The following is a 47907-nucleotide window of genomic DNA, read 5'->3' as shown; positions in this document are numbered from 1 at the left end:
GCACTATATATCATTACCAAACCAAATAAGCATAAAGCTAAGTAAACAAAAAATAATGGGTAGTCGAAATTTTTTGCGTAACGTTTTAAATATGAAATCATAGATTATACCTCAATTTCTTTGTATAGAAAAAAAACTCAAACAGATAGTTTGTTTGAGTTTTATAGTTACTTTTTTGTGTGAACCTCATGCAAAACGGATAATTCTTTTTCAAGAGAAGCAACAAGTTCTTTTCCTTCACTCTTCTCTATAAGTCCAAGTTTTACCGCAAAATCTATTTCACGTGATAATCCAAACATTTGTGTGTCTAAAACCTCTTCATAAAGTGGGCATTGAGGCATCATTAAGTTATCCATTTGCACTTTAATAAGCTGTGCAATCTTTTCTGCATCTTTTTTCAAAAGCTCTAAAGCCTTTTCTTGATACGAAATTTGTATATTAGTATCCATGAGGACGCCCCCATTTTTATTATTTCTAATTATTCATCTCCCTAAAGTGTATCTTTTGAATAGAAAAATTGCAAGTGTTCTCTTATCTAACTTATAGAAATAATTTAATATTCTTTAGTACTTTTCAATTTAAAGGTATACTTAAAAAGAATTAGTTAGTTTAGAGGAGGCAATTTTGTTGGAACTTATCATACCAGTTAAAGGTACAGTTAAATTTAAAATTACGTTAGACCCTACTGTTTGGATTTTCGATGACCGAAAAATCGATTTGGATGAGTTTTTTTCTGGTAATTATGAATATAAAGATGAGCTAGAAGAGTATACAAAAGTCACTTCGGCTCATTGGTCACGTGAAATTATAGAGGGATCTACAAATCCACCAACTTTACAAACCGAAAAAAAATATGAACGTACAAAAGCACTAACAAGCTCTTTCGGAATTGAGATGAAACCATTTATCCTAAATTCTGAACCTTTGCCAAACGCTACAAAAGTTATGGTAGAAACAACAGAAGGTGAACATATATTTTCTTTAGAAGATTTAGATACGCTATTATTAAAATTTAGTCATAAGGGTAAACCACTTCGTGAGGATGGCCCTGTGCATATATTGAAAAAAGATGGATCAAATATTAATACTCCGATTAAATTTGTTACAGCGTTTCGTGTAGAATAGGAGATGTTTAGATGAAAGTACAATGTGCTATTTGCGATCGAATAGATGAACTCCCAGAGGATCTTCCGCTGGCTAAGAAGCTTAGAAATCGGCCAATTCACACGTATATGTGCCCAGAGTGTCATGATCGTATCGAAGAAAGAACTAACCAACGTCTTGCAACTGGTCAGTTTATCTTCTATAAGAGCTCACCACTGATTGAAAACGAATTTTAAAGATTTAATGTCAAGAAAAAACTGGCAAAGAAAAGCCCGATCCTTGTAGGTCAAAATCTGTTTCTATCTCTTTCGAAGGGCTTTGGACAAGCATTTTGCTATGTTATTACCGTTTGGTTTTTTGAGAGGTTGGTCGTGACTGACCTCTCTTTTTCGATAATCTTATGGCGTTTTCCTGTCCGTCGCCCTTCTACAACTACTAGAAACAAATTAGTACGTTTTTGGATGACTAGAGAAAAACTAATTTCCTATTAATGGAGGTGGGAGAAAGATGACAGTCTTAATTATGCGACATCGTGTCGCAACGACTGCCTGACCCGCATCCTGCAGGCCTGAAGATGAAATTTCGTTCGCTATCTCGCTACTTTATTTAGTTTCTACTTACTATTTCTCTTTAATTCCACAAGTAGATAAGAAAATCTACTTTCTTCAATCTTCCTAAGAGAAGAATATCTAAAATTTGACAGACAGGTTTATACCAATATTTACTTTGACTACTCTTATTATCTAAGCGATAGGCTATGCTCTATCTTAAAGTGGAGTACTGGTATATTGATTGGAGTGGAAGGCGGCGAACTCCGGCGTGATGAGGGAGACAGATGAGATAGCTCATCGATGCGTGAGCGACGGTGATAGCTCATCGCTCCCCCCAGGGAAAGCGCCCGCCTCGAGCGGAAATCAGCAGTTTATCACTGAATTTTTATTAGTGTTATTTCCTTTATCAGTACTTTTCGTATCCTTTAATGTTTTTCTCCAAAAAAAAAGCTCGACTACATTTATGTAGTCGAGCTTTGTCTTTTCTCCAGTCGCATGCGTATTTTATAAATGATTAAGATTAATGCTGCCACGATTAACCCTTCCACAACCGGAAGGAAAAATGCGAGGAACGTCAACATCAAACAACCTAATAATAAGAATACGTAAATGACAATATTCTGCCTAAAACGCAATTTCTTTGCAAATCCAAGCTTGTACACAAGCACAGAAAGCAAGAAGATTAAAAGAAATAGTACATAACCAGCTATATCGTAAGTTGGCATAACCTCATAAATATATCTCGATATACTAGACATTCTACCAAATACGAATTGCTTTTCCTCCAAGGTTATTCACCCTTTCAGTTTCTATTCAGTTTCTGCATTTTTCAATTTCTTCGTTACACGTTCGCGCTCGCTCTTCTCAAGAACTTTTTTACGTAAACGGATAGATTGAGGAGTTACTTCTAAATACTCATCATCACCTAAGAACTCGATTGCTTCTTCAAGCGTTAATATACGAGGTCTTTTGATTACGTTCGTTTGGTCTTTGTTAGCTGAACGAATGTTTGTTTTTTGTTTTGCTTTTGTAATATTTACAGTGATATCAGCATCACGAGTATTTTCTCCAACGATCATACCTTCATAAATATCAGTACCTGGTTCAACGAATAAAGTACCACGGTCTTCAATACCCATCATACCGTAAGTTGTTGATTTACCTGTTTCCATAGAAACAAGCACACCTTGGTGACGTCCGCCAACACGACCTGAAACTACTGGTTGGTAGCTATCGAACGTATGGTTAATAATACCGTAACCTTTAGTTAATGACATGAATTCAGTTGTATAACCGATTAATCCACGAGCAGGGACCATAAAGATTAAACGAACTTGTCCGCTACCATTGTTGACCATATCAATCATTTCGCCTTTACGAGTACCCATAGATTCGATAATTGAACCTACACTATCTTCTGGTACATCAATTTGAACGCGTTCAACTGGTTCACATTTTTTTCCATCAATTTCACGAATAATTACTTGTGGTTTTGATACTTGTAATTCAAAACCTTCGCGACGCATATTTTCGATTAATATCGATAAATGAAGTTCTCCGCGACCTGAAACTGTCCAAGCATCAGGAGAATCAGTATCCTCAACTCGTAAAGAAACGTCTGTTTCTAATTGAGAACGTAGACGCTCTTCAATTTTACTTGAAGTAATCCATTTACCTTCACGACCTACGAAAGGTGAGTTGTTTGTTAAGAAAGTCATTTGTAATGTTGGCTCATCAATGCGTAATGGAACTAACGCTTCTTGATGAGTTGTAGGACAAACTGTTTCCCCTACGTTTATATCTTCCATACCTGAAATAGCGATTAAATCCCCAGCTTTTGCTGTTTGAATTTCTATACGTTTTAAACCGAAGAAACCAAATAATTTGGTTACACGATAATTTTTAGCAGTTCCATCAAGTTTCATCAATGAAACTTGTTGACCAACTTCAATCGTACCGCGGAATACGCGACCAATTCCGATACGACCCACATAGTCATTATAATCAAGTAATGCTACTTGGAATTGTAATGGCTCATCTGAGTTGTCAATTGGTGCTGGAATTGCTGAGACAATCATTTCGAAAAGTGGATTCATGTTTTCTTCTTGTTTAGCAGGATCTTCATCTAAAGAAGAAGTCCCGTTTACACCTGAAGCATAAACAACTGGGAATTCTAGTTGGTCTTCATCTGCACCTAATTCAATAAACAATTCTAAAACTTCATCTACTACTTCTAGTGGACGAGCTGAATCTTTATCTACTTTGTTAACTACTACGATTGGAATTAATCTTTGTTCTAACGCCTTTTTCAATACGAAACGCGTTTGAGGCATACAACCTTCATATGCATCGACAACTAGTACAACACCATCTACCATTTTCAAAATACGCTCTACTTCGCCACCGAAGTCAGCATGTCCAGGTGTATCAAGGATGTTAATACGCGTCCCGTTGTAATCTACTGCAGTGTTTTTCGCTAATATAGTAATACCGCGTTCGCGTTCTATATCACCAGAATCCATTGCTCGTTCGTCTACATGTTCATTTGAACGAAAAGTACCTGATTGTTTCAATAATTGGTCGACTAATGTCGTTTTCCCATGGTCAACGTGCGCTATAATTGCAATGTTTCTTAAATCTTGACGTATATTTGTCATATTTCCACTCCATATTCTTTTTTCGAGTCCATAACTGTGTTATTATATCACAAGTGAAACTAAAGTAATATTATTTTTTTATCATATATTTTGGAGGTAATCATTTTGGATAATATTAAATGGATTTTCGCACTATACTCCCTAGGTGCAATTTTATCAATGGCACTTATTGGGATTGCTGTTGCACTGCGGAATATACCACTTATTTTTATTTTTCTTATTCTATTATTCGTTATTATGGGATTTGGTTTCAAAACAAAGAAAAAAATGCGTGATGCAGGCATGCTTTAAATATCTCATACCATCTGGCAGGACTTATCCTGCTGGATTTTTATTTTATTTTTATATAATCCGTCAGCAATTGTTCATGTAATCCAGGTCTAGAAACGATAAAGCTATCAGCATCTAGTAATTCTAGATGTTCAAATGCTAAATTCGTAACAATTGCCCCTACCTCTTTCGCTATGACCATACCTCCTGCTATATCCCAGGGTGATAATTGCATGGACGTATAAGCATCCAATTTTCCAGTTACTACATAAGATATTTCGATTGCCGCTGATCCAAGTGATCTAGTACCTCTGACGATTTTAAGTAAGTTCACCATCCCTTCATGATGGACATATCTATTTGGTACTACCCATCTGGCGTTTATACCAATCACAGACTCCTCAACCGATGAAGCCTGTAACTTCGGCAAACGCATATCATCCAAATAAGCGCCACCGTTTAAGGCCCCACTAAGCATAGTATCCTCCATCACATTATATATATAACCAAGAATTCCTATACCATCTTTATATATCCCTAATGATATAGCAAAATTTTGTTTTTGATGAATGAAATTTGTTGTACCATCTATAGGATCTAGTAACCATACATAGCCTTTTAAATCTTTTATATCATCCCCAAATCCTTCTTCTCCAAATATACGGTGTCCTGGAAAGTCGGTTTTTATATGCTCAATAAAAAATTGTTCTGTTTCTTTATCTATATTAGTAACAAGGTCATTGGCCTCTGACTTCGATTCAATGATTAGTTCTGAAGACAAGGAAGTTTTAATGTCGAATGCTGCATTCTTTATTAATGACTTTGCGTATGTATCAAGCATGTGTATATCCAATCGTCCCACCCTTTCTCAACACTGATACCCTAAGTATAAAGAAAAAAACACTTGCTGTCTGTTCTTTAGCAGGTGTTTTTTAAGGTACTCCTATAATTGGAACTTTAATCGAGAGCATTGAGTTCCTCCAAAAGCTGGTGGATTTCAGCTAGTCGGGTTTTAGAGGCGCTTATCTCTTTAACATTATTACTCGTCAATGCATCAAATAAAGTTGCTAGCTCATAATCTAACTCCATTTTTAACGTGTGAATTTTTTCTTTTTCCATGTCTTCTTTACGAATAATATGCACTACCTGTCTCATCACAACCACCCCTTCTTATTTTATTACTCAATATCCAGAACATTCTTTATTATAAAATATGCTACCATAAAAATAATGTCTACTGAAAAATACTACTTACAAGATTTTTACCCAAATTTCCTATAAAATAAACATAGAAGTTGAAAGGAGTTTACAAATGAGCAAAACATTTTGGAGTAAAGAAGATTTTGATGTCTTTCAAATAGATGGACTTGAAAACAGAATGGCTGGATTAATCGAGAAAGTTAGACCTAAATTCGAGGAACTAGGCAATCATTATAGTCATTATTTTTCTACATTACTTGGACAAGAATATTATGCCCACGTGGCAAAGCATGCAAGACGGTCAGTTAATCCACCAAAGGATAGTTGGGTTGCCTTTGCACCTTATAAAAGAGGATATAAAGCTCTTCCTCACTTCCAAATAGGATTATGGGGTAGCCATGCTTTTATCATATTGGCAGTTATCTATGAAGCACCCGATAAAGTGGCCATTGCTGAACGGTTATTAAAGAAAAAAGGATTATTTAGCAAATTGCCTGCCGACTTTATCATTTCTGGTGATCATATGAAGCCTGAAGCATCCTTCTTAAAAAAGGAAAAGAAAGAAGGACTTGAGCAACTATTGTTGCGTTTAAAAGACGTAAAAAAAGCAGAATTTTTAGTAGGTCGTCATATCAGTAAGGAACAAGCAGTTCATCTTACCGAGGAAGAGTTTCTAAAACTTGCCGAAGAAACATTTGATTATTTAATGCCAATATATAAAACGATGATTCAAATGAAATAAACGGCCGGCATCCTCCTTTACTCATTAGGGTATAGGAGGTTTTTTCATGCCTTGATGATGGCGTTGTCCGATTGTTCTTTCATCTTTTTTATTATAGGAAAACTGACATAGCCACTTTCTTTTTCAAATTCACGAAAATAAGTTTTCTCTTCTGCAATAGAAGGTACTATTTCTTTAAATCTTCTATATCTTTTCATTAGTTCTTCTCGTTTAACACCATTTTCATATGCTTTTTCTATCGCTTCAAAAAATTGCACAACGTCTACTATTTCTTCTGTAGACCAATCCAATGAAAAAGGGTATGTGTATTCCAACTGTAACTGCCTCCTATTATTTCCACTTATTTCGTATGTCCATTGCTTGCATTTCCATCCGATTGAATAATTCCTGTACGGTAGGTATATCCTCGATTAAACCAACTGACTGGCCTGCCCAACCAAACCCTTTGTGTTCATCACCTTCATAAATAAACTGTTTATTAGCCTCACCGCTAACGTAGTCCTTAAGAGCATCATATGTTGGATTGACTTGTTCAATACTTAAAATTGTATCTGTCCAACTATTTTTAATAGCTCTAGCTGGAGCACCAATAGATTTCTTAATAACTACAGTGTCCATTTCTCCACTATTTATTAATGCATTTTGATAGGCCACGGAAGCATGGACACATTCCTTTGTAGCGATGAACCTTGTCCCCATTTCAATACCTTCTGCTCCAAGTGCGTGCGCAGCCATCCACCCTCGACCATCTGCGATCCCACCAGAAGCAATGACAGGTATAGACACAGCGTCCACTACTTGAGGGATTAATACGATAGACCCGACATCGTCTCTTCCAAGATGTCCTCCCCCTTCATGTCCTACTACCATAACTGCATCAGCACCAAGTTGCTCTGCTTTTTGAGCTTGTCGTTTAGCGGCAACTAACACTAACTTTTTAATCGAGGTATTTGCCAGTTTGTCTAATATTGGAGCAGGGTTCCCTCCAGTCATCGATATTACTGGAACTTCTTCATCAATAGCCACTTGTAGCATATGTTCATAGGGTCTACCCGTTTGCCCAATTGCAAAGTTTACACCAAAAGGTTTGTCTGTGAGCTTTCTTACTTTATGTATTTCCTCTCTTAGCTGCTCTGGTGTTTTTAAGCTCATTGCTGTAACCTGTCCTAAGCCTCCAGCGTTTGAGACTGCTACACATAAATCAGCGTAGGCTAAATAAGCAAGCCCCCCTTGAATAATCGGGAACTTTATACCTAATAATTCTGTAACTCTTGTTTGAAAAGCCATTTCTCATTCCCCCCTTATAAGAATAGTGTAATGAAATTAATATGATGATACAAATTACAATTATTCTTATAGTATTTATGAACATGAGATGCTATAATTTCTTTTGTTTTTAAAAAAATTTAAACTAAAGGTGGTTGGAACGTTGTCACAATTAGAAACTCCTTTATTCGATGCATTACTGAAGCATCGTAATCGTCATCCAATCCAATTTCATATCCCAGGGCATAAAAAAGGAAAAGGGATGGATCCTGCGTTTCGAGAGTTCGTTGGAGATAATATACTTTCTATAGATTTGATCAATATCGCACCTTTAGATGATTTACATTCCCCTAAAGGTGTCATTAAACAAGCACAGCAATTGGCAGCAGAAGCGTTCGGAGCCGATGAAACTTTTTTCTCTGTTCAAGGGACAAGTGGCGCAATTATGACGATGATTCTTACAATTTGCGGACCTGGGGATAAAATTCTCGTTCCACGAAATGTTCATAAATCGATTATGTCTGCTATTGTGTTTGCAGGGGCAATTCCTGTTTTTATACATCCAGAGGTAGATAAAGAATTAGGAATCTCTCATGGTATTTCCGTAGAGTCAGTGGAGAAAGCCTTAGAGGCTCATCCCGATGCAAAAGGCTTATTAGTTATTAATCCTACTTATTTTGGGTTAGCTGCAGATTTGAAAAGAATTGTAGAGCTATCTCACGAAAAAGGAATTCCTGTTGTAGTCGACGAGGCACACGGTGTTCATATTCATTTCCATGATTCACTTCCTGTTTCTGCCATGCAAGCTGGTGCTGATATGGCAGCAACCTCTGTCCACAAATTAGGCGGATCAATGACCCAAAGCTCTATTCTTAATGTAAGAGAAGGTTTAGTATCCAGTAAGCGAGTTCAATCAATTCTGTCCATGTTAACGACAACTTCTACTTCCTATCCATTACTCGCATCATTAGATACGGCGAGACGCCAATTAGCTATTCACGGCGAGGATTTAATCGGAGAGGCCATTCGACTTGCAAAAGATACACGTAAACGTATTAATGCTATTCCACATATCCGCTGTGTAGGTGAAGAAATTTTACAAACATCTGCTACGTATGATTTTGATCCAACGAAGCTATTAATTAGTGTTAAAAATTTAGGAATGACAGGCTATGACGCAGAAATCTGGTTAAGAGAAAAAGCAAATATAGAAGTAGAGCTTTCCGACTTATATAATATTCTTTGTCTGATCACACTTGGGGATACGAAAAAAGAAGTTAATATCCTCGTTAATGCTCTTTCGAGAATGGTAGCTGCTCATGAATCTGATGCAGTTATCGTAGAACCATCTGTTACACTGCCAGATATCCCAGGACTCGCTATGTCCCCTAGAGATGCTTTTTACGCAACGTCAGAATCTGTTCCACTAAAAGAAGCAAGTGGTCGTATTTCAGCAGAGTTCGTAATGGTTTATCCACCTGGAATACCAATTTTTATTCCCGGGGAAATAATTACGCAAGGTAATATCGATTATATTACGATGAATGTCGAAGCAGGGCTACCTGTACAAGGTCCTGAAGACGACACCCTTGAGATGATTCACGTCATTAAAGAACATCAAGCCATATTTTAAAATGATAAAAAGGAACTCCCAAAGGGGTTCCTTTTCCTATTTTGGCATTTAAGTTATTATACACTCTAAAAAGTTAGATTAATAGTGCAAACAATGGGCAAACGAATGAACCAAATATGGCACTTAACGTCATGGATACAGAACCCATTGTCAACGTTTCCTCGCCGTATTCAGCTAGCTTGGAAACTCCAATACCATGGGAAGCACTTCCCACTGATAATCCTCGACTGATCGCTTGATCAATGTGGAAAACCTTAAAGATAACCGGCCCAAAAATAGCTCCTACAAGTCCTGCAAAAATAACGAAAACAGCTGTTAATGTTGGGATACCACCTATTGCTTCACTTATCGGGATAGCAACTGGTGACGTAATCGATTTCGGTAATAGGGATAATAATATATGATCATCAAAAGACAATAATTTAGAGAATATAGTGATACTTATTAAACCCGAAAAAAGAGCAGTCAAAACACTCAAGATAATTGGAGTTTTATATTTGAAGATTTTCTCTCGGTGCATATACAGAGGATAGGCCATACTGACAACGGCTGGTCCTAATAACTCATTTATCCACTTTCCACCAGACATATAAGTATCATAAGGTATTCTACTAAGAACTAAAATAATCACAAGCAATACCGTGGTAGAAAAAATAGGAATTAATAACGGGTATGTAAATCTCTTATATATAAAAGTCATAGCATAAAAGAGCACAATTGTTCCGATTATCATAAATAATGCAATCATTCAATCTGCTCCTTTTCTAATAGTTTTCTTTCGAGATACTGACAAAATTTACCTGTAATTATAATAGTTAAAGTAGTACTAATGATAATAGATAATACCATACCTAAGCCAACCCATGATAGGAACTCTGGATAGTCCATAATTCCAACAGTAGCCGGGATAAAAAACAATGCAAGAAAGGTCAATAAAAATCCAGCCCCATCTTTTATAAGTTGACCAGGTATTATTTTAAAATATAAGCAACCAAACAGTAATAATAACCCAATTATACTTCCCGGAAATTGAAAGGAGAGAATTTGAACGATCCAAGATCCGATCAAAGAGAAAAGATATAAAATAAATACTTGAAGCACAATCCGAATAATTTTAAGCATATTTTCGCTTTATAATACTTTCCATAAAGCTTACACCTCCGAGAAACTCATATATAGGAAATAATTTTACATTTAATAAGAGATACTGTCTATTTTATAAAAAACACTTTTGAGTTATCCAAATATGCCTAGATTATTGAATTCCTTTAATCGTTTTTGGATCAATTAAATCATATCCTTTTGCACGTAGACCCTCTACAATACCTTGTAAACCCTCTGCAGTCCACTCACGATCGTGCATTAATAAATTTGCGCCATCTGTTAAATATTCAGTATTCACCATAATGTCAGTCAAACTTTCAGCATCACGATATTGTTTTTCCCAATCATATCCATATGTCCAATTCATTAATAGCATTCCTTCTTGTTGAACAATAGACTTACTAAAGTCGGTATTAACTCCAAAAGGCGCACGGAAGAAGTGAGGTTTTTCACCAATTACTTGTTCAACAGTTTCATTCACTTTTAAAATTTCTTCCTTTTGCTGTTCTTCAGAAGTTTCTTTTAAATTGACATGCGTTTGAGTGTGATTTCCGATAGAAAATCCCATATCGTATATCGCCTTTAAGTTAGCTTTTTCTTCATCAGTATCTAAAAAATGGCCATTCACGAAAAAGATCGCTGGTGCATTTAACTCTTTCAACGTTTTTGCCATTTCTACTGCATATTTTTCGGGTGCATCATCAATTGTCAGTAATACTGCTTTAGGATTAGCATCTTCTATTGGCAGAAATGTCCAGTTTGCCTCGTTTAATTGGTATAGTGCTTCAGGTTCCATAATAGCAACCTCCTCCTCCACTACCTCATCCACTTCTTCAACTACAGGTACTTGAGATACCGGGGTTGTCTCTTCCTTTTCTTTTTCTACTTCAGGATTTTCATCTACTACGCCACAAGCAGAAAGTGCAAGTAACATTGCTGTTGGTATCATCCAAGTTGTAAATTTCAATCTATTCACCTGTCCCTTCCTCTATATTTTAACAGGTGAAAGAGATTGATAGTAGAGTAGATTCTTACTACTTTTTATAATGGAAAAAATAGCCTATTCCAACTAGATTAGTCATTTTTCCAACTAAACTGACTAAAATTCTAACTAACTCAAATAAACACTCTAATTTCCGTTATTAAACATTCCATTTTCAATTCTTTTGTAGGAAAATTCATATAAAGTGTCTTGCATATCAAAAAAAGACTTGTCGCAGAAGCGAACAAGTCTTTATTAATCCCCAAGAGGAGAAATTATTTAGATAGAATATGAATTGGATGACCCATAACTACTTCTGCAGCTTCCATAGAAATTTCACCTAATGTAGGGTGAGCATGTATAGTCATTGCAATGTCTTCTACAGTCATTCCTGCCTCAATTGCCAATCCAAGTTCAGAGATCATATCTGAAGCTCCTTGACCTACGATTTGAGCTCCAAGCAATAACCCGTCTTCTTTACGTGAAACTAGTTTTACGAAACCATCAGTAGCATTTAAAGCTAGTGCACGACCATTTGCTCCAAACGGGAATTTCCCAGCAGCAACGTCATATCCTTGTTCTTTTGCTTGTGGTTCGTTAAGACCAACTGTAGCCATCTCTGGATCAGTAAAGCAAACAGCAGGAATCGCTAAGTAATCCACAACAGATGTTTGACCAGCAATTGCTTCTGCAGCTACTTTTCCTTCGTAAGATGCTTTATGAGCAAGTTGAGGACCAGCAACAATATCACCAATAGCATAAATATTAGAAATACTTGTACGACACTGTTTGTCTACTTCTAATAATCCACGCTCAGCAAATTTAAGACCGATTTCTTCTAGACCCATTTCATCCGTATTCGGACGACGACCTACTGTAACTAAAACATAATCAGCTTCAACTTTTTTCTCTTCTCCGCCAACTTCATACGTTACTACTACGCCAGTATCTGACTCTTCTACACCTTTAGCAGATGCTTTAACAGCTATTTCAACGCCTTTTTTCTTCAAGCCTTTTTTAACAATTGTTGTCATTTGTTTTTCGAAGCCAGCTAGAATATCATCGCCACCTTCAACAATCGTAACTTTTGAACCTAAGTTAGCAAATGCAGATCCTAGTTCAGTACCAATATATCCTCCACCAATTACAACTAAGTTCTTTGGAATTTCCGGTAAACTTAATGCACTAGTAGAGTTTAAGACACGTTTAGTGTATTTAAAAGTTGGAATTTCTACAGGACGAGATCCTGTTGCAATGATTGCATTTTTAAATGTATATGTTTGCGCAGATTTTTCATCCATTACACGAACAGTATTAGCATCAACGAAATAAGCTTCGCCCATAACGACTTCTACATTGTTTCCTTTTAATAATCCGGAAACACCGCTAGTTAGTTTTTTAACTACACTGTCTTTGAAAGCTTGTGATTTAGAAAAATCAATTGTTACATCTGTAGCCGTAATTCCCATATCATCAGCATGTTTTGCTTGTTCAAAACGGTGACCAACAGAGATTAATGCTTTAGAAGGAATACATCCTACATTTAAGCAAACTCCTCCGATATGTTCTTTTTCCACAACTACGACTTTTTGTCCTGTTTGTGCTGCTCGAATTGCTGCAACATATCCACCAGGGCCTGACCCTATTACAAGTGTATCTGTTTCGATTGGGAAATCTCCTACTACCATTTTTTACGCCTCCATTAATAATAGTTCTGGACTGCTAAGCAAACGTTTCATATGATTCAACGCATGTTGTGCAGTCGCACCATCAATCATTCGATGATCAAAGCTCAATGATAATGCTAACACAGGTGCCGCCACAATTTCACTATTTTTTATTACTGGTTTCTCTGAAATTCGACCAATTCCTAAAATAGCAACCTCAGGGTGATTGATGACTGGAGTGAACCATTGTCCACCCGCCGAGCCAATATTCGTAATAGAACAAGATGCACCTTTCATTTCGGCAGCAGCAAGTTTACCATCACGAGCTTTTCCAGCTAGTGTATTAATTTCATCTGAGATAGCAAAAATAGATTTACGATCAGCATTTTTGATAACAGGTACTAATAATCCTTTTTCCGTATCTGCTGCGATACCTATATTGAAGTAATGTTTTTGGATTACCTCATTTGTATCATCATCATAAGATGTGTTTAGCGCTGGGAATTCTCTTAATGTACTTACTAAAGCCTTCACTACATAAGGTAAATAGGTTAACTTGATATTTTTTTCAGCTGCAATTTCTTTGAACTTTTTACGGTGTGCAACAAGTTCAGTTACATCTACTTCATCCATCAATGTAACATGTGGAGCTGTATGTTTGGAATGTACCATTGCTTTGGCAATTGCTTTACGCATAGGTGAAAGTTTTTCTCTAGTTTCAGGGAATTCTCCTTCCAATGAAACTGGAGCTGATGGTTTAGCAGCTTGCTCAACTTCTACATCAGAAGTTGTTTCAACTTTTTCTTCCACTGCTGAAGGTTGATCTCCAGATAAGAAAGCTTCGATATCTTCTTTTAGAATACGACCATTTTTGCCTGAACCAGTAACTTCTGCAATACTTACTTCATTTTCACGTGCAAACTTGCGGACAGAAGGCATTGCTATTACGCGTGTATCACCTTTTGGTTGTTCTTTAGGTGCAGTGGTAGAGTCTTCTGTAGAATTTACTTTTTTGTCAGGACTCTCTACTTTTTCTTTGGCAACTGCTTGGCCATCTTCTGCAGTTGCTTGAACTTGTGACTCTGTCTTTTCTTCTGCTTTTTCCTCATCATTATGATCGCCTTTAAATTTAAGGTCTTCATAACCAGGTGCATCAAGCTTAATAAGTATATCTCCAACAATGGCTACTGTTCCTTCACTTACAAGAACTTCTGTAACTTTCCCTTTTACAGGGGAAGGTATTTCGACAACTGCTTTATCATTTTGTATTTCACATAAAATATCGTCTTCTTGTACCTCATCGCCTACTTTTACAAACCACTTAACAATTTCACCTTCATGTATACCCTCACCGATATCTGGTAACCGAAATTCAAATGACAATGTATTCACCCTTTCTATAGGAGATTTTATATTAGAATGTTAAAACTTTTTTAGCTGTATTTACTATATCCTTAGAATTTGGTAACCAAACTGTTTCTGCTTGAGAAAACGGGAAAACAGTATCTGGAGCAGTTACACGTAATACAGGAGCTTCTAAACTTAAAATTGCACGCTCAGTAATTTCTGCTACGATGTTCGCTGCGATACCAGCTTGTTTTTGTGCTTCTTGCACAACCATTGCACGATTCGTTTTTTCTACTGAAGCAATAATAGTTTCAATATCTAACGGTTGTACTGTACGTAAATCGATTACTTCTACAGAATGCCCTTCTTTTTCAAGTTCTTCTGCAGCTTTCAAACTTTCATGGACCATCGCGCCATATGCAATAATTGTTAAATCTTTACCTTCACGTTTTACATCCGCTTTACCAAGAGGAATTGTATATTCTTCTTCAGGTACTTCACCACGGAATGAACGATATAATTTCATATGCTCCAGGAAAATTACTGGATCATTATCACGAATCGCTGAGATTAAAAGTCCTTTTGCATCATACGGAGTAGAAGGAATCACCACTTTTATGCCAGGTGTTGAAGTCATAAGAAGCTCTAAACTATCAGCGTGCATTTCTGGTGTATGTACCCCTCCACCGAATGGAGAACGAATAGTTACAGGTGCATTAAATGCCCCACCTGTACGGAAACGCATACGAGCTAGCTGACCAGCTATCGAATCCATTACTTCAAAAACGAATCCAAAGAATTGAATCTCTGGAACTGGACGGAACCCTTGTAGAGAAAGACCTACCGCAAGACCGCCAATACCTGATTCTGCAAGTGGAGTATCAAACACACGATCTTCTCCGAATTCTTTTTGTAATCCTTCTGTTGCACGGAAAACACCGCCGTTAACGCCTACGTCTTCACCGAAAACTAGAACGTTTTCATCATTTTTAAGCTCAGTACGGAGTGCGTCCGTAATTGCTTGAATCATCGTCATTTGTGCCATCGGTTACTTCGACTCCTTCTCTGTATAGTAAGCTAATTGCTCATCTAAGTTATATGGATTTTCTTCATACATTATATTGATCAGATCTGTTACTTTTTGTTTTGGCGCTGCGTCTGCTTTTTTAACTGCTTCTTTTATTTCTTCTTTAGCTTTTTCAATTACTTCTGCTTCTTTTTCTTCATTCCAAATACCTTTTGTTTCTAAGTATTTTCGGAAACGAACTATCGGATCTTTCTTTTCCCATTCAGAATCAGTTTCTGAAGTACGGTAACGAGTCGGGTCATCTCCTGCCATCGTGTGAGGACCGTAACGGTAACATACAGTTTCGATTAAACTTGGACCATCACCTTTAATCGCACGTTCTCTAGCGTCTTTCGTAGCCGCATAAACAGCAAGTGGATCCATGCCATCTACTAGAACACTCGGAATACCAGCTGCAATACCTTTTTGAGCTATTGTTTTCGCAGCCGTTTGTAATTCACGAGGTGTAGAAATTGCAAATTGATTGTTCTGAACGATAAACACTGCAGGTACGCGGAAAGCTCCAGCAAAGTTAATCCCTTCATAGAAGTCCCCTTGAGATGATCCACCGTCACCAGTATAAGAGATTGCAATCGATTTTTTACCACGTTTTTGCATACCAAGAGCTACTCCAGCTGCTTGGATAAATTGGGCACCTATAATAATTTGAGGTGGGAAAACATTTACACCTTCAGGAATTTGGTTCCCCATAAAATGCCCACGTGAGAATAGAAATGCTTGCCATAATGGTAAGCCATGCCAAACAATTTGAGGTACATCACGATAACCAGGTAAGATAAAATCTTCTTTTTCTAATGCAAACTGAGATGCTAATTGAGAAGCTTCTTGACCTGCTGTTGGCGCATAAAAGCCTAAACGTCCTTGTCTGTTTAAAGAAATTGAACGTTGATCTAAAATACGTGTATAAACCATACGACTCATCAACTCTACTAATTCCTCATCTGATAAGTTTGGATTTGCCTGTTCGTTCACAATTTCCCCATCTTCGTTTAAAATCTGAAACATTTCAAATTTTTCTTCAATTTCGTGAAGCGTTTTCATAGGGTCTAACTGCGCTGGATTGTTTGCAGCCATTATTACATCTCTCCTTTTCTTCTGTATTAAATTTTCAATTAAATATAGTAGTACAACAACATTTCCTACTTAGTATACTCAAGAATAAATCCGTGGTCAATCATATGAAATATAAGATTTTAGTTATCTGAACATTAAATTATCCCAAAACTGTATCATTCATAAATTATGTCTGTACTATATCAGATTGCTATAATTATATAAAAAAGCAGCTCTGCGTATAATTCGCATCCGAATTAACAGTAGAAAAAGCAAGAGAAAATGCACAAGTTATTATACCTGGGCATTTTCTCTTGTCCTATCCTTTATTCCGCAAACGCGCCATTTAATGGACTAACGTAACTCGGTTTTTAAACAACATTATTATCACTTTTCAAAAACCTTTATAATAGATATATAAATCCAACCAAAATTAATGTATCCATTCTACAAAACGTGATTTATCAGAGAGTTGGGACACATTTCTAAATCCTTGACCATACATTTAATCTTCTACATTTCTTTCCTGTTCCACCTGAATGTCCGCACTAAAGATTGACCTTGGAGCAACACCAGTAATCCAGCTCTTATCTGTCCTAACTTGAAATTCCCATTGATCATCAAATCTAGGATATGTCAATAATAGGGTTATAGAATCAGCTTGATACCTCTTTTTCAATTCCTGTTCTAGTTGAATTTTTGAATAAGATAATATGCCGAAAAAAATGGCTATTATCAACAGACTACTCAATATGACAATTTTACCCCTTTTGTAAATAAGAGCAATTATCATTGAAATCGGCAGAAGAAAAAAAACAAAATGATTATCAGTAATGAAATAGAAATCAAACTCTGCTTGTGAAAAGGGAAAAAGAAATGCCACCCCATTTCCGATGAAATCAATGTAAATATGACTGAGTACAGAGATTGAGCAGGCTAACCAGAGAATCCATAACGTTACTTTCTTAAAATACAGTCTAGCGATCATGGCAATCAAAATGCCGAAAATGGGTACAGCCCAAAGTGAATGCCCATATAAATCTCCAAAAAACTTCGTTATATCTGGAGCAATAGCAGCAAATCCACCAACACTGAAAGCAAAAATCCGTTTCATCTTGGATACAAAGTCCTTGTTCAAAACAATATAAAATAAGCTGGCACCAAACAAAAAATGTATGACAGTATGAATGACATATCCCATCTCCACCACATCCTATAGACGTTATCCTCATTGTAAAAATCAATTCAGACAAGTGTTATTTGACAATCTGGCCCGATTCTTGCACAACCTCGTTCCGTTAATGCTCACAATTCTTTAAATAACTCGTTCACAAACGTTGGATTTCATTTTGAGTACCGACGCTTAGAAATAATCAAACTAACAACAACCCCTATAAGAGACGCTACTACAACTTTCATAAGAAAATTATTAAAAAGTCCATCAACTAAATATCCTTTCACCTTTTGAAATAAGGTCGCTCCTGGAACCCAATCAATAACTTTTCCAATTCCTAATATGGCAGGTAAACTTATCAATACGTAAGTAAAAACAAAAGTGATCAAAAACGCCTTTAAGTTCATTAACTACCACCCCAAACTCTATATTTATTAGATTTCAGAACAAAAAAGCAATAGACTTTGTTGAACTAAATGGTCCGATTGCGATATAAACGCAATCGCACCCTATTGCTGGGAGTCGTTGTATTATTTCAACCTGACTCATACCCAATTATTTTGGAAGTATTTAATCACTTGTTTTAATTTGATACGAAGAAACTAATACATTATCAACAAAGACTTTACAGTGGATACTAAAAAATCCTCCTAGAGTCACTTTTATGCTCTTTGATTCATTTCCTTTATTCCTAATACTTCCATTTAAAGTCCCTCTAAATGCTAAGCCTAAATTTTCATCTTGCAATTTTCCATCTACATACAACTTCTCGCCTGTAAACCATCTATTCTCAACTTGTATTCGCTGACCGTCATATATAGCTTCAAATACCTTCTTCATTCCGTCACTCCTTTATCAGTCTTTGTCCGTTCATATAAAAATTGCTTATTCTACGATTACATCCAATAACTATATTACTTTGCTTTGTTTACCTTAATTTATATACGGATGAATGCCCTATAGGTTTCATTCAATTAAATGGCCCGATTGTTGAATAAGCCGTCTTCTTATATCTCTATTTTGGCACAAAATAATTTATCCCCTTCAATGTTTTCAGTTATTTCTAAAACTTATTTCAACCTCCAATTACCAAACTTATTAGCAGTGCAATTAGCAGAGGCACATAAATTTATGTGCTGTTGTTAATTAGTTTACCAATTGTATTGTTATTTTCTACTGATAATTGCCTTTAACATTGATGTAACAATAAAAATGGAGATACAATTCAAGTGTGAATTGTATCTCCATTTGCTATACTTTTTAACGTTTTCTCCCCGTGTACCGAACCCGATACTCTGCGTAGAGCCGCTTTTTTTATTTTCCTTCTTTCTGTAATGAAGTTAAAACTTCTTCCTTTACTTCATTTACCCTTGCAGTCGCATCATTAAAACTTTGGACAGATTGTTGAACTAATTCATTATGTACATTTACTTTCTGAACTTGTTCCTGTATTGCAGTAACATCTGCGGATTCATCCACTAACATATTATATAAATCTTGTTGCATGATAGCCAACTCATTATAGTTAATCGTCACATCTTCATACGCTGTAATACGCTCTTCCAAAGCCGATTCCATTTGTTTGAGACTTTCTTTTTCGGACGCTTCTTTTGTTTCTGAAATAACTGCATTAATTTGTTTGATACTATCCGAAGTTGCGCGTAAAGAAGCTGCTTCCTTTTCTACTAACGCTAACCTAGTTTCCAATAGAATTGCAGTATCTTCTACCATTGTAGTTAGTTCTTCATTTTGATCCTTCGTCAATTCCATCATTTGTTGAAAGTTTGCTTGTTCTTGTGATTCTGTTTCGGCTAACTCTTTCTGTACATCTCTATAATCGGCTTCCAGATCATAAATTTCTGTTAAGATGTTTGATAGCTTTACTTCTGTCGTTTCTCCAAAATTACAGCCAGCAAGTACTAAAATACTACTGAAGATGAGTAGGTATTTGCTTATTTTCATCATGTAACCCCCTATACCAATTCAACTATAATTGTATTAACTAATAATTTCAACTGACAAAATGGCTTTTTTTTATTTTGTAAATGGTCAAATTTCGCTATAATAGATATATGAACATTGAAAGGACGATTAAAATGATTTTAATGAATGACATTGTCAGAGATGGCCATCCATCTTTACGAAAAAGAACCGAGGAAATGACCTTCCCATTATCAGAAGAGGATTTAACTTTAGCAAACGATCTACAAGAATATGTTATTAACAGTCAAGAAGATGAACTGATTGAAAAATATAAAATCCGACCAGGAATTGGAATTGCTGCTCCACAGGTAAATGCGAACAAAAGAATGTTCGCACTTCATTTAGAAGATGAAAACAATGAAGAAGTAAGTTTCGTAGCAGTTAATCCAAAAATAATTAGTCACTCTGTGGAAAAAACCTATATCTCCGCTGGAGAGGGTTGTTTATCTGTAGATGAAGTAATAGAAGGATATGTACCAAGACACGCACGTATAACTGCAACAGGCTTTTATCCAGATGGAACTTCTTTCAAAAAACGTTTAAAGGGATTAGCAGCTATTGCTTTCCAACATGAGCTAGATCATCTAAATGGTATCATGTTTTATGATCATATAAATAAAGATAATCCATACGAGCCTATCCCGAATTCGATTGCATATGATCGAGCTTAAGTTTTTACATAAAACGCCAGTCCTACACGATAAGTGTAAGAATGGCGTTTTGTTTTATGATTTGATATGGGATATTGCTATTTGCCACTCTGATCTTGCGATTCGGAGTATCGAACTTGCGATTTGAGCTGGGCATATTGCGATTCCACACTCTGAACTTGCGACTTGGAGTGTCGAACTTGCGATTTGAGGCTCTGAATTTGCGATTCGTGCTAAATTCCTTATTGTTTTAAATCTATTAGTCGTGGCATGGCAGATAACGCGCCTGGCTTAGTTGCGCATATAGCACCTAGTTTATTGCCAAAAGCGATATAACGAGTCCATGCTTCTTTAGACGTTGGTTGACCCTCCAAATAAATTTTAGAAAGAATACCTGCGACAAAAGCATCACCTGCTCCAGTTGTATCAATTGGCGTTACTTTTTCTACAGGAACATGTACCTCCTCCCCATTAATCACTGCATGAGTACCTTCAGCACCGATTGTAATAAGTAATGCCTCGATATTGTACTGCTGTAATTGAGCGATTCCATCTTCTATAGTCGTCTTTTTCGTTAAAAAGAATAACTCTTCCTCGGTAAGCTTCAATATATCGACAAACTCAAAAAAGGAAGAGATCGTTTCTCTGCAAGTTTCTTCACTTTTCCAACGTAACGGTCTGATATTAGCATCAAAGGATATTAGGACATTCGACTTTTTCATATTTTGTACCAATTTTCTAGTAGTAGCAAGAGCAGTAGGATGAAAGAGAGTTCCAGAACAAAAATGAAATACAGAGGTCTGAAGAATAGCATCACTATTAATAGAGGAAAAGTCTACTTGGATGTCTGGTGTCGCATCTACATAACGTTCGAAATGACGTTCATTGTTTGCCAAAAGATGTACATAAACACCGCTCACCTCTTTTTCAGTCATTATTTGTGAAAAGGATAAATTTACTCCTTCGGCAATTAATTCATTTCTAACAAATTCAGAGGTTTCATTTTCTCCAGTTACAGTTATAAACGAGGATGCCGCTCCTAGACGAGCAACACCAGCAGCTACATTAACGGTAGCCCCACCTAAATATTTTGAAAAACGACTATTGCTCTGATCCTCCGCGATATAATCGACAAATGCATCCCCATAAATAAGGACAAACTTTTTGGACATCTAGTAAACTCCTTTAGATTAAACTTAATTTTTTCATTGCGTTGGTTAATCCGCTTTCTGATACATGATTTGTAACAAAGGTAGCGTGTTCTTTTAACTCTTCGACACAGTTCCCCATAGCGACACTTGTCCCGGCGAATTGAAGCATCTCTATGTCATTTAAACCGTCTCCAAAAGCAATCGCATCTTCGGGTCCTCTTCCAATATGCTTCAGCAATAGATCCATCCCATTAGCTTTTGAAATACCTTTTGGAAGGACATCACAGGAAGCACGATGCCAACGGACGAATTTCAAATTTGGAAAAGCTTGTTCATATTCTTTTTGCTCTTCCAAGCTGCAAAAGATTAGCGCTTGATGAATATCATTCGTTAAAAAGAAATCTTCTGCGAAACGTGGAAATTTTATTTTCAATGTAGAAATGCTATCAAATATATCTTGGTGATCCGGGAAATTAGAAACCATCTCATCACTATCCATATAAACTAATGGTTGCTTTCTTTCATTTGCAAAATTCGTTAAATTTTTCAACTCTTCCTTCGCAAGAATTCCCTTATGCAGTATTTTTCCTTGAAACTGTACAATTTGCCCATTATAGCAAATGAAGGAATCTATTTTTAATCGATCTAATACAGATTGAGCAGTAAAAGGAGAGCGTCCAGTGGAAATGACAATTTCATGTCCGTTATCTCTAGCTTTTTGGAGCGAGTCTTCTACCCCATCTGGAATATTTTTATCGTTATCTAAGATTGTTCCATCAATATCAAAAAATAAAATTTTGTTTTTCATAAAAATTCTCCATTCTACGATATAAATTATTTGACTTTTCTGTCTTAATCCTTTACACATTTCTCTCTATCGTATATAATACTCTATAAGGAGTGAATAGCCATGTTGAAACGCCTGAAAAGGAAATTGTTGAGACGGCTCGGTGGAATGCTTAGAAACAAAACTGTCGCCTGAAATACTTTTGCCCTCTTAAAATGGAGGGCTTTTCTTTATTTTAAATAAGTGTCATGATAATATAAAGAGAATTGATTTATTTTGAACGTGAAAAAGGAGAGTATAAAATGATTTTTAAAGTTTATTACCAGGAGAATGCACTAGAAGTACCAGTTCGCGAAAACACACAAGTTTTATATGTAGAGGCTGAGAATGAGCGCGAAGTTCGAGCGCTTTTAATAGACCGCAAATACAATATCGAATTAATTCAGCTGCTTGAAGGTAATCATTTAGATTATGAACAAGCAAGCGAGAATTATAAAGTAGAGAAGATTTAACAGATGAAATTTGTAAAAAATGACCAAACTGCAGTTTTCGCCCTCGGCGGACTAGGCGAAATCGGCAAAAACACATATGGCGTTCAATTCCAAGATGAAATTATTTTAATTGATGCTGGTATTAAGTTTCCAGAGGATGACTTACTCGGTATAGATTATGTAATTCCGGATTACACTTATTTAGTAAAAAATGTGGACAAGATTAAAGGTTTATTTATCACTCATGGTCATGAAGATCATATCGGTGGTATTCCTTATCTATTAAAACAAATAAATGTACCGGTTTACGGTGGAAAGCTTGCACTTGGTTTATTGCGAAATAAATTAGAAGAGCATGGCTTACTACGTCAAACAAAAATGATCGTTATTCAAGAGGAAGATATTATAAAATTCAGAAAAACTTCTGTAAGTTTCTATCGTACAACTCATAGTATTCCAGATGCTTTTGGAATTGTTGTAAAAACACCACCAGGTAATATTGTACATACAGGCGATTTTAAGTTTGACTTTACCCCTGTGGGTGAACCAGCTAACTTAACGAAGATGGCAGAGATCGGTAAAGATGGAGTTCTCTGCTTATTATCTGATAGTACAAATGCCGAAATTCCTAACTTTACTATGTCTGAGCGTAAGGTTGGAGAAAGCATGGATACTATTTTCCGTAAAGTTGACGGTCGTATTATTTTCGCTACTTTTGCATCTAATATTCATAGACTTCAACAAGTAACCGATGCAGCTGTTCTTCATGGTCGTAAAATTGCTGTATTTGGTCGAAGCATGGATAATGCTATGACAATCGGTCGTGAACTTGGCTATATTACTGCTCCAAAAGAAACGTTTGTGGATACAAGTGCATTGAATCGATTACCAGCAAATGAAGTACTTATCCTTTGTACAGGTAGTCAAGGGGAACCAATGGCAGCATTATCACGAATTGCCAACGGTACACACCGACAAATTCAAATTCAACCTGGAGATACTGTCGTATTTTCTTCTTCTCCTATTCCTGGAAATAGAGCAAGCGTCAATCGTACGATTAACCTTCTATTCCGTGCTGGAGCAGAAGTAATCCACGGTTCATTAAATAATATCCATACTTCTGGTCATGGTTCACAAGAAGAGAATAAACTTATGCTTCGCCTTATGAAGCCAAAATTCTTTATGCCTATTCACGGAGAATACCGTATGTTAAAAATTCATACAGAGTTAGCCGTCGACTGTGATGTAGATCCAAATAATACATTTATTATGGAAAACGGAGAAGTACTTGCGTTAAGTGCCAATGAAGCACATATTGCTGGTCGAATCCCTTCAGGTGATATTTATATTGACGGAAGTGGAATCGGAGATGTCGGTAATATTGTTCTTCGTGATCGCCGTGTGTTGTCAGAAGAAGGTTTAGTTATTGTTGTTGTAAGTGCTGATATGGAGAAGAAAAAAATTGTATCAGGTCCTGATATTATTTCTCGTGGATTCGTCTATATGCGCGAATCAGGAACAATGATTAATGAGGCCCAACAAATGTTGAACAAGCATTTACGGTACACGATTCAAGGTACTGACACAGATTGGTCCGAATTGAAAAATGAGATTACAGATGTTCTAAGTCCATATTTATATGAAAAGACGAAACGACGTCCAATGATACTTCCAATCATTATGGAAGTGTAAATAAATAACCCAAAAATACCCTTCCACTCTCACCTGAGTTGAAGGGTATTTCTTTTTCAAATTAATTCTATTGAACAATATAAAGTAGTTACGATAATACTTTCTTTTCAAAACGAATAATATCCACATCTGCTCCAATTATAATTAGAACATCATTAAATACTAGTTTTTCATCCGCTGGTGGAGAAACAATGATATTATTGCCACGTTTGACTGCTACAATATTGATGCCATATTGTGCTCGGATATCTAAGTCAATAAGCGATTTACTTGCTATCTTCTCATTCACCCTTATTTCCATAATAGAATGTTCATCTGACAGCTCAAGGTAGTCTAATACATTATTGGATAAAATATTGTTAGCGATTCGGATACCCATATCTCGTTCAGGATGTACAACCTGATCTGCTCCGATCTTTCTTAGTACTTTTTCATGGTAGTCATTTTGTGCTTTCACAGTGATTTTTTTAACACCAATCTCTTTTAGCATTAAGGTTGTCAAAATACTCGATTGAATATTATCTCCAATAGCAACAATCACATGTTCAAAATTTCGAATACCTAGTGATTTCAGCACAGCTTCATCTGTTGTATCAGCAACTACTGCTTGCGTTGCGATAGCGGCAAACTCATCCACTCGCTCAGATGATATATCAATTGCCATAACATCCGCACCTTTGTCAATAAGCTCTCTAACAATACTACCGCCGAATCTCCCTAAACCAATTACAACAAATTCCTTGTGCATTTTAATGCCCCCTACATATCTAATAGATTAAGTTTACCACATCCATTCTGTATATAGTCACCAGACCATTTAGATATTATTTGTTTTCATTTATCAGCATAAGTAGTCTTTTTTCAAGCATCATCATTCCTTTTTCTCCCGATTGTATATGACGTAATAATCCCTTTTTATCAAACAAATAAAAAGAAGGAACCACTCGATTTTGAAATTGAGTTGTCACGAATAATTCATGGTCTAAATAAATAGAGTCTTCCATCCTTTCCTTTTGAATTGCATCATGAATAAGCTTCTCATTTATGTCTGCTTTAGATCTTGGCATATGAATGCCTATACGAGAAAAGTTTTTTCCATATTTTTCTTTCCACTGTTTGATGTAATTATATGCTCCTCCACATAATGGACAGCTTACTGACCAAAAGTAAACGAGAACTGGCTTTTCCCCTATTAATTTTTCATTATTTATATGTCCATTTATCCAATTGGAGTCCGTTGGAAATGGTGGTATTTGAGTACGTAACTTCACTACCTATATCCCTTCTTTCTTTCAGCATTCATTAGTATATGCGCTCTACCAAAATTACGTATATTCGACTGTCTAAAAAAATTTTGAATTTTATCAAATAAGTTGTTAAAGTAAACTTTAAGTTGTGTTAAAATAAACTTTGCTTGAAAAATATGCTGTTTTATTTCCAAAGGAGCTACAAAATATGCAAATTGGAAAAAAAATAAAAAGGTTACGCTTAGAAAAAGGTCTTACTCAAGAAGAATTAGGCGAAAGAACAGACTTAAGCAAGGGATTTATCTCTCAATTAGAAAGAGATATAAACTCCCCTTCTATTGAAACACTATTTTCGATTCTCAATGTTCTCGGCTCCAAGCCAAAGGATTTTTTTGATGATGAGCAATCTCGCACGAAAGTTGTTTTCTCTCAAGAAGAACAGAAAGTTTTTATGGATGAAGAAAAAAAGTACAAGCTCCACTGGCTAATTTCAGAATCCAATGAAAATGAAATGGAACCAGTGATCATTTCACTCGATATTGGGGGACAATTTAAACAGTTCGAGCCTTCTCTTTCCGAGACTTTCATATATGTGCTTCAAGGAAAAGTGACCCTCACTTTAGGGAAGCAAACTTATGTTGCAACTGCCGGTGAATCCCTTTATTTTGAAGCTTTTGATCATCATCTTCTACAAAATGCAGCAGCAGAAATTGCAAAGGTCATTTACGTCGTGACTAATTCTTATTTGTAAGCATTAAAATATAACAATGGAGGTATATTATGTCTGATAATATTATTATTCGTTTTGAGAATGTTTCAAAATCTTATGACGCAGAAACGACCGTATTAAATAAAATTAACTTAGAATTAGAGCGAGGGAAGTTTTATACATTACTTGGGCCTTCGGGTTGCGGAAAAACAACTATTTTACGATTAATCGCAGGTTTTATGCAGCCTACAAGTGGCAGCATATATTTTAATGGCAAACTAATCAATAACGTACCTGCCAATGAACGACAAGTAAATACAGTATTTCAGGACTATGCTCTGTTTCCACATTTAAATGTATTTGAAAATGTAGCATTCGGTCTTCGAATTAAAAAGCTTGGCAAAAAAGTAATAGAGCAAAAAGTAATAGAAGCATTGAAATTTGTAAACTTAGTAGGCTACGAAAATAGAGAAATTGCTGAAATGTCAGGTGGACAAAAACAACGTGTAGCAATCGCACGTGCAATTGTAAATGATCCAGAGATTATTCTATTGGATGAGCCTCTATCTGCATTAGATTTAAAGTTACGTTCAGAAATGCAATATGAGCTTCGTGAACTTCAGCAGAGACTAGGCAAAACATTTATTTTTGTAACACATGACCAAGAAGAAGCACTAGCAATGTCTGATGAAATCTTCGTTTTAAATGAGGGTGAAATTGAACAAAGTGGTACACCAATGGATATATACGATGAGCCGATTAATCGCTATGTAGCTGACTTTATCGGAGAGTCAAATATTGTTTCAGGCATAATGGTCGCTGATTTCCGCGTGAAAATTGGCGGAAAAGAGTTTGAATGTGTGGACAAAGGACTTAATCCAAATGAAAAAATAGATATCGTCATTCGTCCTGAGGACTTAGAAATTACAGCTGTAGAAAAAGGGAAAATGAAGGTAAAAGTAGATACGCAATTATTCAGAGGAGTTCATTATGAGCTTTCTACTTACGATGACGAAGGCAATGAGTGGCTTGTACATTCTACGAAAAAAGCAGACGTTGGAGAGTTTATTGGTTTAGATTTTGATCCGGAGGCTATTCACGTTATGCGTTTAAATGAAACAGAAGAAGAATTTGATAAACGTCTCGAATCTTATGGAGAAGACGCATATGCAAACTAAAAACACAAAAACTTTTTACTTAATACCATATTATGTGTGGATTATACTATTTGTTATTGCTCCAATTGGGTTGATTGCCTATTATTCTTTTTTCGATTTAAGCGGGAATTTCACTTTAGACAATTATTTTAACTTTTTTACTTCAGTTTACTTAAAGCTAACACTTAGTTCTTTTTGGTATGCTTTTCTAATAACATTTTTCACATTGGTTATTGCATATCCGACAGCCTATTTGCTTACAAAAACGAGACATAAACAATTATGGCTATTGTTAATCATCATTCCCTCTTGGATCAATTTACTATTAAAAACATATGCATTTATCGGTATTTTCGGTTTATATGGTCCAGTGAATGCATTTTTAAATGTATTTGGTATTGGGGAAACACAAATTTTATTCACAGATTTTAGTTTCGTCTTTGTAGCAGTCTATATATTTATTCCATTCATGATTTTACCTATTTTTAACTCTTTGGATAAATTAAATCCATCTCTAGTAGATGCCAGCCGAGATTTAGGCGCATCAAGCTGGACGACATTTTCAAAGGTTATTTTACCGTTAACTATTAATGGTGTAAAAGCTGGGATTCAAGCTGTATTCATTCCTTCCCTTTCGCTATTTATGATTACACGATTGATCGCTGGGAATAAAGTGATTACTTTAGGTACAGCTATTGAGCAGCAATTCTTGGTTACGCAAAACTGGGGAATGGGATCTACTATCGCCGTTTTCTTAATCATATTTATGGTAATAATTATGATCATTACTGGTCAACGTGATAAGGGGGCTACTTCAATTGGAAAAAACAAGTAAGTCAGCTAAATTATATTTAGCCCTTGTATTTATCGTATTATATACACCCATCCTATATTTGATTTTTTACTCTTTTAATAGTGGTGGAAACATGAGTAATTTTGAATCATTCACTTTGGAGCACTACGCTGCTGTGTTCTCTGACACTCGTTTGATCATGATTCTTTTAAACACAGTAATCGTTGCCTTACTTTCTGCCTTAATAGCAACTATCATTGGTGTGTTCGGTTCGATCGGTATTGTATTTATGCGAAATAAATCACTACGCAGGTCTATCCTTTCCTTAAATAATGTTTTAATCGTAAGTCCAGATGTTGTAATTGGGGCATCTTTCTTAATCCTATTTACAGCTATTGGTGTAAAACTTGGTTTTGCATCCGTACTAATATCACATATTGCATTTAGTATTCCAATTGTCGTATTAATGGTATTACCTAAGCTACAAGATATGAATAGCACTTTGATAGATGCAGCAGCAGACCTTGGAGCAACTAGAAGAGACATTTTGACTCGCGTTATTATCCCTTTTGTTAAACCTGGGATTTTCGCAGGATTTTTTATGGCCTTAACATATTCATTAGACGATTTTGCCGTGACATTTTTTGTAACAGGTAATGGTTTCAGTACACTTTCAGTCGAAATTTACTCGATGGCACGAACTGGTATTACATTAACTATTAATGCATTATCTGGAATCATCTTTATCGTGACACTTCTTCTCGTAGTTGGTTATTATTTTGTTAGCCTACGTGGGAAAAACCCTGTCGGAATGGGGGTTCGAAAATGAAAGATATAACAAGAACAGCTATAGGGATCATTGCCGTATGTATCGTTTTATTTGGTATTAACAAATACTTAAGTCAAAACTCTGGTAATGCGGGTAGTGATACCGTAACTATCTTTAACTGGGGAGAATATATTGACCCAGATTTAATTACTCAATTTGAGGAAGAGTCAGGATATCGTGTCGTATATGAGACATTTGACTCCAATGAGGCAATGATGACGAAGATTGAACAAGGCGGTACTTCTTATGATATTGCGGTACCTTCCGAGTACGCAATCGAAAAAATGAAAGAAAATGATTTATTGCTTGAAATTGATCATTCAAAGATTCCGAACTTAAGTAATATCGATCCATACTTTTTAGATTTAGCATTCGACCCAAAAAATAAATACTCCGTTCCTTATTTCTGGGGAACAGTTGGCGTTGTGTTCAATCCTTCCCTTTTAGACGGACAAACTTTTGAAAGTTGGGAAACACTTTGGGATCCTTCTTTAAAAGGTAAAGTTTTATTAGTAGATGGTGCTCGCGAAATCATTGGTATGGGACTGAATAGTCTTGGATATTCTCTTAATTCTACAGATGAAAAAGAATTACTAGAGGCAACAGCTAAATTGAAAAAACTAACTCCAAATGTAAAAGCAATTATTGGGGATGAAGTAACGCAGCTTATGGTGAACGAAGAAGCTGCAGTAGCCGTGACATTCTCTGGACAAGCAGCAGATATGATGTGGGAAAATGAAAGCTTGGATTATGCAGTTCCACTAGAAGGATCTAATTTATGGTTTGATAATATGGTTATTCCAAAAACAGCAGCAAATGTAGAAGGAGCACATGAATTTATCAACTTTATGTTAGGTGCAGAAGTAGCTGCTCAAAATACAGATTATGTTGGATATTCAATTCCGAATGCCGCAGCAGTAGAATTATTAGATGAGGAAGTTACTTCTGATGAGCGTTTCTATCCTCCAGTTGCAGCGAGGGATCATCTAGAAGTGTACAAAAATTTAGGTCTAGAAATGCTCGGTAAATATAACGAGCTGTTTTTAGAGTTTAAAATGAGTGGAAACTAAATGGGAGAGTCGTCGCTAAGACGGCTCTTTTTATTTCTATTCCCATAAATATATAATTCGACACTCGAAAGTTTTTATTCTTTAAGGAATATGGTAGAATCGATAGACGTGTATAAGTATTTACAGAAAGCAGGAATTTTATGGCGAAGAAAACAAATAGCTCAGCATTATATATATTGATGTTTAATATGTTTATTGCTATGTCTGGTATAGGATTAGTTATTCCGGTCATGCCTCAATATTTAGAAACTTTCGGTGTGGCAGGTCAAGCATTAGGATTTATCATTGCTTCCTTTGCATTAGGTCAATTTTTATTTTCTCCTCTTGCAGGTGACCTTTCCGATACATTAGGACGTAAAAAACTAATTATCGTAGGATTGGTTATTTTTTCGGCCTCTCAACTATGGTTTGGGTTAGCAACAGATGAATGGATGCTGTATGCTGCACGATTCATAAGTGGTATCGGTGGAGCCTTTTTAATACCTGCTACAATGGCATTTGTTGCGGATATTACTACATTAGAAGAACGTGGAAAAGGTATGGGATTCTTAGGAGCCTCTATGTCTTTAGGCTTTATGATAGGGCCAGCATTGGGAGGGTTTTTAGCAAGCGTAAGCTTATCATTCCCATTTTTCATGGCATCTTTGGCAGCTTTAATTTCTTCAATAATTTCATTAATCATTTTGCCAGATATTAAAAATGCTGTTTCCGAGATACCACCGGAACCAAAAAAACGCGAAAACATACTCACACAAATGAAAAATTCAGTGAAGACACCTTACTTTATGATGTTAATCATTATATTTGTTTTCACTTTTGGTATTGCAAATTTCCAAACGACATTTTCATTGTATGTAGATCATAAGTATAATTACACTCCTCAAGATATTGCTGTTGTTTTAACAGTCGGCGGATTTATAGGGGTTATTGTTCAAACTTTAGTAGTGGAGAAACTATTTAAACGTTTTGGGGAATTGAATGTTATCTTAGTCAATTTAGTTGTTGCTGCTATTGCATTTTTACTGTTCTTCATTGTAGATGGTTTCGCATTAGTATTACTAGTTGCATCAATATTCTCTACTGCTACTACGCTCATTCGTCCAGCAGTTAATACGGTTATTTCTAAATTAGCTGGTAATGAGCAAGGTTTTGCTGCAGGTATGAATAATGCTTATATGAGTTTGGGTAGTATGATTGGACCAGCACTTGCAGGAATGCTTTTTGATATTGATATTAATTATCCATTTATTGTAGGGTCTATCATTTTACTAGCTTCCTGGGCTATCACACTTATTTGGATTAAAAGAAAAAATCCTGTTATTTAATTAAGAATTTATATTTCTATAGCATTCTTTAAGGGCAAAACCTGTTTCTATCGTTTTCGAAGGGCTTTGGACAGACAGGTCGCCACATTATTACCGAGTGTATTTTTAGAAGAGGCTGGTCGTGACAGATGTCACGACCAGCCTCTTCTTTTATCGGTAATATTATGGCGGTTGTCTATCCGTCGCCCTCCTACAACTCTTAGAAACAGGTAAGTACGTTTTTTGATAACTAGAGAAAAGAATCTTTCCTATTCCTAGAGGTGATGACAGTCTAAGTGCGCGACATCGTGGTGCTCCTGCGCAAAATAAAAAACATTTCGCAACGACTAGGATGAGTGAGACAGATGAAACATCACAAACGACGCGTAGCGACGGTGATGGTTCATCTCTCACCCCGCGGAGGCCAACAGGACGTTGGTCACGAAGGCGTTGCCACACGAGGTGGCGCTTTTAGCCTTTGTTCAAAGATAAGAAAGTATATAAAAATACAGCATGAACACCAGTTTTACAGGGCTATTAAGAATGATTGATACTACTGATTTGCGTTTCAGTGGACGCTTTCCGTGGGCACGGCTTCAATCTCCTCGTCACTACGAAAACATATGCCCCTGCGGTTACTCGTCGCAAAGACGTTGGTCAAATAAAGTTTGACCAACGTCTTTCCTGCGGGACTTTCAGCTCGTGCACCTGTCGCTTCGCTATCGGTGCAGAAAACATTTGCTGTTCCCACAGGAGTCGCCACTTTCACTCCAATCAATTAAATGAGTAGTACTAAACTAGGGGATATTGCATAGACTCTCGCTTAGATAAGAAGAGTAGTAGGAGTTAATGTAGGGATAAAACCGTCTGTTGAATGTAGGAATGAAATTGTGTAAGGAAGGATGAAGATAGTTTTTTACTAGTGGAAATAAGGAAAAATAGGAAGTATCTACCCAACAAAGAAGAGAAATAGCGAACGAAATTGCATCTTCTGGCCCGCATGATGCGGGTCAGGCAGTCGTTGCGAAATGTTTTTTTATTTTGCGACGAGCTTTGCGCAGGAGCACCAAGATGTCGAGTACTTAGACTGTCATCATCTATCCTCCATTATTAGGATAGTATCTTTTCTCTAGTTACCCCAAAAATGAACTAACCCGTTTCTAAAAGTTGTAGAAGGGCGACGGACAGTTAATAGCCATAAGATTACCGAGAAAAAAAGATGCTGGTCGTGACTTCAGTCACGACCAGCATCTTTAAAAAATCAAACGGTAATTATATAGCAATAAGTCTGTCCAAAGCCCTTCGAAAACAGTAGAAACAGGTTTAGATCCTAAAGTACCGGGCGTTTTTTGTCCGGTTTTTCTTACACCGCCTGAAACGGAAATCAACGGTATCGTTTAATTCTAACGGTTATTTTTATACAGTTATCGTTTTTTCTTTTCTCTAACTAATTTCCCTACATTCGTAGTAGTTGTCGTATTAACTGACTCCATTTTTTTAGTTGTTCTTTTAAAAGGAGAAAGCAATAGATTGATACCAAATCTTCTTATTGTGATATCAATAAAGAACAATAAGATTGCTACCAACAGAAGAAATTGTTGGATAGATTGTTTCTCTAAGCTAGAAAGCTCCATTTCCCGGAAAGCTTCCGAAGCATCAGTAAGGATTTTCCCATCTGTTCTACTAGTAATCATCTCGAGAATAGCTGTATTCGGTCTTTGTATTTTGTATTCCTCGCTATAGGGAATGGAAATACCTGCTTGATACACAGCATCCTGTTCATTTGAAATACGGAAGAACACAAGTCCTGGTTCACTGTCTACCGTTACTCTTGCTTTACCCGGCGCAAGTGCTTCAGATGTCAGGGAAAGTTCTTCCCCTTTTTCATTGACTACAGCTACTTCCAGAAATGACGACTTACCAGTTGGATCCGTAACGGTAAATGATTCATCCGATGACTTTTGGATAGAAAAAGGGACTTCACTATAAGCAGGTAATAGCCTCGATACTGCCGTGTTCCAAAAGTCTCCCCAATTACCCCATCTTGCAAAATCTCCGCTCCATTCACCCGTTGAATCCGATGTAAATGCAATCGTGCGACCGAGTCCGTACATCCATTCGGCTAATACAGGATCCTCTTTTTCACTTTCTACAATAACGGAAGCTGTTTGTTTCGGTGTGGTTGCAATATAAGCATTCATTTGCGGTACACCTTCTGCAAATAAGCTTGTCCATGCTGCATCTCCATAAATAGTTGGATAGAATGGATTGTCTTCGATATACGTTCTCGAAATCATTGCTGTCTCTGTGGACATGATAGCAGGAATGGTAGATTCATCTTGGACGTCGTAAAACGTGCCCCCTCCCATTTCTGCTAAGCTTTCTAATAATGCTCTATCCGCATCTTGACCAACTGCAACGGTGGAAACGGTTATTAAATCATTCTTGCCCTCCTCTAACAGTGTTTGATAGTCATTGCTCGCTGCTGACTGACCATCTGTCAATAAAATAATATGTTTTCTCTGTAGTTTGAGAGGTGATAACTTTTCGTATGCTAACGCTAAGCTCGAATAAATTTCCGTTCCTCCGCCTGCCCCAACAGATAGTATACTTTCAGCTGCGGTTTCTGGATCATTTAATGGAGCCGCCTCAATAATTTCCCAAGGTTTATCATCAAATGCAATAAATCCAAGCGTGTCTCCTTCACGAAGCATTTCCACAGAACGTGCCGCAGCTTCCTTCGCATACTCTAATTTTGTTCCACTCATACTACCGGATCGATCCATTACGATGATTAACCCTAAAGAAGGCAATTGCTGCTTTCCTTTTATTTCCATCTCTACTGGTAATAACCGCTCAATTGGACTCTTAAAATAGCCTCCTAAACCAAAGCTACTTTTCCCTCCAACCATCATAAAGCCGACACCGAAGTTTTTCACGGCCTGTTCAATGACCGTCATCTTTTGTTCACCGACGACGTGACCCGGTACATTATCAAAAATAATAGCATCGTATGCTAAATAATTCGATAAATCGAAAGGCAGGACATTCGCATCAATGACATCTGTTTCAATCGCTTGTTGATCAATTACAGCCGCAATATTAGAAGGATTCCCATCATGAGTAACGATTAAAAGTTGTGGCGAGCTTTCCACATTTGTGACACTTGTCAGCTTGTTATTCTCAATCAGCCCATCTTCTGCTAGAACTACTTGTACCTCATATTTAAGTAATCCTTCACCCTTAGATGCATTTCGGAATGTATACGTATTAGTGCCTGGTTCTACATTTATTTGTTCTCGCGTGATTAGCTCATCATTTTGATATAGTAGTAACTCTGCCACTGCATTACTGGTCGCCTCTAGTGTGACATTTAGTTGTTGCTGCTCACCCTCAAAGGCGACAGGTGGTGTCTCAAAGGAAGTTATCGCAACATCTTCTGAGGATAATCTAGCCAATTGAACAACATCAATCGTGACATTTCCTCCAGCAATTTTAACAATTTCATCACTGACAGATCCAGTCGTTTCTAATCCGTCCGTAAAAAGGACAATTCGTGTTGCCTTGTTAGGCTCTACTATGCCTGTTGATAGCTGTAAGGCTTTTGCTAAATCAGTATTTCCCGGTTCTGACATAGGACTAAAAACAGGTAAATTCACTTCACCATCAGTTAAGCTAACTTCCGTTTGAAAGTCCTCTGCAAAAGTATAAACTCCAACCAAATGAGATGCTTTTTTCGATTGTAAGCTTTTGTCTATCCACTCCGTTATTTGCTGATCAGTCCCTTGGAGGGAAGCAGAACGGTCTACCAGAAATAACACTTGTTCTTCCTTAATAGGTAATAATAGATATGGATTTGTAATACCTAAGATTAAACATAGAATAGCTATAATTCGTATACTAAATACTACTTTTCCTTCTCTTTTTAAGAACTTCTTATCTTTTTGCCAAGTCCAAATAAAATAAATACCAATAGGAATTAATAGCAATAGCCAAAGCGGTTGGTCAACTCGTAAATCCACGTCGTCTTTGCACCTCCCACTCTATAACAAATAGCAATATTAGGAAGATTAATATATATGGAACAAAGGAATGGGCTTGGTGGTCATCCACTGCATTTATCTGCTGTCCAGTCACTTTATACGAAGTTCCTTTATTAATCACTTTTTCTTCTTGTGGCAATATAACAGAAAGATTCTTCTCTACACTGTTCGAACGTAGAACATATAAACCTGGTTCTCTTGGTGCAAGGAATTTCCCGCCATTTTCAATAGCGTATTCATATTCATCATCCATCGTATAAATTTCCCACTCTTCCGCCGCTCCAAGGGATAGTGGCTTTCGCTCGTTAGGAGTAAATGTTCCTATATAATCACTACCTACTGAAAGATGCTCCTTCACACTCCACATAAATAGTGGGAATGTCGGACTCAAGGGCCAATCAGTCATCTGAATGTCTGCCAGAATTATTATATTCCCGCTTGGAGAAGTTTGGATGAAAGGATCATCTCCAACCCTAGCAATAGTACTATAGCCGTCTATAGGGGGATATAGCGAGCTTACATATATATCCGATAAATCAGCAAAAGCAAATAATGGAGAATCAGTTGCCTGCACTACCCCATTTACTTCCTTCGGTGAGGTATCGTTCCTGCCTATATATAAAGTTGGTTTGTCATTTTCAGTCTCTATTCCAAATTGATTGGTGACAATTATACCCTCTTCCTTTAACAACCCTAATTGTTCTGAAGGGACACTACTCACATTAATATCTAAAGATTGAAAGGCAGTTCGAACAAGCGAATGAATGGAGCTATCAATGAAAACATTAGACAATTGATCCTGCATGAATACAATATTCTCATTATCTAAAAGGTAAGAATCTTGGATATCTATATTTGCTTTCAAATAACTCGATTTCACTAGTTCATCAAAAGATAACGTAACCGTTTCTTTTGGTGGCAATTGAACTACTTCATTTACCAACCGCTTCTCTTCATTGAATATCGTCAACTCGGTAACGAGCTCTTTATCTGACTGGTTTTCGAGTTGAATTAGCGTAGAGATTCCATTTGCAGTTTCTGTTGCACCAAAACGTTTAATAGATGCATTCGTAATATCGGAAGTTAACGCTTCTACATTCCAGCTTACATTTTCATGTTGCAAAGGAAGGGATTTCCTATCTAATTCATCGGTAAAAATATACACAGTGGTCGCTTTGTTTTGGAAAAAAGATTGGGCAAAATCCAATGATTTTGACATATTTTCTGCTTCATAGCTTATCTCAAGTTTCTTAATTTCCTTTATCATTTGCTCTGTATTCGTTTCTTGTCGTAAAAGGACAGCTGGTTCGTTTCCAGTTGTGATTAAAGTAAGTGGCTTGCCTGCTAACTGCCCCACTAGCTCAAGCATTTTCGCCCTATGCTGTTCAAAAAGTGTAGTAGTATTATTCTTATTTACTTTCATCGTTGCAGAAGTATCAACAATCAATACAATCTGTTCCCCAGCAATTGCTTTCGTTTTCCAATATGGTTGTAGCAATGCTAAAACAAGCAAAAGCATGGCAAGCATTTGTAAATAAAACAAAGCATTCCGCTGCAAATGCTGCAAATAAGGAGAAGCTTTCGTTTCCTTCATCGCCTCCTGCCAAAACAAAGTAGAAGAAACAGATTGTTTTACATATTTTTTCCGAAAAAAATAATACATAAGCACAGCGATTGGGAAAATGGCTGTCCAAGCATATATTAACTGATTAATACCCAAAGTTTTTCACCTCACTGCACCCAATTTGCTCGTAGTAATTGATGAAACATTGTATGCGAAATACCTTCATCTGCATTTACTTGAAGTATTTTAACACCAAACTTATGACAAAGTAGTTCTAATCGTTGTTGATGCTCTTTTCTTTCCTGGTGATAGGCTTCTAGTACTCTAGCGGATATGGATACATTTACTTGATCGGATGTTTCAATATCCTCTAACTGTACATCTCCACCGTATGACGGAGCTAGCTCCTCGCCAGTAACTACTTGTAAAATTCTAATATCACCAGCGAATTTCGGTAGTTTTTGTAAGAATCTTTCCCATGATTCAATACTTTCTAAGCAATCCGTTATAACAAACAAAACAGTACTATCTTTCGGTAAAAAAGGTAGTGCATTATCTGAAAAGGAGGAACCCATTGTTGGTTCATCTATGTCAGAAATAGTTTGAATGAAGGCTTTGCGGTAAGTAGCTCCCTTTCTTCTAAAAGGAGGCTTATTCCCTTCACTAACCGCCGAAAAGGATAATCGATCATCTCTTTGTAATACAAGAATTCCTAAAGAAGCTGCTAATTGCTTAGCAAAGGTCCATTTAAGAGGATCTCCCATAGACTTAGTCGTATCAAGTAAAATATGTACCCGCATTTCTTGTTCATCTAAAAACCGTTTGATAAAATACTTATCGGTACGTGCGTAAACATTCCAATCTATTTGCCGAACATCGTCCCCTGGTGAGTACTCCCGAAAGTCTGAAAAATCTAGTGAAGCACCAAAACGCTGAGAGCGATGGGACCCTTTATGCTGACCCCTTAGTTTCGATTTAGTTGTTATGGATAATCTACTAAGCTTCCCCGCCCAATCCTTTGGAACTAATTGTTCGATACTCATATAACTTGACCTTGCTTAACTGTTTGTAAGATAAGATCGATTAGCTCATCTGCCGTTTTCCCTTCTGCTTCTCCTTCATAATTTAGTAATAAACGATGTCTGAGTACTGGTTTAGCAACTGTTTTAATATCAGCAATCGATACATGATAACGTCCAGCAACTAACGCTCTCGCTTTGGCAAGCTTGATAAGACTTTGTAATCCACGAGGACCACTTCCGTATTGAACATACTGAGCAATTTCAGGAATGCTTGCATCTTCAGGATGTGTCGCTGCAATGATATCTACTGCGTATTCCAGCATATCATCTGCGATAAGCACTTCCTTTACCATCTGCTGTGCATGAACTATTTCTTCTGCATGCATTATTTTATTCAAAGGAATTATTTGTCCGCCAGTCGTACGTTTAGTAATTTCCATTAACTCTGCTTTGGAAGGATAGGAAACTAGTATTTTGCATAGGAAACGGTCCATTTGTGCTTCTGGTAATGGATAGGTCCCTTCCATTTCAATTGGGTTTTGCGTAGCAAGCACAAAGAATGGTCGATCCATTTGTTTGGTATCCCCTAGCACGGTAACGGTTTTCTCCCCCATAGCTTCTAGAAGTGCACTTTGTGTTTTCGGTGTTGCTCGATTTATCTCATCCGCTAGCACCATCTGACTAAAAATTGGTCCCTTTTGAAAGGTAAATTGTTGTTTTCCACTTTCTAATCGTTCAATCATGCTCGTACCTGTAATATCTGATGGCATTAAATCTGGAGTGAATTGAATACGTGAAAAGGATAAATCTAACACTTCCGAAACTGTTCGGATAAGCATAGTTTTACCTAATCCAGGTAGTCCTTCTAAAAGAGCATGCCCATCTGCCAACACACAATAGATCGAAAATTCAACTGCCTCTTTCTGTCCAACGATAAATTTCCCTATTTCTGTCCGAACATCATCCAAACGCTTACTCATATTGATGTAATCTTCTGTTGTAAAAGTCATATTTCCCTCCGTTATTCGCTATTTTCAACTGACGAAAAGTAATCTTGAACAATTCTCTGTAAATCGGATGGTAACTGCATACGCTCGGAGCTTTTTATATAGGACTCGGAATATTCATTGACCACCTCTTCATATGGCCTTGCCGAACCACGAGTTATCGGGGTATCTGCCGATTGCTCACTTGCGGACTCTCCGTCTCCAAGTTCACCTGAATCGACCGAAGTTTCACCTGTTCCTCCAATTCTTGCTGGAATAGAAAGTAAGTCCCTACCTCCTGAACCTAAACCTGCACCAGATCCTGTTCCTTGACCTTGACCTTGACCTTGACCTTGTCCTTGTCCTTGCCCTTGTCCTTGCCCTTGTCCTTGCCCTTGTCCTTGTCCTTGCCCTTGTCCTTGCCCTTGTCCTTGTCCTTGCCCTTGTCCTTGCCCTTGTCCTTGCCCTTGTCCTTGCCCTTGTCCTTGCCCTTGTCCTTGCCCTTGTCCTTGCCCTTGTTGATTCGGTTGAGTTTTTCCTGGTTTACCTTTAGTGTTACTAGAATTTTGTGCGTTATTATTTCCCTGGGCTATTGCACTTGAACCGAATGGTAGTGATTTCCCCATCTTACTTAGTCTAGTTTGAGATTTGGATGCATTTTTTGCTAGTGAATTATTAACATCCTCTAAAGAAGCTAGCTCTTTTTGCTCCATGGCCGTTAAGGAAGATTCCGAAGTACCTTTCTGCTCGGCTACCTCTTTCTTTTGTGCAAGCTTCTGTTCTTTGAGTGCTAACTCTTTTTGCTTTTTCACTACTTCACGTAAAGCTTCTTCTGCAGTATCTAATTCCTTTAATTTTTCTTTAAGATCCTCCAATTCTTTCTTAACTGGCTTTGATAATTCCTTTTTCTCAAGCTTACTAACTTCTTTCTTTAGTTCCTTTACAATTTCCTTCTCTTGTTCTAAATCCTTAGCCTCTAATTGTGTAGCGGCTGGGAATACATACAAACTGAGAACCGCTGCAAGTGCCAAAACAAATCCCAAAATCCACTTCGGCTGAAAATACTTTTTTTCGCGCTTCTTGAATAGTTGGAAAGCAATTTCACTGTTTTTCTCCGCTTTGTCTATTAAACCGATAGCGAGAAATGATTTATCTCCGAGAAAAGCTAAAGCACTTACTAATAAATTATCCAAATAGAAGGAATCCAACTTTTGTACTACTTCGTTCTTAGAAGGCCTTTTCCAAAAAGCATACAAAAACGTACCTATAAAAACAGAACCTCCAACAAGGATGGAAGTTCTTAAATAATATGGAAAGACAAACAAACGAGATACTAAAAGAAAAATCGCGGTGGCACTAAAACCATAAAATAAGGCAGCTTGGAGCATTCTAATATAATGCTCCACTGCAAGTCTATTTTTAGCTCTCTGAACATAACGGATTAACTTCTTTGGACTATTCATCTATTGTCCTCCTCATTTTGCCCGCTTCATATTTACCCGCAATTTTTTAACTGATATAAAAATAGCAAATGCCGTAATACAAATATAAAAGATTGCATAGCCTGCCCAAATTGGGAAATCTACCTTCGTTGAATCTGATATAAAAGTATCTGACCCTGGTGATACAAGCGTTAGTACTAAAACGACTGGGTTAATACTTGCAAAGAAATGACCAACCGGTGAAGATGATATAGAACCCGCTACCATGGTATTCATTCCTGTAATAACTAAGTAAATAAAACCAGTTACTGCACTTAAAAAGATCATCGTTCCATAGGTTGCTATCATAGAAACAATTGTTTTACGAATAATCGTCGAGTACATAATTCCAATACTTCCGATAGCAAGCATTGTTATAAAGAAAAACAAGAAAATAATCCCTAATTGACCTGGTGATACCCCACCGAATAAGAAAACCATGCTATAAATCGGCAATCCAGCTATTAATAACAATAGTAAAAAGGCAACAGATGATGTTAATTTGCCAAAAATAATTTGAAATGAAGACTGAGCTGTCGTTAATAAAATATTCAATGTTTGTTTTTCTCTCTCTGAGCTAATAGCACCTGCTGTTAAACCTGGAGTGATGAAAAGTATTAACCCCAATTGAATATAGGTAAGCATTGTAAACATAAAAAAGCTTTCCTCTGGACGGAAATAACCGGTTCCCGAAAATTGAGTCGTTAGTAAAATAAATCCAAAGACAAAAATACACATAGCTATTAAATAAAATAAGATTCCTATAAAACTTTTTGGGGAACGAAAGCGCAACTTTATTTCTTTTACCAATACTGGATTAGAAAACATCTGCTTCATATTATTTCGCTCCTTTCGTAATTTCCATAAAGACATCCTCTAAATCCGTTTCTGTTTCGGAGAAGGAAATAATTCTAATCGGATGATCCAACGCTTTTTTAAGTAAATTGATTTGATCGTCCTCGGTCCCTCGATAATTGAAGGTAACTGAATTTTTCTCTGCGTACAACTCTACTGAGGATACAAAAGGATCCTCCTCAAAAAAAGTTGCTACATTTTCTAATAATCCCTTCACCTTCACCGTAATATGTCTTTCCCCTGCAAGCTGTGCCTGAATGTCTGCTACAGAGCCGTGTGCGATAAGTCTTCCCCCATCAATCACACCTATTTCATCACACATTTCAGCTAACTCTGGTAATATATGCGAGGAAATGAGGATGGTTTTGCCCATCCCTTTTAGCTGTTTTAGAATATCTCTCATCTCTACACGCGCCCGTGGATCAAGTCCGGAAGCGGGTTCATCTAATATTAGAACCTGTGGATCATGTATTAATGAACGAGCCAAACATAAGCGTTGTTTCATCCCTCGTGAAAGTAAATCGACATATTCATACCGTTTATTGGTCAAGTTGACTAACTCAAGCAACTGCGGAATTAATATCTTTCTCTCTGCTTCTGAAATTCCATAGCTTGCACCGTAAAAATCTAAATACTCATTCGCTTTTAATTGATCGTATACCCCAAAAAAGTCAGGCATATAACCAATCAGTTTGCGCACTTCACTTGCATCTGTCCTTACGCTTTTGCCATTTACAAAGGCATCTCCAGAGGTCGGTTGGAGCAATGTAGCCAGTATAGAAAAGGTTGTCGACTTACCTGCTCCATTGGCTCCAACAAAACCAAACACGGTGCCAGCTTGTAGGGTTAAATTTATGTCATTTAAAGCATAAAATGAGCCATACTTTTTAGTTAATCCTTTAATTTCTATCATTACTTCACTTCCCCCTTCATACGCACTTCTGGAAGTCGTGTATATGGATCACCTTGTGCTGATTTTTTGATTAATTTGTATTGGATTACTCCTGCTTCATCGATATAAGTATCTATATTTTCAGTTAAAGTAAATCGGCTTTCTGTTATTTCTTCGAATGATTCTGTTTTTAAATTCCAAATTTCAATCGTATGGGAATTGCGATCTGTATTCGCTATTTGTAACTGTGTCCAATTAACCTTATCTAAAGGAAGGGTTTCTGGTATTTTCCAGTACACATTATATTCACCATCATCTAAATACCACTCGAGGCTATTACCTTGAACCGGCTCCATATACTTCCCAAATTGTTCGGTATTCACCACGACTGAAAATGTATTAGCTGGAAGGGTAAATTCTCCAGAGAAAATAGTAGTAGCTGTGAAAGGTTGAATAACTAAATGCAATGCAGAAAGCTCAACTTTTTTGTCCTTCATTTCTATTGGAAGAATATTGTCCTCTGCAAAGCCAGTTATAACTGGAGTCGTGTTAGTATTATTAAATATAATACTGGATGAATATAGAGCTTGTTTTCGTTGGGTCATTAAATCGATTTGGTTGTTTGCAATTGGACCGTAATTTGTACTAGCATATGGGTTGGAAATTGGCATAAGCATAACAGTACCTAATTCTTTTTCAACTTCTAGCTTTTCTCCAGCAGCTAAATCACCCAATTTATGCAGTTTACTACCTGACCAAATAGCGACATCCTTTAAGCCAAAGGGAAAATTATTTTGAACAGTCCCGAGAATCTTACTAGAATCGACTCTTAAATCAACGTCGAAATTACCTACATCCTGAATTTGTGTCTCTCCAAACAACGAAGATACCGACCAATAACCAACATCTCTGAATGTTAGTTCACTATTCGTTGCATGTTTTTCCATTATTGCATGCTCATGTACATTAGCTGTTTGACCCGTAAACGAGTTTGTACCTCTCTTAGCAACCATCGTAGTAGTAATAGGTGCTTCAACAGAGAAGTCTCCTCCTTTATTACTTAAAATCGATTCCGCATAATGTCCGCTGAGACTACTATCTTCATTTACTTGAAGGAACGAGGATTGCTGTACTTGAGGTCTTGCTAATCGATCCTTTGCACCGTAGCCAAAAATTGCCAGAGATGCGATGATCGCAGTAAGCGGAATAATTCCCCAGGCATACTCTCGTTTATCTTTTCTTTTCAAAATTATATAAAGCAATGGAACGATAATGATCATATAAAAAACTACAATTCCAATCATTAGCGGTGTAGATACTTTAAAGGAACTAAATAACGAATTCGTTTCCCCTAAATTATAAACAAGCTCGTCTTTCATATTATTACCGTTCATACTTTGTGTATTATTCACTTGAACTGCCTGCAATATAGTGGACATCAAATCACTATAAACAGGATCCGCTGCCAAAGGGGCATCCCCTAGTGAAAAAGTAGTTTGAATAATCGTTCCGCTACCGACTTGTTTCTTACCGGCAAGTAATGTCCCATCTAGTTGTATTAATGGTGAAGACTCACTAGATAAAGTTGCATCATGTATCTTTAAGTCATTGGACAATAAGTTTTTTGCTGTTAAGGCACTTACTTGTTGAGGTGTTAAATTTTGAGATGTTGTATGTAAATTTAGTGGTAAATAACTACTAAGATTTCCAAGCTCTGCCGTTACATTATCGGAAGCACCAACTACAATTATTCCACCAGAAGAGACATAATTGATAAGTGCCTGCTGTTGTTTTTCTGTTAAATCAGCAATCACAAACTCGTCAATAATAATGTAATCCGCCATTTGCCATGCAACTGCTTCGTCTGGTAAAACAAAGTTACTTTGTTGTGCTACATGAATAATTTCATCATTCACTTGATTTGGTTGCTTCAGTTGATTGAGAACCTTTAAGCGATCCGCACTTTCCGTTAACGTTAAATAGTAGATAGTTGCAGGATCTTGAAAACTAGTTCTGAACGTTTTATTTCCTTTGAAAGCGATGGATTTACCTTTTTCCCAACCTCCTTCAAAAAAGTGAATCATTTGAACATTATTACCTTGATACATATAATCCTCTGCTAATCCACTTGCTGCAATTTGAATGGTCTTTGTTTCACCTGCGCCAATTTCAAAGGGAATTGACTGGGCATTCCCTAAATTATAGGATTCTGCTATATCTAGGACGATGTCGCCTGAAAATGCATCTCCTTTATTTTCCACTGTTAGTGAAATAGGCAACCCCTCGCCATATTTAGCTTTCCCATTAAATCCAGTTGTTACCTTTACATTTAGTTCAGGTGCTGCTAATGCTTCTATGGATGGCGAAAAAATAAAATAAATCATAAGTGCTGAAATAACCATCATTAACTTTTTAATATGCATCTTTTTCCCCCCTTGTCCGTATATGTATTAGTACGATAATGGAATAGTTAGGTTCCTTCATTTAAAATTATTCGCATGTTTTTTTACAATTTCGACAAATGCATTAACCTGAGGCAAATTAAAAGCTGCATCATATCCAATGAGCCATGTATCCCTAGTCAATTCAAATTGCTCTTCATTGTTTGTTAAAGGAATTTTATTCACTTCCTCATGTCCAGTTAACGTGATAGACGGTAGTATTGCATATCCAATCCCATTTAAAGCCATTTGTTTGCAAGTTTCAATTTGATCGACGATAATTTGTCTTTTAGGATTAATGGCAAAATGCTTTTGCCACCATTGTTGAATTTCTTGATAGTAGTTAGAATCACTTTTAAATTGGATAAAAGGCTTTTCCGTCGTCAACACTTCATCGATGGACGTCATCTCCTTGTCCACCAAATATAAAGTATCTCTAAATAGATGAATTTTATTTCCCTTCCAATCAGATTGGCCACGCACTATCCCAATTTGTGCCTCTCCATCGTAAATAGATTTAACAATTTCCGAGCTCCAACCTGTCAACAGGGAAATTTTTGCTTCCGGGTAAGTTTGTACAAAGTCCTTTAATACTTTTGGTAACCAGTTTTGACCAACAATCGAAGCACAGGCAATTTTCAAGGTCCCATGTACTTTTGACGATAATGACTGAATCGCTTCAAATACTTCTTCTCTTTGCTGAAGTATTTGGTTGGCAAACTCAATGACTAGTTCTCCTTCCGGCGTAGCAGTTAAACCTTTTTGAGATCTCAAAAAAAGCTTTGCATTCCATTCTTTTTCAATTGTTTGTAGTCTTAGCGATAAAGCTGGCTGAGATAGAAACAACCTTTCCGCCGCTTTTCGCATATTTTGTTCCTCAGCTAATGTTTTAATAATTAGAAAATCTGTTACCATGAACTCTTCCTCTTTTCAAATGAGATTGTGGAATCATTATACTACTTATCTTTATAAGATTTTTATAGGCTAATTGCACAATCAAGTTAGCCACCTAAATTCAAACAAAAAAATGGCCATTATAAAATTTCGTGTATCATTGAAGTTACGAGACTAACAATGAGAGGAAGTTTTATAATGGCACAAACCGAGAATACCATACAAAACCGTAAGACCAAACACTTACCCCCTTTCCCCTTGCTGCGATAGATAGGGGCTTGCGTTCCGTTGATTGTACAACGAACTTATCATCACTGAAACCAAAAGACATTGCATCCTTGATAATGAATGTTAATGACAATGCAACCAATACTTTCATTCAACAAATTCGTAGAAATTTGTCCATCTTAGAAAGACCCTAAACCACTGCACGGGGTGATGGAAAAAGTTACATCTATTCCAATTTCAATCCCAAATATGCTCACATTGCTATCACCATCCTTAGAACCTATTACAATTTTTGTTTCCCTTTTAAATCGAACGGAACAATGGATACACCTGTCCAACCATTAGGAATTGCGGATAAAAAATTCGACATTAAAGATATCATTTATCTAAGGTAGTTTGCTTTGTATTAAGCGAACTTATTTCTTGGTGGAAATCAGGAAATTTATGTTAAAAAAATTTATATTTGGGAGTGGAATAGATGAATGATTTTAATTCGAAGTCCAATTAATATATCACTATCAAGAAAACTTTTATATTCGAGTTTAATATTTATCTTAGGGGTTATTTTAGGCTTATTTTCCAAGATGCTTGAAACACCCCAAAGTATTTCATTACCCTATTTTCTTGAAATATTTGATTTAAGGAACTTCTTTTCTCGTATGGGAGTTTGGATTTTTCTTGCGGTAGTTATATCTATGTATAGTAAATCACCTATAAGGTCTGCTTTAAATGTTTTTTTGTTTTTTGCAGGTATGGTTGGTAGCTATTTTCTATACACAGTTCTGGTAGCAGGATTTTTCCCTAAATCTTATATGATGATTTGGATTGTAATGACTGTTATTTCGCCATTTTTGGCTTTTGTTTGTTGGTATGCAAAAGGAAAAGGTATCATTGCAATTTCTATCTCAACTATAATATTTATGTTTATTTCAAGACAGACTTTTGCATTTGGGTTTTGGTATTTTGATATTATGAATATATTGGAATTTTTACTTTGGATAGCAACAATTTTTGTTTTATATCAGTCTCCAAAACAAATAATCAAAGTTCTTTCAATAGGATTACTTCTTTTCTTCCTAACTGCTCAAACCAATTTATTTTGGGGAATGTTGTAGGCTTACAGCATTCTTTTTATAAATTGAGGATTGCGAAAAGTCGTATTTGCATCTAAACCCTTCTGTGGCGACCTTGTTGAATAAAAGGCAAATTAGATTAATTAATTATTTTGTCAAAAAATGCTCAGACCTATCTGAGCGTTTTTACTTTCCATTTATATAACCAATTTGCTGTCAAAACATATGCTAATTAGCTTGTTTTTTACATTGTTATTAGTGTTTTTCGCCCCATCAACCGAAGCCGTAAAAAAAACGCCCGGTCCTTTAGGATCTAAACCTGCTTCTACTGTTCTCGAATGGCTTTGTACAGACTTATTGCTATATAAATTACCGTTTGATTTTTTAAAGATGCTGGTCGTGACTGAAGTCACGACCAGCATCTCTTTTTCTCGGTAATCTTATGGCTATTAACTGTCCGTCTCCCTTCTACAACTTTTAGAAACAGGTAAGTACATTTTTGGATAACTAGAGAAAAGATACTTTCCTATTCATAGCGGTGGATGAAAGATGACAGTCTAAGTACGCGACATCGTGGTGCTCCTGCGCAAAGCTCGTCGCAAAATAAAAAAACATTTCGCAACGGCTGCCTGACCCGCATCGTGCGGGCAAACGTTGCCGCAGGACGCGGCGAACTTAGATTGCCTTCCCTTTGAGAGGTGGCGCTCTTAGCCTTTGTACTCCACCTG

General features: G+C 36.7%; 46 protein-coding genes and 1 pseudogene. 16 read left to right on the top strand and 31 right to left on the bottom strand.

All coding sequences use genetic code 11. The features are described 5' to 3' along the window. Positions 1-167: 167 nt before the first annotated feature. Positions 168-449: an Fpa/YlaN family protein gene (locus tag LDK52_RS17885; protein WP_277587281.1), complete on the bottom strand. Its 282-nt coding sequence runs from the start codon at positions 447-449 to the stop codon at positions 168-170. A gap of 178 nt (positions 450-627) precedes the next feature. On the opposite strand from LDK52_RS17885, the gene LDK52_RS17880 reads away from it, so the two are divergent. Together LDK52_RS17880 and LDK52_RS17875 are read left to right on the top strand one after the other, a co-directional pair. Then, a complete protein-coding gene (locus tag LDK52_RS17880; protein WP_277587280.1) occupies positions 628-1125 on the top strand; it encodes a peptidyl-prolyl cis-trans isomerase in 498 nt (165 codons plus the stop codon). Between the two features lie 11 nt (positions 1126-1136). Continuing rightward, positions 1137-1340, top strand: a complete 204-nt coding sequence (locus tag LDK52_RS17875) for a YlaI family protein (RefSeq protein WP_277587279.1) — start codon at positions 1137-1139, stop codon at positions 1338-1340. A gap of 776 nt (positions 1341-2116) precedes the next feature. On the opposite strand, the gene LDK52_RS17870 is transcribed toward LDK52_RS17875, so the two are convergent. Together LDK52_RS17870 and typA are read right to left on the bottom strand one after the other, a co-directional pair. Next, entirely contained in the window at positions 2117-2443 is a 327-nt protein-coding gene (locus LDK52_RS17870) for a YlaH-like family protein (RefSeq protein ID WP_277587278.1), read from the bottom strand. Between the two features lie 21 nt (positions 2444-2464). Continuing rightward, the gene (typA, locus tag LDK52_RS17865) at positions 2465-4312 is read right to left on the bottom strand and encodes a translational GTPase TypA (RefSeq protein WP_277587277.1); all 1848 of its coding nucleotides are present in this window, start codon (positions 4310-4312) and stop codon (positions 2465-2467) included. A 105-nt stretch (positions 4313-4417) separates the two neighbouring features. On the opposite strand from typA, the gene LDK52_RS17860 reads away from it, so the two are divergent. Next, entirely contained in the window at positions 4418-4603 is a 186-nt protein-coding gene (locus tag LDK52_RS17860) for a YlaF family protein (RefSeq protein ID WP_277587276.1), read from the top strand. A gap of 40 nt (positions 4604-4643) precedes the next feature. Here the strand turns inward: LDK52_RS17860 and LDK52_RS17855 are convergent, their stop codons facing one another. Both LDK52_RS17855 and LDK52_RS17850 read right to left on the bottom strand, forming a co-directional pair. Further along, positions 4644-5435, bottom strand: coding sequence for an inositol monophosphatase family protein (locus tag LDK52_RS17855; RefSeq protein WP_277587275.1), 792 nt, complete (start codon positions 5433-5435; stop codon positions 4644-4646). Between the two features lie 104 nt (positions 5436-5539). Further along, positions 5540-5737, bottom strand: coding sequence for a hypothetical protein (locus LDK52_RS17850; RefSeq protein ID WP_277587274.1), 198 nt, complete (start codon positions 5735-5737; stop codon positions 5540-5542). A gap of 157 nt (positions 5738-5894) precedes the next feature. Between LDK52_RS17850 and LDK52_RS17845 the strand changes: the two genes are divergently transcribed. Then, complete coding sequence (locus LDK52_RS17845) at positions 5895-6524, top strand: YktB family protein (RefSeq protein WP_277587273.1); 630 nt, start codon at positions 5895-5897, stop codon at positions 6522-6524. A gap of 44 nt (positions 6525-6568) precedes the next feature. Here the strand turns inward: LDK52_RS17845 and LDK52_RS17840 are convergent, their stop codons facing one another. Both LDK52_RS17840 and LDK52_RS17835 read right to left on the bottom strand, forming a co-directional pair. Continuing rightward, positions 6569-6838, bottom strand: coding sequence for a UPF0223 family protein (locus LDK52_RS17840; RefSeq protein WP_277587272.1), 270 nt, complete (start codon positions 6836-6838; stop codon positions 6569-6571). A gap of 16 nt (positions 6839-6854) precedes the next feature. After that, the gene (locus LDK52_RS17835; RefSeq protein ID WP_277587271.1) at positions 6855-7811 is read right to left on the bottom strand and encodes an NAD(P)H-dependent flavin oxidoreductase; all 957 of its coding nucleotides are present in this window, start codon (positions 7809-7811) and stop codon (positions 6855-6857) included. 142 nt (positions 7812-7953) lie between these two features. Between LDK52_RS17835 and LDK52_RS17830 the strand changes: the two genes are divergently transcribed. Continuing rightward, positions 7954-9423, top strand: coding sequence for an aminotransferase class I/II-fold pyridoxal phosphate-dependent enzyme (locus LDK52_RS17830; protein WP_277587270.1), 1470 nt, complete (start codon positions 7954-7956; stop codon positions 9421-9423). Positions 9424-9496: 73 nt separating this feature from the next. On the opposite strand, the gene LDK52_RS17825 is transcribed toward LDK52_RS17830, so the two are convergent. The 11 genes from LDK52_RS17825 to LDK52_RS17775 all read right to left on the bottom strand — a co-directional run bounded on the left by LDK52_RS17825 (position 9497) and on the right by LDK52_RS17775 (position 19799). Further along, entirely contained in the window at positions 9497-10171 is a 675-nt protein-coding gene (locus tag LDK52_RS17825) for an LrgB family protein (protein WP_277587269.1), read from the bottom strand. Continuing rightward, entirely contained in the window at positions 10168-10545 is a 378-nt protein-coding gene (locus LDK52_RS17820; protein ID WP_277587268.1) for a CidA/LrgA family protein, read from the bottom strand. Before LDK52_RS17820 ends, LDK52_RS17825 begins: the two co-directional genes overlap by 4 nt. A gap of 133 nt (positions 10546-10678) precedes the next feature. Further along, the gene (locus tag LDK52_RS17815; RefSeq protein ID WP_277587282.1) at positions 10679-11494 is read right to left on the bottom strand and encodes a polysaccharide deacetylase family protein; all 816 of its coding nucleotides are present in this window, start codon (positions 11492-11494) and stop codon (positions 10679-10681) included. Between the two features lie 290 nt (positions 11495-11784). Then, complete coding sequence (lpdA, locus tag LDK52_RS17810) at positions 11785-13197, bottom strand: dihydrolipoyl dehydrogenase (protein ID WP_277587267.1); 1413 nt, start codon at positions 13195-13197, stop codon at positions 11785-11787. Positions 13198-13200: 3 nt separating this feature from the next. Next, positions 13201-14559, bottom strand: a complete 1359-nt coding sequence (locus tag LDK52_RS17805; protein WP_277587266.1) for a dihydrolipoamide acetyltransferase family protein — start codon at positions 14557-14559, stop codon at positions 13201-13203. A 31-nt stretch (positions 14560-14590) separates the two neighbouring features. After that, positions 14591-15568, bottom strand: coding sequence for an alpha-ketoacid dehydrogenase subunit beta (locus tag LDK52_RS17800; protein ID WP_277587265.1), 978 nt, complete (start codon positions 15566-15568; stop codon positions 14591-14593). A gap of 3 nt (positions 15569-15571) precedes the next feature. Then, positions 15572-16684, bottom strand: coding sequence for a pyruvate dehydrogenase (acetyl-transferring) E1 component subunit alpha (pdhA, locus tag LDK52_RS17795; protein WP_277587264.1), 1113 nt, complete (start codon positions 16682-16684; stop codon positions 15572-15574). 484 nt (positions 16685-17168) lie between these two features. Further along, complete coding sequence (locus LDK52_RS17790) at positions 17169-17864, bottom strand: metal-dependent hydrolase (protein ID WP_277587263.1); 696 nt, start codon at positions 17862-17864, stop codon at positions 17169-17171. Between the two features lie 143 nt (positions 17865-18007). Further along, complete coding sequence (locus tag LDK52_RS17785; protein ID WP_277587262.1) at positions 18008-18244, bottom strand: hypothetical protein; 237 nt, start codon at positions 18242-18244, stop codon at positions 18008-18010. Positions 18245-18407: 163 nt separating this feature from the next. Beyond that, on the bottom strand, positions 18408-18677 hold the full coding sequence (locus tag LDK52_RS17780) for a hypothetical protein (RefSeq protein WP_277587261.1): 270 nt from the start codon (positions 18675-18677) through the stop codon (positions 18408-18410). Between the two features lie 474 nt (positions 18678-19151). Then, positions 19152-19799, bottom strand: a complete 648-nt coding sequence (locus tag LDK52_RS17775) for a YkyA family protein (protein ID WP_277587260.1) — start codon at positions 19797-19799, stop codon at positions 19152-19154. Positions 19800-19933: 134 nt separating this feature from the next. Here LDK52_RS17775 and def point away from each other — a divergent pair, with 134 nt between their 5' ends. Next, positions 19934-20491 carry a peptide deformylase gene (def, locus tag LDK52_RS17770; protein ID WP_277587259.1) on the top strand — a complete coding sequence of 186 codons (558 nt, stop codon included), beginning with the start codon at positions 19934-19936 and terminating at the stop codon, positions 20489-20491. 221 nt (positions 20492-20712) lie between these two features. On the opposite strand, the gene LDK52_RS17765 is transcribed toward def, so the two are convergent. After that, positions 20713-21642 carry a carbohydrate kinase family protein gene (locus LDK52_RS17765; protein WP_277587258.1) on the bottom strand — a complete coding sequence of 310 codons (930 nt, stop codon included), beginning with the start codon at positions 21640-21642 and terminating at the stop codon, positions 20713-20715. Between the two features lie 13 nt (positions 21643-21655). Further along, entirely contained in the window at positions 21656-22429 is a 774-nt protein-coding gene (locus tag LDK52_RS17760; protein ID WP_277587257.1) for a Cof-type HAD-IIB family hydrolase, read from the bottom strand. A 281-nt stretch (positions 22430-22710) separates the two neighbouring features. Here LDK52_RS17760 and LDK52_RS17755 point away from each other — a divergent pair, with 281 nt between their 5' ends. Continuing rightward, the gene (locus tag LDK52_RS17755; RefSeq protein WP_277587256.1) at positions 22711-22920 is read left to right on the top strand and encodes a DNA-dependent RNA polymerase subunit epsilon; all 210 of its coding nucleotides are present in this window, start codon (positions 22711-22713) and stop codon (positions 22918-22920) included. A 3-nt stretch (positions 22921-22923) separates the two neighbouring features. After that, on the top strand, positions 22924-24591 hold the full coding sequence (rnjA, locus tag LDK52_RS17750; protein WP_277587255.1) for a ribonuclease J1: 1668 nt from the start codon (positions 22924-22926) through the stop codon (positions 24589-24591). An 88-nt stretch (positions 24592-24679) separates the two neighbouring features. Here rnjA and LDK52_RS17745 read toward each other — a convergent pair whose 3' ends face one another. Next, the gene (locus LDK52_RS17745) at positions 24680-25339 is read right to left on the bottom strand and encodes a potassium channel family protein (protein WP_277587254.1); all 660 of its coding nucleotides are present in this window, start codon (positions 25337-25339) and stop codon (positions 24680-24682) included. Positions 25340-25415: 76 nt separating this feature from the next. Further along, a complete protein-coding gene (locus tag LDK52_RS17740) occupies positions 25416-25862 on the bottom strand; it encodes a TlpA family protein disulfide reductase (RefSeq protein ID WP_277587253.1) in 447 nt (148 codons plus the stop codon). A 184-nt stretch (positions 25863-26046) separates the two neighbouring features. On the opposite strand from LDK52_RS17740, the gene LDK52_RS17735 reads away from it, so the two are divergent. The 6 genes from LDK52_RS17735 (at position 26047) to LDK52_RS17710 (ending at position 31721) form a co-directional block, all read left to right on the top strand. Beyond that, positions 26047-26589 (top strand): helix-turn-helix domain-containing protein, encoded by a 543-nt coding sequence (locus LDK52_RS17735; protein WP_277587252.1) that lies wholly within the window; start codon positions 26047-26049, stop codon positions 26587-26589. A 29-nt stretch (positions 26590-26618) separates the two neighbouring features. Beyond that, positions 26619-27725 carry an ABC transporter ATP-binding protein gene (locus LDK52_RS17730; RefSeq protein WP_277587251.1) on the top strand — a complete coding sequence of 369 codons (1107 nt, stop codon included), beginning with the start codon at positions 26619-26621 and terminating at the stop codon, positions 27723-27725. Next, complete coding sequence (locus tag LDK52_RS17725; RefSeq protein ID WP_277587250.1) at positions 27715-28539, top strand: ABC transporter permease; 825 nt, start codon at positions 27715-27717, stop codon at positions 28537-28539. The genes LDK52_RS17730 and LDK52_RS17725 overlap by 11 nt, the downstream gene beginning before the upstream one ends. After that, positions 28523-29326 carry an ABC transporter permease gene (locus LDK52_RS17720; RefSeq protein WP_277587249.1) on the top strand — a complete coding sequence of 268 codons (804 nt, stop codon included), beginning with the start codon at positions 28523-28525 and terminating at the stop codon, positions 29324-29326. Before LDK52_RS17725 ends, LDK52_RS17720 begins: the two co-directional genes overlap by 17 nt. Next, positions 29323-30396: an ABC transporter substrate-binding protein gene (locus LDK52_RS17715; RefSeq protein ID WP_277587248.1), complete on the top strand. Its 1074-nt coding sequence runs from the start codon at positions 29323-29325 to the stop codon at positions 30394-30396. The genes LDK52_RS17720 and LDK52_RS17715 overlap by 4 nt, the downstream gene beginning before the upstream one ends. 140 nt (positions 30397-30536) lie before the next feature. Next, the gene (locus LDK52_RS17710) at positions 30537-31721 is read left to right on the top strand and encodes an MFS transporter (RefSeq protein WP_277587247.1); all 1185 of its coding nucleotides are present in this window, start codon (positions 30537-30539) and stop codon (positions 31719-31721) included. Positions 31722-33124: 1403 nt separating this feature from the next. Here the strand turns inward: LDK52_RS17710 and LDK52_RS17705 are convergent. Genes LDK52_RS17705 through LDK52_RS17665 form a run of 9 tightly spaced genes read right to left on the bottom strand, consistent with a single transcriptional unit; the run spans position 33125 to position 45899 of the window. Then, positions 33125-35722 carry a VWA domain-containing protein gene (locus LDK52_RS17705; protein WP_277587246.1) on the bottom strand — a complete coding sequence of 866 codons (2598 nt, stop codon included), beginning with the start codon at positions 35720-35722 and terminating at the stop codon, positions 33125-33127. Continuing rightward, positions 35706-37463, bottom strand: a complete 1758-nt coding sequence (locus tag LDK52_RS17700; protein ID WP_277587245.1) for a vWA domain-containing protein — start codon at positions 37461-37463, stop codon at positions 35706-35708. The genes LDK52_RS17705 and LDK52_RS17700 overlap by 17 nt, the downstream gene beginning before the upstream one ends. Before the next feature lie 11 nt (positions 37464-37474). After that, entirely contained in the window at positions 37475-38350 is an 876-nt protein-coding gene (locus LDK52_RS17695; protein WP_277587244.1) for a DUF58 domain-containing protein, read from the bottom strand. After that, positions 38347-39339 carry an AAA family ATPase gene (locus LDK52_RS17690; RefSeq protein ID WP_277587243.1) on the bottom strand — a complete coding sequence of 331 codons (993 nt, stop codon included), beginning with the start codon at positions 39337-39339 and terminating at the stop codon, positions 38347-38349. The genes LDK52_RS17695 and LDK52_RS17690 overlap by 4 nt, the downstream gene beginning before the upstream one ends. An 11-nt stretch (positions 39340-39350) precedes the next feature. Beyond that, on the bottom strand, positions 39351-40778 hold the full coding sequence (locus LDK52_RS17685; RefSeq protein ID WP_277587242.1) for a hypothetical protein: 1428 nt from the start codon (positions 40776-40778) through the stop codon (positions 39351-39353). A 12-nt stretch (positions 40779-40790) separates the two neighbouring features. Next, on the bottom strand, positions 40791-41633 hold the full coding sequence (locus LDK52_RS17680; RefSeq protein WP_277587241.1) for an ABC transporter permease: 843 nt from the start codon (positions 41631-41633) through the stop codon (positions 40791-40793). Between the two features lies 1 nt (position 41634). Beyond that, positions 41635-42564, bottom strand: a complete 930-nt coding sequence (locus LDK52_RS17675; protein WP_277587240.1) for an ABC transporter ATP-binding protein — start codon at positions 42562-42564, stop codon at positions 41635-41637. Next, a complete protein-coding gene (locus LDK52_RS17670) occupies positions 42564-44966 on the bottom strand; it encodes a hypothetical protein (RefSeq protein ID WP_277587239.1) in 2403 nt (800 codons plus the stop codon). Before LDK52_RS17670 ends, LDK52_RS17675 begins: the two co-directional genes overlap by 1 nt. Before the next feature lie 57 nt (positions 44967-45023). After that, positions 45024-45899, bottom strand: a complete 876-nt coding sequence (locus LDK52_RS17665) for a LysR family transcriptional regulator (protein WP_277587238.1) — start codon at positions 45897-45899, stop codon at positions 45024-45026. 233 nt (positions 45900-46132) lie between these two features. Between LDK52_RS17665 and LDK52_RS20035 the strand changes: the two are divergent. After that, positions 46133-46501 (top strand): annotated as a pseudogene (locus LDK52_RS20035) (insertion element protein); the annotation flags it as partial. An 87-nt stretch (positions 46502-46588) separates the two neighbouring features. Next, on the top strand, positions 46589-47221 hold the full coding sequence (locus LDK52_RS17660; protein ID WP_277587237.1) for a hypothetical protein: 633 nt from the start codon (positions 46589-46591) through the stop codon (positions 47219-47221). Positions 47222-47907 lie beyond the last annotated feature (686 nt).

The organism is Psychrobacillus antarcticus, from assembly GCF_029533155.1.
Lineage (GTDB): Bacteria > Bacillota > Bacilli > Bacillales_A > Planococcaceae > Psychrobacillus > Psychrobacillus antarcticus.
Note: the sequence above shows the minus strand (reverse complement) of the source record. Positions and strands in the feature narration are given on the sequence as shown.

Coding starts and splice junctions, on each gene's coding strand:
- LDK52_RS17885 (WP_277587281.1), bottom strand. CDS start 449: ATGGATACTAATATACAAATTTCGTATCAAGAAAAGGCTTTAGAGCTT.
- LDK52_RS17875 (WP_277587279.1), top strand. CDS start 1,137: ATGAAAGTACAATGTGCTATTTGCGATCGAATAGATGAACTCCCAGAG.
- typA (WP_277587277.1), bottom strand. CDS start 4,312: ATGACAAATATACGTCAAGATTTAAGAAACATTGCAATTATAGCGCAC.
- LDK52_RS17850 (WP_277587274.1), bottom strand. CDS start 5,737: ATGAGACAGGTAGTGCATATTATTCGTAAAGAAGACATGGAAAAAGAA.
- LDK52_RS17845 (WP_277587273.1), top strand. CDS start 5,895: ATGAGCAAAACATTTTGGAGTAAAGAAGATTTTGATGTCTTTCAAATA.
- LDK52_RS17835 (WP_277587271.1), bottom strand. CDS start 7,811: ATGGCTTTTCAAACAAGAGTTACAGAATTATTAGGTATAAAGTTCCCG.
- LDK52_RS17825 (WP_277587269.1), bottom strand. CDS start 10,171: ATGATTGCATTATTTATGATAATCGGAACAATTGTGCTCTTTTATGCT.
- LDK52_RS17820 (WP_277587268.1), bottom strand. CDS start 10,545: ATGCTTAAAATTATTCGGATTGTGCTTCAAGTATTTATTTTATATCTT.
- lpdA (WP_277587267.1), bottom strand. CDS start 13,197: ATGGTAGTAGGAGATTTCCCAATCGAAACAGATACACTTGTAATAGGG.
- LDK52_RS17800 (WP_277587265.1), bottom strand. CDS start 15,568: ATGGCACAAATGACGATGATTCAAGCAATTACGGACGCACTCCGTACT.
- pdhA (WP_277587264.1), bottom strand. CDS start 16,684: ATGGCTGCAAACAATCCAGCGCAGTTAGACCCTATGAAAACGCTTCAC.
- LDK52_RS17790 (WP_277587263.1), bottom strand. CDS start 17,864: ATGGGATATGTCATTCATACTGTCATACATTTTTTGTTTGGTGCCAGC.
- LDK52_RS17785 (WP_277587262.1), bottom strand. CDS start 18,244: ATGAACTTAAAGGCGTTTTTGATCACTTTTGTTTTTACTTACGTATTG.
- LDK52_RS17780 (WP_277587261.1), bottom strand. CDS start 18,677: ATGAAGAAGGTATTTGAAGCTATATATGACGGTCAGCGAATACAAGTT.
- LDK52_RS17775 (WP_277587260.1), bottom strand. CDS start 19,799: ATGAAAATAAGCAAATACCTACTCATCTTCAGTAGTATTTTAGTACTT.
- def (WP_277587259.1), top strand. CDS start 19,934: ATGATTTTAATGAATGACATTGTCAGAGATGGCCATCCATCTTTACGA.
- LDK52_RS17765 (WP_277587258.1), bottom strand. CDS start 21,642: ATGTCCAAAAAGTTTGTCCTTATTTATGGGGATGCATTTGTCGATTAT.
- LDK52_RS17760 (WP_277587257.1), bottom strand. CDS start 22,429: ATGAAAAACAAAATTTTATTTTTTGATATTGATGGAACAATCTTAGAT.
- LDK52_RS17755 (WP_277587256.1), top strand. CDS start 22,711: ATGATTTTTAAAGTTTATTACCAGGAGAATGCACTAGAAGTACCAGTT.
- rnjA (WP_277587255.1), top strand. CDS start 22,924: ATGAAATTTGTAAAAAATGACCAAACTGCAGTTTTCGCCCTCGGCGGA.
- LDK52_RS17745 (WP_277587254.1), bottom strand. CDS start 25,339: ATGCACAAGGAATTTGTTGTAATTGGTTTAGGGAGATTCGGCGGTAGT.
- LDK52_RS17735 (WP_277587252.1), top strand. CDS start 26,047: ATGCAAATTGGAAAAAAAATAAAAAGGTTACGCTTAGAAAAAGGTCTT.
- LDK52_RS17730 (WP_277587251.1), top strand. CDS start 26,619: ATGTCTGATAATATTATTATTCGTTTTGAGAATGTTTCAAAATCTTAT.
- LDK52_RS17725 (WP_277587250.1), top strand. CDS start 27,715: ATGCAAACTAAAAACACAAAAACTTTTTACTTAATACCATATTATGTG.
- LDK52_RS17715 (WP_277587248.1), top strand. CDS start 29,323: ATGAAAGATATAACAAGAACAGCTATAGGGATCATTGCCGTATGTATC.
- LDK52_RS17710 (WP_277587247.1), top strand. CDS start 30,537: ATGGCGAAGAAAACAAATAGCTCAGCATTATATATATTGATGTTTAAT.
- LDK52_RS17695 (WP_277587244.1), bottom strand. CDS start 38,350: ATGAGTATCGAACAATTAGTTCCAAAGGATTGGGCGGGGAAGCTTAGT.
- LDK52_RS17690 (WP_277587243.1), bottom strand. CDS start 39,339: ATGACTTTTACAACAGAAGATTACATCAATATGAGTAAGCGTTTGGAT.
- LDK52_RS17685 (WP_277587242.1), bottom strand. CDS start 40,778: ATGAATAGTCCAAAGAAGTTAATCCGTTATGTTCAGAGAGCTAAAAAT.
- LDK52_RS17680 (WP_277587241.1), bottom strand. CDS start 41,633: ATGAAGCAGATGTTTTCTAATCCAGTATTGGTAAAAGAAATAAAGTTG.
- LDK52_RS17675 (WP_277587240.1), bottom strand. CDS start 42,564: ATGATAGAAATTAAAGGATTAACTAAAAAGTATGGCTCATTTTATGCT.
- LDK52_RS17670 (WP_277587239.1), bottom strand. CDS start 44,966: ATGCATATTAAAAAGTTAATGATGGTTATTTCAGCACTTATGATTTAT.
- LDK52_RS17665 (WP_277587238.1), bottom strand. CDS start 45,899: ATGGTAACAGATTTTCTAATTATTAAAACATTAGCTGAGGAACAAAAT.
- LDK52_RS17660 (WP_277587237.1), top strand. CDS start 46,589: ATGATTTTAATTCGAAGTCCAATTAATATATCACTATCAAGAAAACTT.